The organism is Halalkalibacter sp. HAAS-P014 (genome assembly GCF_056619965.1).
Genome location: NZ_JBWQTV010000021.1, coordinates 57,672 through 115,342 on the forward strand (window position 1 = coordinate 57,672; position 57,671 = coordinate 115,342).

45 protein-coding genes and 2 pseudogenes (2 of these 47 cut by a window edge) are annotated in these 57,671 nt (G+C 37.5%); 32 read left to right on the forward strand and 15 right to left on the reverse strand.

Annotated features, from left to right (window positions below; translation table 11 throughout):
• From AC1FXZ_RS16890 to AC1FXZ_RS16905, 4 genes are all read right to left on the reverse strand, one after another.
• A protein-coding gene (locus AC1FXZ_RS16890) for a mandelate racemase/muconate lactonizing enzyme family protein (protein WP_480055775.1) crosses the window boundary here: on the reverse strand, nt 1-589 show its 5' portion. It extends 518 nt beyond the left edge of the window; the window shows 589 of its 1,107 coding nt (coding positions 1-589); it begins with the start codon at nt 587-589; the stop codon falls past the left edge of the window.
• A gap of 26 nt (nt 590-615) precedes the next feature.
• Complete coding sequence (locus tag AC1FXZ_RS16895; protein ID WP_480055777.1) at nt 616-2,007, reverse strand: M20 family metallopeptidase; 1,392 nt, start codon at nt 2,005-2,007, stop codon at nt 616-618.
• 28 nt (nt 2,008-2,035) lie between these two features.
• Nucleotides 2,036-3,451, reverse strand: coding sequence for a YfcC family protein (locus tag AC1FXZ_RS16900; protein ID WP_480055779.1), 1,416 nt, complete (start codon nt 3,449-3,451; stop codon nt 2,036-2,038).
• Between the two features lie 350 nt (nt 3,452-3,801).
• Nucleotides 3,802-5,121: a transcriptional regulator gene (locus AC1FXZ_RS16905; protein ID WP_480055781.1), complete on the reverse strand. Its 1,320-nt coding sequence runs from the start codon at nt 5,119-5,121 to the stop codon at nt 3,802-3,804.
• A gap of 386 nt (nt 5,122-5,507) precedes the next feature.
• On the opposite strand from AC1FXZ_RS16905, the gene uidA reads away from it, so the two are divergent.
• The 10 genes and pseudogenes from uidA to AC1FXZ_RS16955 all read left to right on the forward strand — a co-directional run bounded on the left by uidA (nt 5,508) and on the right by AC1FXZ_RS16955 (nt 18,100).
• Complete coding sequence (gene uidA, locus AC1FXZ_RS16910) at nt 5,508-7,307, forward strand: beta-glucuronidase (protein WP_480055783.1); 1,800 nt, start codon at nt 5,508-5,510, stop codon at nt 7,305-7,307.
• A gap of 218 nt (nt 7,308-7,525) precedes the next feature.
• Complete coding sequence (locus tag AC1FXZ_RS16915) at nt 7,526-8,545, forward strand: PfkB family carbohydrate kinase (protein WP_480055785.1); 1,020 nt, start codon at nt 7,526-7,528, stop codon at nt 8,543-8,545.
• Nucleotides 8,546-8,660: 115 nt separating this feature from the next.
• On the forward strand, nt 8,661-8,813 hold the full coding sequence (locus AC1FXZ_RS16920) for an SDR family oxidoreductase (RefSeq protein ID WP_480055787.1): 153 nt from the start codon (nt 8,661-8,663) through the stop codon (nt 8,811-8,813).
• Nucleotides 8,814-9,033: 220 nt separating this feature from the next.
• Nucleotides 9,034-10,128, forward strand: a pseudogene (locus AC1FXZ_RS16925) (TRAP transporter large permease); the annotation flags it as partial.
• 114 nt (nt 10,129-10,242) lie between these two features.
• A pseudogene (locus tag AC1FXZ_RS16930) lies at nt 10,243-10,362 on the forward strand (Fic family protein); the annotation flags it as partial.
• 215 nt (nt 10,363-10,577) lie between these two features.
• Complete coding sequence (locus tag AC1FXZ_RS16935) at nt 10,578-11,954, forward strand: sigma-54 interaction domain-containing protein (RefSeq protein WP_480055789.1); 1,377 nt, start codon at nt 10,578-10,580, stop codon at nt 11,952-11,954.
• A gap of 346 nt (nt 11,955-12,300) precedes the next feature.
• Complete coding sequence (gene brnQ, locus AC1FXZ_RS16940; RefSeq protein WP_480055791.1) at nt 12,301-13,623, forward strand: branched-chain amino acid transport system II carrier protein; 1,323 nt, start codon at nt 12,301-12,303, stop codon at nt 13,621-13,623.
• Nucleotides 13,624-13,714: 91 nt separating this feature from the next.
• The gene (locus AC1FXZ_RS16945) at nt 13,715-15,340 is read left to right on the forward strand and encodes an amidohydrolase (RefSeq protein ID WP_480055793.1); all 1,626 of its coding nucleotides are present in this window, start codon (nt 13,715-13,717) and stop codon (nt 15,338-15,340) included.
• A gap of 83 nt (nt 15,341-15,423) precedes the next feature.
• A complete protein-coding gene (locus AC1FXZ_RS16950) occupies nt 15,424-16,599 on the forward strand; it encodes a M20 family metallopeptidase (RefSeq protein WP_480055795.1) in 1,176 nt (391 codons plus the stop codon).
• Between the two features lie 79 nt (nt 16,600-16,678).
• Nucleotides 16,679-18,100 (forward strand): YfcC family protein, encoded by a 1,422-nt coding sequence (locus AC1FXZ_RS16955; RefSeq protein ID WP_480055797.1) that lies wholly within the window; start codon nt 16,679-16,681, stop codon nt 18,098-18,100.
• Nucleotides 18,101-18,207: 107 nt separating this feature from the next.
• On the opposite strand, the gene AC1FXZ_RS16960 is transcribed toward AC1FXZ_RS16955, so the two are convergent.
• Nucleotides 18,208-19,629, reverse strand: a complete 1,422-nt coding sequence (locus AC1FXZ_RS16960; RefSeq protein WP_480055799.1) for a sigma-54 interaction domain-containing protein — start codon at nt 19,627-19,629, stop codon at nt 18,208-18,210.
• Between the two features lie 216 nt (nt 19,630-19,845).
• On the opposite strand from AC1FXZ_RS16960, the gene AC1FXZ_RS16965 reads away from it, so the two are divergent.
• The 8 genes from AC1FXZ_RS16965 (at nt 19,846) to wrbA (ending at nt 28,201) form a co-directional block, all read left to right on the forward strand.
• The gene (locus AC1FXZ_RS16965) at nt 19,846-20,760 is read left to right on the forward strand and encodes a proline dehydrogenase family protein (RefSeq protein ID WP_480055801.1); all 915 of its coding nucleotides are present in this window, start codon (nt 19,846-19,848) and stop codon (nt 20,758-20,760) included.
• A gap of 300 nt (nt 20,761-21,060) precedes the next feature.
• Complete coding sequence (locus AC1FXZ_RS16970) at nt 21,061-22,347, forward strand: Glu/Leu/Phe/Val family dehydrogenase (protein WP_480055803.1); 1,287 nt, start codon at nt 21,061-21,063, stop codon at nt 22,345-22,347.
• Nucleotides 22,348-22,458: 111 nt separating this feature from the next.
• Nucleotides 22,459-23,343, forward strand: a complete 885-nt coding sequence (gene pdxS / locus AC1FXZ_RS16975; RefSeq protein ID WP_480055805.1) for a pyridoxal 5'-phosphate synthase lyase subunit PdxS — start codon at nt 22,459-22,461, stop codon at nt 23,341-23,343.
• A gap of 162 nt (nt 23,344-23,505) precedes the next feature.
• A complete protein-coding gene (locus AC1FXZ_RS16980; protein WP_480055807.1) occupies nt 23,506-23,757 on the forward strand; it encodes a biotin/lipoyl attachment domain-containing protein in 252 nt (83 codons plus the stop codon).
• A 302-nt stretch (nt 23,758-24,059) separates the two neighbouring features.
• Complete coding sequence (gene pruA / locus AC1FXZ_RS16985; RefSeq protein ID WP_480055809.1) at nt 24,060-25,601, forward strand: L-glutamate gamma-semialdehyde dehydrogenase; 1,542 nt, start codon at nt 24,060-24,062, stop codon at nt 25,599-25,601.
• Between the two features lie 23 nt (nt 25,602-25,624).
• Nucleotides 25,625-26,821 (forward strand): ornithine--oxo-acid transaminase, encoded by a 1,197-nt coding sequence (locus AC1FXZ_RS16990; protein ID WP_480056066.1) that lies wholly within the window; start codon nt 25,625-25,627, stop codon nt 26,819-26,821.
• 207 nt (nt 26,822-27,028) lie between these two features.
• Nucleotides 27,029-27,448 (forward strand): DoxX family protein, encoded by a 420-nt coding sequence (locus AC1FXZ_RS16995; protein WP_480055811.1) that lies wholly within the window; start codon nt 27,029-27,031, stop codon nt 27,446-27,448.
• 93 nt (nt 27,449-27,541) lie between these two features.
• On the forward strand, nt 27,542-28,201 hold the full coding sequence (gene wrbA, locus AC1FXZ_RS17000) for an NAD(P)H:quinone oxidoreductase (RefSeq protein ID WP_480055813.1): 660 nt from the start codon (nt 27,542-27,544) through the stop codon (nt 28,199-28,201).
• Nucleotides 28,202-28,392: 191 nt separating this feature from the next.
• On the opposite strand, the gene katG is transcribed toward wrbA, so the two are convergent.
• From katG to AC1FXZ_RS17015, 3 genes are all read right to left on the reverse strand, one after another.
• Entirely contained in the window at nt 28,393-30,606 is a 2,214-nt protein-coding gene (gene katG, locus AC1FXZ_RS17005) for a catalase/peroxidase HPI (protein WP_480055815.1), read from the reverse strand.
• A 780-nt stretch (nt 30,607-31,386) separates the two neighbouring features.
• The gene (ilvA, locus tag AC1FXZ_RS17010) at nt 31,387-32,595 is read right to left on the reverse strand and encodes a threonine ammonia-lyase (RefSeq protein WP_480055817.1); all 1,209 of its coding nucleotides are present in this window, start codon (nt 32,593-32,595) and stop codon (nt 31,387-31,389) included.
• A 148-nt stretch (nt 32,596-32,743) separates the two neighbouring features.
• Complete coding sequence (locus AC1FXZ_RS17015; RefSeq protein WP_480055819.1) at nt 32,744-34,423, reverse strand: glutamine--tRNA ligase/YqeY domain fusion protein; 1,680 nt, start codon at nt 34,421-34,423, stop codon at nt 32,744-32,746.
• A 342-nt stretch (nt 34,424-34,765) separates the two neighbouring features.
• Here AC1FXZ_RS17015 and AC1FXZ_RS17020 point away from each other — a divergent pair, with 342 nt between their 5' ends.
• Nucleotides 34,766-36,226: a protein adenylyltransferase SelO gene (locus tag AC1FXZ_RS17020; RefSeq protein WP_480055821.1), complete on the forward strand. Its 1,461-nt coding sequence runs from the start codon at nt 34,766-34,768 to the stop codon at nt 36,224-36,226.
• Between the two features lie 79 nt (nt 36,227-36,305).
• On the opposite strand, the gene AC1FXZ_RS17025 is transcribed toward AC1FXZ_RS17020, so the two are convergent.
• On the reverse strand, nt 36,306-37,898 hold the full coding sequence (locus AC1FXZ_RS17025) for a Na/Pi cotransporter family protein (RefSeq protein WP_480055823.1): 1,593 nt from the start codon (nt 37,896-37,898) through the stop codon (nt 36,306-36,308).
• A gap of 146 nt (nt 37,899-38,044) precedes the next feature.
• Complete coding sequence (locus AC1FXZ_RS17030; protein WP_480055825.1) at nt 38,045-38,374, reverse strand: winged helix-turn-helix transcriptional regulator; 330 nt, start codon at nt 38,372-38,374, stop codon at nt 38,045-38,047.
• 192 nt (nt 38,375-38,566) lie between these two features.
• On the opposite strand from AC1FXZ_RS17030, the gene AC1FXZ_RS17035 reads away from it, so the two are divergent.
• Both AC1FXZ_RS17035 and AC1FXZ_RS17040 read left to right on the forward strand, forming a co-directional pair.
• Nucleotides 38,567-38,959 carry a DoxX family protein gene (locus AC1FXZ_RS17035; RefSeq protein ID WP_480055827.1) on the forward strand — a complete coding sequence of 131 codons (393 nt, stop codon included), beginning with the start codon at nt 38,567-38,569 and terminating at the stop codon, nt 38,957-38,959.
• A gap of 129 nt (nt 38,960-39,088) precedes the next feature.
• Nucleotides 39,089-39,781, forward strand: a complete 693-nt coding sequence (locus tag AC1FXZ_RS17040) for an FMN-dependent NADH-azoreductase (RefSeq protein ID WP_480055829.1) — start codon at nt 39,089-39,091, stop codon at nt 39,779-39,781.
• Nucleotides 39,782-40,073: 292 nt separating this feature from the next.
• Here the strand turns inward: AC1FXZ_RS17040 and AC1FXZ_RS17045 are convergent, their stop codons facing one another.
• From AC1FXZ_RS17045 to AC1FXZ_RS17055, 3 genes are all read right to left on the reverse strand, one after another.
• Nucleotides 40,074-41,339 carry an L-lactate MFS transporter gene (locus AC1FXZ_RS17045; RefSeq protein WP_480055831.1) on the reverse strand — a complete coding sequence of 422 codons (1,266 nt, stop codon included), beginning with the start codon at nt 41,337-41,339 and terminating at the stop codon, nt 40,074-40,076.
• 245 nt (nt 41,340-41,584) lie between these two features.
• Entirely contained in the window at nt 41,585-43,561 is a 1,977-nt protein-coding gene (locus AC1FXZ_RS17050) for a methyl-accepting chemotaxis protein (RefSeq protein WP_480055833.1), read from the reverse strand.
• 304 nt (nt 43,562-43,865) lie between these two features.
• Complete coding sequence (locus AC1FXZ_RS17055; RefSeq protein ID WP_480055835.1) at nt 43,866-44,774, reverse strand: LysR family transcriptional regulator; 909 nt, start codon at nt 44,772-44,774, stop codon at nt 43,866-43,868.
• Nucleotides 44,775-45,330: 556 nt separating this feature from the next.
• On the opposite strand from AC1FXZ_RS17055, the gene truA reads away from it, so the two are divergent.
• Complete coding sequence (gene truA / locus AC1FXZ_RS17060; protein WP_480055837.1) at nt 45,331-46,068, forward strand: tRNA pseudouridine(38-40) synthase TruA; 738 nt, start codon at nt 45,331-45,333, stop codon at nt 46,066-46,068.
• Here the strand turns inward: truA and AC1FXZ_RS17065 are convergent.
• On the reverse strand, nt 46,065-46,268 hold the full coding sequence (locus AC1FXZ_RS17065) for a hypothetical protein (protein ID WP_480055839.1): 204 nt from the start codon (nt 46,266-46,268) through the stop codon (nt 46,065-46,067). The genes truA and AC1FXZ_RS17065 overlap by 4 nt on opposite strands.
• A 218-nt stretch (nt 46,269-46,486) precedes the next feature.
• Between AC1FXZ_RS17065 and AC1FXZ_RS17070 the strand changes: the two genes are divergently transcribed.
• The 10 genes from AC1FXZ_RS17070 (at nt 46,487) to mutM (ending at nt 57,518) form a co-directional block, all read left to right on the forward strand.
• Complete coding sequence (locus tag AC1FXZ_RS17070; protein ID WP_480055841.1) at nt 46,487-47,827, forward strand: cytochrome ubiquinol oxidase subunit I; 1,341 nt, start codon at nt 46,487-46,489, stop codon at nt 47,825-47,827.
• Nucleotides 47,824-48,837 carry a cytochrome d ubiquinol oxidase subunit II gene (locus tag AC1FXZ_RS17075; RefSeq protein WP_480055843.1) on the forward strand — a complete coding sequence of 338 codons (1,014 nt, stop codon included), beginning with the start codon at nt 47,824-47,826 and terminating at the stop codon, nt 48,835-48,837. The genes AC1FXZ_RS17070 and AC1FXZ_RS17075 overlap by 4 nt, the downstream gene beginning before the upstream one ends.
• A 13-nt stretch (nt 48,838-48,850) precedes the next feature.
• A complete protein-coding gene (gene cydS, locus AC1FXZ_RS17080) occupies nt 48,851-48,952 on the forward strand; it encodes a cytochrome bd oxidase small subunit CydS family protein (RefSeq protein WP_480055845.1) in 102 nt (33 codons plus the stop codon).
• A gap of 3 nt (nt 48,953-48,955) precedes the next feature.
• Entirely contained in the window at nt 48,956-50,674 is a 1,719-nt protein-coding gene (gene cydD, locus AC1FXZ_RS17085) for a thiol reductant ABC exporter subunit CydD (RefSeq protein ID WP_480055847.1), read from the forward strand.
• On the forward strand, nt 50,671-52,383 hold the full coding sequence (cydC, locus tag AC1FXZ_RS17090; RefSeq protein WP_480055849.1) for a thiol reductant ABC exporter subunit CydC: 1,713 nt from the start codon (nt 50,671-50,673) through the stop codon (nt 52,381-52,383). The genes cydD and cydC overlap by 4 nt, the downstream gene beginning before the upstream one ends.
• Before the next feature lie 165 nt (nt 52,384-52,548).
• Nucleotides 52,549-52,767 carry a hypothetical protein gene (locus tag AC1FXZ_RS17095; RefSeq protein ID WP_480055851.1) on the forward strand — a complete coding sequence of 73 codons (219 nt, stop codon included), beginning with the start codon at nt 52,549-52,551 and terminating at the stop codon, nt 52,765-52,767.
• Nucleotides 52,768-52,771: 4 nt separating this feature from the next.
• Nucleotides 52,772-53,899 (forward strand): GerAB/ArcD/ProY family transporter, encoded by a 1,128-nt coding sequence (locus AC1FXZ_RS17100; protein WP_480055853.1) that lies wholly within the window; start codon nt 52,772-52,774, stop codon nt 53,897-53,899.
• The gene (locus AC1FXZ_RS17105) at nt 53,896-55,107 is read left to right on the forward strand and encodes a Ger(x)C family spore germination protein (protein WP_480055855.1); all 1,212 of its coding nucleotides are present in this window, start codon (nt 53,896-53,898) and stop codon (nt 55,105-55,107) included. Before AC1FXZ_RS17100 ends, AC1FXZ_RS17105 begins: the two co-directional genes overlap by 4 nt.
• A 9-nt stretch (nt 55,108-55,116) precedes the next feature.
• A complete protein-coding gene (locus AC1FXZ_RS17110) occupies nt 55,117-56,646 on the forward strand; it encodes a spore germination protein (RefSeq protein WP_480055857.1) in 1,530 nt (509 codons plus the stop codon).
• Nucleotides 56,647-56,708: 62 nt separating this feature from the next.
• A complete protein-coding gene (gene mutM / locus AC1FXZ_RS17115; protein ID WP_480055859.1) occupies nt 56,709-57,518 on the forward strand; it encodes a bifunctional DNA-formamidopyrimidine glycosylase/DNA-(apurinic or apyrimidinic site) lyase in 810 nt (269 codons plus the stop codon).
• A gap of 45 nt (nt 57,519-57,563) precedes the next feature.
• Here the strand turns inward: mutM and AC1FXZ_RS17120 are convergent, their stop codons facing one another.
• Nucleotides 57,564-57,671, reverse strand: partial view of a protoglobin domain-containing protein gene (locus AC1FXZ_RS17120; protein WP_480056068.1) — the 3' portion only. 1,155 nt of this gene lie beyond the right edge of the window; the window shows 108 of its 1,263 coding nt (coding positions 1,156-1,263); its start codon lies beyond the right edge, outside the window; the stop codon is at nt 57,564-57,566.

Genomic DNA, 57,671 nt, shown 5'->3' on the forward strand with positions numbered 1-57,671 from the left:
TCCATCCTTGGTTGGCATCCACTCTCAACTTAATGCTATCACCAATAGTGTCTCTAATGGCTTTGATCCGTTCAATATCATCTTTAAGTGCCGTTCCTAGTTTGATTTTTATTTGACGGAAGCCTTGGTCTACGAACTGCTTAGCTTCTTCTGCCATTTCGTTAGGGGGCTGGATTCCTACAACTTGAGGGATTTCTAGTTCACTATGGAACTGGCCACCAATTAAATGATATAATGGCTGACTTGTGATTTTTCCCATAAGGTCATATAGAGCGATATCAATTGCCGCCTTTGCCGATGGCACGCCGTATATTTTCTGATTCATTTTTTCATGAATAAAATTGATATTAAACGGATTTTCATTAATAATTAACGGTGCTAACTCATTTCTCAAAATTTGATACGTACTCTCCCATGTCTCTCCTGTAACATGTTGATCAGGAACTGCTTCTCCCCAACCAACGACTCCATCTGCTGTCGTGAGTTTCGTCAAAATAATTGGCATATACTCATAACGTTCATATGCTACTACAAATGACTTTTTTAATCGTAATTTCAGACGAAAAATCTCTACTTTTTTTATTTGCAAGACGATAGATCCTCCTTAACACACCTTCAAATACGAGGCTTTAAATCGGATGGGATAGGGCTCATATATTTTTCGTTGCGTAACCTTGCTTTTAATTCTTCTTTCGCTTGTTCAATTAATCCAGGTGTTTCTATCATTTGAATAGCCGTTGAGGCCATTACTTTTCCTGCTAAAAGCATTCCTTTATGACCAATCGAACTTCCCACTTGTGAAACGGCTTGCCAGCTGTGTAGTGATGTACCGTTCGCAAAACATGTTGTTAGACATTGAGCTGTTGGTGTGACCCAGCTGACATCCGCAACGTCTGTTGAGCCTGTGTTTTTATTGAGTTGGTCTTGTGGGATGACGACATCTGTTAGCACTTTGTCTTCAATCCCCTTTGCCCAGTAACTATTTTTTTCATCATCAGACAGTGTTTCACAAATAGCTTCTGCTAATTTCATTTCTTCATTGGTATAACTGGGACATTCTAAACTCTCAAAGCTCTCGACAATTACTTTATCTATTGTCGTGTTTTGAATTAATTCTGAAGTACCACTATCAAATACGATTTTCACTTCAGTTTCGGTCATTAAAGCAGCCCCTTCTGCAATCTTACATACTCTTTCATAGATTTCCTTTACTTGTTTTGCTTTCGGTGCACGAATTAAATACAATACTTCAGCTTCTGACTGTACAACGTTTGGTGAAAAACCACCAGAATTCGTTATTGCATAATGTACTCTTGCATCCTGGACAATGTGTTCACGTAAAAAATTAACACCGACGTTCATGAGTTCGACTGCATCTAAAGCGCTTCTTCCGAGGTGTGGGGAAGCGGCTGCATGTGCTGAACGGCCTTTAAACTTAAAATACACTTGAGACGTTGCTAAAATGTTCATTTCGGAAACGGCATTTACTGGAGCGGGGTGCCAAGTTAATGCAAAATCTACATCATCAAAAAGACCATCGCGAACCATAAAGGTTTTCCCGTCGCCGCTTTCTTCAGCAGGACAGCCATAATAACGAACCGTACCTGACAATTGGTGTCCCTGCATATAGTCTTTGACTGCAACAGCAGCAGCAAGCGCCCCCGTACCTAGTAAGTTATGGCCACAACCATGTCCATTCCCATTCCTTTCAAAGGGCTCTTTTGTAGCCACGCCTTTTTGTTGACTGAGACCGGCTAGTGCATCGTATTCGCCTAGGAATGCCACGACAGGATTTCCACTTCCGTAACTAGCTATAAATGCTGTACCCATCCCAGCAACTCCCGTTTCTATATCAAACCCTTCTCTTTTCAAGCTTTCACAAAGTAGTTCAGCTGAATGGTTTTCTTGAAAACTCGTCTCTGCATAATCCCAAATTTGATCACTAATTTGAATAAACTTATCTCGTTTTTTTTCAATGATTTCATCTATTAATTTTGTGTGTTTCATCTGTTCCCACAACCCCAATGCATAAAAGTTAAACTGTCCAAATAAATAAATGAGCAATCGTTACAAAAATACCTGCTAATACGTAATGAATTATAATTAATGGCCAAATCCACTTAAACCATTGAACCCATGAGATCTTAGCCATTGCTAATGCTGCAAGGAGCAATCCAGCTGTTGGTGAAAAAATGTTAGAAATTCCATCACCGAATTGGAAGGCAAGCACAGCTGTTTGACGGTCAACCCCAACTAAATCGGCTAAAGGTGAGATAATTGGCATACTCAAAGCAGCTTGTCCGCTACCTGAATTTACAATGAAATTTAATAAACTTTGTACAACGTAAATCCCAAAAGCGGCGAAGGCTGTCGAAAGTCCTGATAAGAAATTAGAAGCTGCATATAGGATTGTATCAATCGTTGCACTGTTTTCAAATACAACTAAAACACCATATGCAAAGCCAACAACGAGTGCCCCAAGTATTAAATCTTCACACCCTTTAGTAAAGGTCTTAGCAATCTTATTAATGCTCATTTTTGCAATTAAGCCTACGATAAGTCCCATAATTAAGAACATCGCAGAAATTTCCTTCATATACCATCCGAGCTCAATAACACCATAAGCTAAAACGAACAGTGTAGCTACTAGAACACCTAGGATCAATCCTTGTCTTGAAGTTAAAGATTGTTGCTTTGAATGTTCCTCACTTATTTCTCTTTGCCGATCAATTTCGTACATAACGCTTTTCGTAGGATCATTTTTAATTTTTCTCGCATAAAGCATGACATAAATAATACTTATCGCTAAAAAGATTAACCAAAAGGTAATCCTAACACCCAAACCAGAAAAAATTGGAATCTCTGCAATCCCTTGAGCAACCCCAATAGTAAAGGGGTTCATAAATGCAGCTGTGAAACCAGTCGAGACTCCAACGAGTACAACGGCTGTCCCGACCATTGAGTCGAAGCCTAGTTTTATCATAATTGGTACCATAATTAAAATGAATGGAAGAACCTCTTCAAACATCCCTACAGTAGCACCAGCAACACTAAAGAATGTCATAACAACAGGAATGATTAAAATTTCCCTTCCTGTAATTCGCTTTGATATACTCCCAAATGCGCCTTCAATGGCTTGTGTTTCTTTAAAGATGTTAAAAGCTCCACCAACAACAAGAATAAAGAAAATGATCACTGCGCCTTGGAGCATTCCTTCATAAACAGCTCCAAACATCCCAAAAACTCCCACAGGATTTGATTCAATTACTTGATATGTTCCATCAACAACGATCACTTGACCTCGTTCATTCGTTGTTCGCTCATATTCACCAGCAGGAATAAAATAAGTTGAGATTGCTGCAATAACAATAAAAGTAAATAAAATAACAAAAGCATGTGGAGTTTCAAACTTTCTTCGTTCTTTTTTAGTTGTTGTAGTTTGTATATTCATAATTTCATCTCCTTTATAAAAAAGTCTTTTGCCTTATACGTGTAAGCGGTGTCATATTTCTCTGGTCTAGCAGCTTAATGTGCTTCGTATATAATCTCCCTTCCTATTTTAGCCTTTAACGACAATTGACGTTATATAGTCGTTTTATGTATAAAGAATATACAGAAAATTTTTAAAAACGTCAAGGTTAATAACAAGTTTCTTTAAAGGTAGTCAAATATATCCTAAAATAAAATAGCGTTGATTGGCCTCCAGAGTAGAGATTGTGGAGAACAACCAACGTTGAATTTCATTGTGAAAAACCTTTCTTTGGGCTCTTTTAATAATTAGATTTTTACTAATCAAAAAAGTTAAAAAAACAGACGGTATACTGATCGAGGACGTCCCTGTTGGTATGGTTGTTCCTCACCTATTTTCTCTGCATATTTAAAGGTAATCAACTTTTTTAGTAACCTTTCTGCACTACGTCGACTAATTTGTAGATACTCCGCTAAATCAATAGCAGTAAAGCTATTTTCATGTCGTAATTTAATAAAATGAATGATTTTCGTTACTGATGCAACACTTATATTTGTGTGGTCAGCAATTTCTAAAATCTTTTGATCTTCGCTTTTTAATCGATAGGTTTGTGTATTTGTTGTTAAGGGGCCAATAATTTCTTTTTCAGCAGTTGCTAGAAAGGCATTATTAGTCATACTATCTTTTTTTGCATGAAAAAGAGCAGCTCTCGCGTTCTCCTCAGCTTCTTTAGCAGTTACACCAAATCCGAAACCGATACTAACTGTAAAATCAGGAATTTTTTCGACCTTTTTTAAAAATGAATTTAAAAAGGGACCCTCGTACATTTGTTCAATACTACTTCTGGTTCCATAGATAATAAACTGTTCCATCCCGATTAACCGAATCGATGTTTCGGTTTCTTTCGCAAGATTTAATAACATTTGTTGTAATATAATCGTTACATCCTGCTTTAAACTTCCGAAATCATGTGTTGAATTGTCCAATTGATTAAATACGACAAGACCTATTGCAATCTCTGAATTTTTACTGATCGCTAATTGACCGTATGTATATGCTTTGTGAATAGAATCTATAATTGCCTTATCAGGAACAATCATATACGAACTAGGGATTCCTAATTGTTGCAAACGTCGGTGAACGAAATCAACGCTTGTGATCGCATATTTACTCTGATTACTTTCCCATAATTCTTTATGGAAATTGATGATCTCCTCCGCATCAAATTGAACCCCTTTTGTTGTAATAATGTCACTATAATCCTTTATCTTCCAGTCCGTAGGCTTTAAATTTAATTCTTTAACAATTTGTTTAATAAATTCTTTTCTATAAACATCAATCGATAATTGGTGTAAGCCATTTGGCTGGTTGAGCATTGTACTAAATAAGGTAAGTGTGAGTGCGTATTCATCTGAAGGAATATAAACCGAAGGCAATTTCATTTGTTCCACTTTCTCTTTTACCATGTAATATGGCAAGGGTCCCGCAAATAATAAGACATCACAATCATGAACTTGGTCAATCAAAGAAATACTATCCATAGGATTATCATAGATATACGGGGTCATTATGATGTCTGGGATTGTTTTTTCATATTTTAAGATGTGATCGATAAACTCTCTTGAACTGAATGTAGCAATTCTAATTTTCATACCTTTCCCCACTTATCTCCAATTTCGTTTTATTTCTTACCATTGTAACAAACTTTGTAAACTAATGGTTTTATCTATGGAATTATTGAGATGAAGCTTCCTTTTTACTAAAATTCTAAACAATAAAAGGCAATATAAGTGCTAATTATGTGAAAATAATACGATTATTAAATAAATTAATGAACTATAATGAATTTAAAGCCCTTACATTTAGGGTTTATGTAAAATAGATTCTATTTAAAAGCCCTCCTCATTGAAAAATCGATGAGCGAAAAGAAATTATATCCTGTGAATGGGAAACCTAAAATGGATCATTATGGATTTAGAATTAGAATGAAAAGTCAAACTAATATGACATTATATAACTTGAATGGAGGAGAGAGTTTATGTTATATCCAATTGCTTCAGAAAGCCGTGTTGTCTTAGATTTAAGTGGGATTTGGAAATTTATGATTGATAAAGAAGTGGGACCAATTGAGGTGTCACAAGCATTGCCTACAGATGAAGTAATGGCTGTTCCTGCTTCATTTAATGATCAGACGGTGTCAAAAGAAGTTCGTGAGCACAGTGGTTATATTTGGTATGAAAGAGAATTTACCGTTGCGAAAGCATTACGTAATGAAAGGTTAGTCTTACGTTTTGGTTCTGCTACTCATGAAGCATGGGTGTATGTAAACGGGAAGGAAGTCGTTCATCATAAAGGTGGATTTATGCCATTTGAAGCTGAAATCAATGACTTTTTAGTAGATGGCGCGAACCGTTTAACAGTCCGTGTGAGCAATCTGTTGGATTATACGACTCTACCAGTTGGTAACTATAGTGAAACGAAAGATGAGAATGGACGCATTATTCGTAAAGTAGATGAAAACTTTGACTTCTTTAATTATGCTGGCTTGCATCGTCCAGTCAAAATATACTCTACCCCACGCAACTACATTGAAGATATTGCAATCGTACCTGAGGTAGATTTGGCTACTAAAAAGGCTGATGTGCAAGTTTCTGTAAATACAGCAGGGAGTTTCGATGAAGTACACATAACAATTATGGACGAGGAAGGCAAACAAGTAGCTCAAACTTCAGGTACAGATGTGAACATGGCTATTGAAAATGTCCAGTTGTGGCAGCCACTTAACGCCTACCTCTATACAGCAAAGGTAGAAGGCATAAAAGGTGGAGAAAGTATTGATGTTTATGAAGAGTCATTTGGTGTTCGTAAGGTTGAAGTTAAGAGTGGCAAGTTCTTGATCAACGGTGAACCGTTTTATTTTAAAGGCTTCGGTAAACATGAAGACACTTTTGTTAACGGCCGTGGCTTAAACGAAGCTTATAATGTACTCGACATTAATTTAATGAAACAAATGGGGGCAAACTCATTCCGTACGTCGCATTATCCGTATTCAGAAGAAATGATGAGGTTATGTGACCGTGAGGGGATTGTCGTAATTGACGAAACACCGGCGGTTGGCTTATTCCACGGATTTGGCTTTGATCTGAGTGCAGAAAAAGCTGGCTCTACTTGGAGCGTTCTTAAGACAACAGAAGCACATGAGCAGGTTATTCGTGAATTAATTGATCGTGATAAAAACCATGCCTGTGTGGTTATGTGGTCGATTGCCAATGAAGCTGCTCAACATGTTGAAGGTGCTCACGAGTACTTTGAACCATTATTCAATCTAGCGCGTGAATTGGATCCACAAAATCGTCCTTGCACGCTTGTAAATATTATGATGGCAACGCCAGAAGATGATAAATGTGCAGACTTAGTTGATGTCATTGCTTTAAATCGTTATTATGGATGGTATTTACAAACAGGTGATTTAAAGGCAGCAGAAGAAGAGACACGTAAAGAGTTGTTAGAATGGCAGGAAAAATATCCAGATAAACCAGTTATGTATACAGAATACGGTGCTGATACGGTAGCTGGTTTCCACAGTGCGTATGGTGAACCTTTCAGTGAAGAATATCAAGAAGATTACTATCGCATGAATAGTAAAGTGTTTGATGAGATACCTAACTTCGTCGGCGAACAATTATGGAACTTTGCTGATTTCCAAACAAAATTCGGAATCATGCGTGTCCAAGGGAACAAGAAGGGAATCTTTACTAGATCGAGAGAACCCAAAATGGTTGTTCGTTATTTAAGTGATCGTTGGAATAGTATTCCAAACCTTGGATATAAGAAATAATTTTATTCGCTACAATACGTTTAGAAGATGCAGATATGTTACTGCAAGTATCTGCATCTTTTGTTTACCCTATAGAATATTGGGGAGAAATGGGGATTAAACTAGGTATTGAAGAAATAGCTGTCATAAAGTAGATGAGCAGAATATTAGCTTGAATCTGAAATCTTAAAAAGATAAAACAGAAAAAAATATAAACTTTTATGAGGATGGCGACTGTTATGAAAAAGGTTGTAACAATGGGGGAAATTATGCTTCGATTATCAACACCTGGACATCAAAGGGTTAAACAAGCTCAATCTTTTGATATCCATTATGGTGGTGGTGAAGCGAATGTAGCAATCGGATTAGCTCAATTAGGACTAAACAGTTCTTTTATTAGTAAATTACCTGATAATGACCTCGGAATTAGTGCTGATCAGTTTTTAACTCGTTATAAAGTTGAGACTAATCACATGCTTTTTGGTGGTGACCGGATCGGAATTTATTTTTTAGAAAAAGGACATTCAATCAGACCTTCTAAAATTATCTATGATCGCAGTGGATCTGCTTTTGCCGGGTCAAAATCGTCTGAATATGATTTCACCAAAATCTTTGAGGGGGCTGATTGGTTCCATATTAGTGGCATTACGCCAGCATTGAATGAGGAAATCTTTCAATTAACGAAACTGGCTCTTACAGCAGCTAAGCAACAAGGGTTAACAACGAGCTGTGACCTTAATTATAGAAGTTCATTATGGTCGTTTGAAGATGCTAGACGAAAGATGACGGAGCTAATGAAGGATGTCGATGTATGTATTGGAGTAGAACCTCTTCAATTAGTAGATGAAAAGGGAAGAGACATCAAAGATAATCTGCCTGAACAGCCTGGCCCAGATGACTATAAAGAGATTATGAAAACCATGCATGAGCGCTTTGGTCTTAAATATATCGCGATGACCTATAGAGATCAGTTATCAGTCAACCACCATCGTTTAAAAGCACTTCTATCTGACGGTAGGGATTTCTATCAATCTTCTGAGATCGATGTCGATATTGTTGACCGAGTTGGCACAGGAGATGCCTTTTCAACAGGATTAATTTATGCATTAATTAACCAATATGAACCACAGTTATCCGTCGACTTTGCAACTGCTTCCTTCGCTCTTAAACATACTGTTGAAGGCGATGTAAATGTTTTAAATTATCAAGAGGTTGAACATTTTGTTCAACACAAGAATTCTTTTTCAATTAAAAGATAAAAGAAGTTAATAATATTATGTTAGTTGTTTTGAAAGATTCATCTGAGTGCAAGAAAAAGGAAAACTACAATAGTTTTTCTTTTTTTTGTCTAGACCGGGTGTGAATCAATTTGGTATGGAAAGAGCAGGCTTAACTCATGGACTATCACCACGAACTGGAAAGCCTGGAGAAATAGCAGAAGCTGCCTTATTCTTAGCGTCTGATGAGTCTAGTTTTGTAAATGGAACAGTTCTGCCTGTTGACGGTGGTTGGACTTCTGCATTTTAAATAGGTAGGATGGTCACATGTATTTTTTAGAGATGTTCATACAAATATAATGTATTTAATGTTCCCTCAGACTATTGTTTTGGGGATTTTTCATGTGAGCAACCCACAAATTTATGAACTACCATTAAATTTGTGAAATATTGAACAAAGTTTCGCTACCTGCATCAACACCTGTATCACTAGCCTCTGTAGAACTACCAGAACCACAACCTGCTAAAACGCCGGTATTTTAATGAAGAACGGAGGAATCGCAGAACGATTAGTTAACTTTGCAAAGGTCCTTGTTGGTAGAATGCCAGGATCATTAGCTCATACAAATGTGGTAGGGAACATGTTATTTGGTTCAATTGCAGGATCTTCAGTTGCATCGGCAGTCGCAATTGGTGGGGTAATGGGACCTATGCAGAAAAAAGAAGGATATGATCCAAGGTTTGCTGCGGCTGTTAATATTGCTTCTGCACCAACGGGATTAATCATTCCACCAAGCCAAACTTTAATTATTTATTCACTTGCCAGTGGAGGAACTTCGATTGCTGCACTTTTCATAGCAGGATATTTACCTGGAATTTTATGGGGTATTGTGTGTATGATCGTCGCATTTGTTATTGCTAAAAGAGCAAAATACCCAGTTCCGGAAAGACCGACTTTTAAAATTGCATTGATCACCTTTTTGCAAGCGATTCCGAGTTTGATGATTATCGTCATCGTCATCGTCATTGGAGGGATTCTTGCTGGAATCTTTACTGCAACAGAAGCAGCGGCAGTTGCTGTAGCTTATACGCTAATTCTATCACTGCTATACGGAAGTGTTAAGCAAAAAGATATTCCTGGAATCTTGAATGAATCGGTCGTTCTTACTTGTATGATTATGCTGCTTGTTGCAGCTTCAGGTGTTATGTCATGGGTGATGTCATTCACTGGTATCCCACAAATGATTAGTGAAAGTGTGTTAAGTATTTCGTCGAATCCGATAATTATTTTATTAATCATTAGTGCAGTTCTACTAGTGGTTGGAACATTCATGGATATTACACCAGCCGTGTTAATCTTTACACCTATATTCTTACCAATTGTAACTAGTTTCGGAATGGATCCGATTCACTTTGGTATTATGATGGTTATGAATTTATGTGTTGGAAATATCACTCCTCCAGTTGGAAGCGCATTATTTGCTGGTGTAAGTGTAGCGAAACTAGAGATAGAGCGTGCAATTAAGCCTCTTTTACCATTCTATGCGGTTATTATTTTGGCCGTATTACTCGTTACATTTATTCCACAAATCTCGTTGTTCCTTCCTAATTTATTAGGGTTATAGTATTTTGAGTAGAAGAAATTGAAAGCCATTCTAGAATTATCTGGAGTGGCTTTTTAGTTTGAACCTAATGGGTTAATGGTAGAGGGTTTTACTACTCTTGAACTGTATGAATGAACATATAATTCAAATGCTATTGAAGGAAATACATTAATAATCAACGAAACGAAGGTAGTTCTAGAAGGGATTACTGTTGGTGACAAGACGATGCACGAACATTTGGAGGTTCTTAATCACGTGATGCTATCTCATATGCAGGGAGATTGTACAAAAGGCATTGAAGATGGAGTAGCTGAAGGTATCGTATAGCTAAATACACTTTCCCAAGAGTTGGCTTTGGTAATATTTTAACCTGGCTATGACAGACAGTGACCAAAGAAGACTAGCTCAAACTATCAAATGATTATATAATCTAAAAAGATTCGAAGTATTTGAAAAAGGGGGGCTGAAAGTTGAAGGTTGATGTTGAAAAGTTTAAAGAGTTAACCAATTTTGATAATGTTTTAGTGGCCGATAAAAAAGGCACAATTATTTTCTATGATTTAGCAGATTTAAATGTACTTAAAGAACTTGATAGCAGACCTGAGGATTTTTTAGGGAAAAAAATAACGACATTTTATAAAAATATAACATGCGAAAATAGTACAGTTTTAAGCGTATTAAAAAGCGGCACCCCTTTATGTAATGTAAAACAAAAAATGATTACAAATAAAGGAAGTATGATTGAATCAATTAGTTCAACGTACCCGATAAAAGAAAACGGAGAAGTTATTGGGGCCATTGAATTTTCAAAACACTATTATCAAAAAGAAAATATTCATTCTTTAGATAAATATTCAAGCCATCAAATTTATCGAAAGAACAATACGATATATACGATTGATGATATTGTAACTGCTAATTCAAAGATGAAAGCGATTAAAGATAAATTAATTAAGATCGCTAAGACGGATTCTACAGTTTTAATTTACGGAAAAACAGGGACTGGAAAAGAGGTAGTTGCACAAGCGATTCATAATTTAGGTGATCGTTACAACAAGCCATTTATTTCCCTCAACTGCGGTGCAATACCAGAAACGTTACTAGAAAGTACATTGTTTGGTACAACCAAAGGGAGTTTTACTGGTTCAGAAGATATGCCAGGTTTATTTGAACAAGCTGAAGGTGGTACGTTGTTTCTTGATGAAATTAATTCCCTTGAAAAAAACTTGCAAGTAAAACTATTGAAAGCCATTGAAGAAAAAACAATTAGAAGAATTGGTGGAAAGAAAAATATTCATCTAAATATAAGAGTCATATCAGCTACAAATGAAGACCCTGAAGCTTTATTAGCAGAGAAAAGAATAAGAGAAGATTTATTTTATCGAATTGGCGTCGTCCTCATTAACTTACCTACGTTAGAGGAGCGAAAAGATGATATAAAACTGTTACTTGATTACTATATCAATTTTTATAATAGTAATATGAACATAAGAATTGACGATGTTCAAGAAGGTGTGATTGAATGCTTTGAAAATTACCATTGGCCTGGAAACATCAGAGAGCTGAAAAATGCTGTCGAAACAGCTTATAATCATCTCTCCTCAAATATAATGACAATGAGTGATATACCCGAAAGAGTTCATAATTATAAGAAACGAAACACAGTAATCAATGAAGGTATGATAGTAGGACGTAAATCATTAAAGGATTCGGTTGAGTACTATGAAAAAGAGATTATCGTTAGAGAGTTAACAGAAGCGAATGGCATTATTGCAGAAACAGCAAGAAGGTTAGGGATCTCTAAGCAGTCGCTGAAGTATAAAATGGCCAAGTACAACTTAAGGTAAAAATTTTTTTACGAATGAGGGGGGAAATTTTCCCCCCTTTATTTTATTGTTTTAGGGAATTTCAAGAAAAATAAATCTAATGATTGATCATTTTCGACAAAATATTCACCGGAATTTTTAGTTTTCAACATTTTATTTCATTATGAAATGCTATAAGAATAGTTTTTTTTATTGTGAATAATAAAAGAGCTTTATTTACTAGTAGAAAAAAGTTCACGTAATTTTAATAATTGGCATAATAATTGCATTTTTAAGAGGGAGATCAATGAAGGTGGTGTTCTACTCATGGATTTATCCCAAATATGAAGATTTAATAAAAATAATGTAATTAAGGTATGCGATAGATATGAGTAAACGTATTCAAGATAGCTTTATTTTAGGGTTTACATTATTCTCAATATTCTTTGGTTCGAATTTAATCTTTCCACCTGCGATCGGGCTTATAGCTGGGTCAAATTGGCCAGTGGCGATGATAGGTTTTGCTCTTGCCGGAATTGTACTTCCTGCATTAGCAGTTATAGCTATTTTAAATTCAGAAGGTAGGTTAGAAGTACTAACCGCTCCAATCAGTTCACGATTTTATAAAATTTTTAATGTGATAGTCATAGTTGGGATCGGTTTGACTGTTGGAATACCACGAACTGCAGCTACAGCGTATGAAATTGGTATTCATTCACTATTTCCAAGCATCCCCGCTGTTGGTGCAATACTAGTGTATTTTAGTCTAAATTGTTATTTTGCGATAGATAAGTCAAATGTCATGGACAAAATTGGAAAGGTTATGATACCAGCTTTATTAATTGTTTTAATGTTTATCATAATCATAGGGGTTTTCAATCCTATCGGAGTACCTATTGTAACTGAACTTGAATCGCCGTTTTCCTATTCCTTCATAAATGCTTATCAGACAGGTGACCTATTAACAGGTATAATCTGTGCATCTATTTTTATATCAGCAACGATTAGTAAAGGTTATAAGAGTAAATCGGACGTGAAGAAGATCACCATTGGTGGAACCATCATTGCGGCGATTGGACTAACGGTTGTGTATGGGGGACTGTTATACATTGGTGCTACAGGAAGTAGTTATTTTTCAAGTGAAATTGAAAATACTGCTCTTGTGATAGGCATTGTTTTTGAACTAGCTGGAACCTATGGTTTGATAGCGTTAGCAATTGCAGGAGTACTAGCTTGTTTAACTACTTCAATTGGTTTGACCGCTGCTTCGGCAGAGTTTTTGAGTAATATAACCAACAACAAAATTAGTTATCGAAAAGTTGTTTTTATCATCTGCACGATTGGTGTAATTGTTGGCTCACTTGGGGTAGATAAAATTATCGCTTACACACTCCCGTTATTTATGGCGGTTTATCCAACTGCTATTGTACTCGTTTTCTTAGGATTGTTTCGAAGTTATATTCCAAATGCAGGTTCCTATAAGGGTATGGTCTATACTACCATGATTGTTAGTATTTTCGATACAATCGGTCTTGTAGTAGAAGTTCAATTTATCAGTATGTTGATTTCTTTATTACCTTTTAGTTCACATGGATTTTCATGGCTAATTCCTGCAATTATTGGCTTTATTCTTGGTACTGTAATCTACAAAATTACTGAAGGGAAAAAAATGAGTAGTTTTAAATCCACTCCATTACGAAAAAAAGCATAATGTTCGACATTATATGGCTCTTACTATTTGGAGTCTCATAATTATTTGAAGTGTAAGATTAGATATAAAAAGGAAGAGGAGGAAAACAGCGATGAGTATGACAAAAGTAGATAAATTAATTTTTACAAATGGTAAGATCTTTACAGCAAATCCAGAACAACCATATGCAACTGCGATGGCAGTCCGTGAAGGGAAAGTTGTTTGGATTGGAAATCAAGAAGATTTAGAAGAAAATATCGACGGTGAAATTGTTGATTTGCAAGGGAGAAGGGTTTTACCAGGGCTGATTGATGCTCATTTACACCCTGTATACTTAGCGAATGCATCAAAGCAAATTGCCTGTACCGCACCGCTTGTCAATTCAATTGGTGATTTAATTCAAGAAATTCAAAAGCAGTGTCAAGTGCAAGACAAAGGTACATGGATTGAAAGCTGGGGATATGATGAGGGGAAATTGAGTGAAGGAAGAGCTCCAAATCGTTGGGATTTAGATCGGGCTACAACAGAGTTTCCGGTCATCGTAACCCGTACTTGTGCTCATATTATTTCTGTTAATAGTGTTGCGTTAGAAATGGCCGGAATTACGAAGGACACGCCAAATCCAGCTGGAGGACAAATTGATCGAGATGCTAATGGTGAACCAACAGGGGTTTTACGAGAGAATGCAAAAGATTTAGTGACAAAGATTATGCCTGTAAAAACACTTGAGGATAATGCATGTACTCTAGCTGAACTAAGCCCGCAACTTCTTGCGCATGGTATTACAGCGATTACAGATCTAATGGCCAAAAGAGGCCCAGTTGATTATTTAGATATGTATAATGACGCACGTGACAAAGGCCTCAAACAACGTACGGTCCTCTATTATGTATGGGAGGATTTACAGAATGAAACGAACTTTTTAGATAAGAACAAAACTAACACTGAAAACCCAATTCATATTGGGGGGATTAAGTTGTTCTCCGATGGAAGTGTGTCTGGCCAGACAGCTTGGGTAAATCCACCTTTTAAAGGTGAAGAAGGAGTTTATGGAATCCAAATGACTTCAGAGGAGGAGTTATTAGCAGCAGCTGAAGTTGCTAAGGAAAACCAGATTCAACTAGTTATCCATGCAATGGGTGAGCAAGCCATTGATTTCATTATCAATACGTTTTATGAAAAAGAAGGATGGTTGAAAGATGCACCTTCAATTAGAATAGAACATGCTTCATTGCCAACGAATGAAGCTATCGAGCGAGCTGCAAAAGCAGGTATCGCTTTTGTTACTCAACCGATTTTTCTTTTCGCAGAAATTGAAAGTTATTTAAACAATTTAGGTGAAGAAAGAACGAAACAATCATATCCTGTTAAATCAATGTTAGAGGCAGGTGTACCAGTTGCTTTCTCTTCTGACGCTCCAGCAACTGCATGGGCAGATCCCGTTAATCCATTTGTTGGCTTGAAATCAGCTGTTACACGTGTAGCTTATGACAATACTGATACTGGTCAAGAGGAGCGCGTAGATATAGAAACAGCGATTACATTGTATACGCGAACTGCCCAAGAGATTACACGTATTCCTAGAATCGGTCAGCTTGCACCAAACTACCATGCTGACTTTATTGTTCTAGACCAGGATATTTTAGAAATTAGACCAGAAAATATTGATAAGGTTTGTGTAGACGAGACATATATCGGTGGTAGATTAGTTTATCAAAAGCTTTGCGAAAAGGTATAAGAAATACATTGTTATTAATACACATTGGAAGCTTCACAAAAAGGGGAAGGTTATTTCTTGATAATATTTAGGGGGTAATAATTATGTTAGTTCAATCGTTAAAACATGAAGTCGAGAAGGTAAAGAATGATGTAATTGAATGGAGACGTCATTTTCATCGCAATCCTGAATTATCGTATCAGGAAGAAAAAACATCACAATATGTTTTTGATACGCTTCAATCGTTTGGAAACCTTGAGGTTACGCGTCCTACAAAATATAGTGTGATGGCGAGGTTAATAGGACCTCAACCAGGGAAAACGTTAGGGATACGAGCAGATATGGACGCTCTCCCAATCCTGGAAGAAAATGATTTTGATTTTGTATCCCAAAATCCAGGTGTGATGCATGCATGTGCGCATGATGCACATACAGCAATGCTTTTAGGGACAGTGAAGATACTCTCTGGAATGAAAGATCAAATAAAAGGCGAAGTACGCTTTTTTTTCCAACATGCTGAGGAGCATTTTCCAGGAGGGGCGCAGGAAATGGTTGATGCTGGTGTTATGGAAGGCGTAGATGTAGTTATTGCAGCCCACTTGATGTCGCATCTTGATCTAGGGAAAATAGGAATTGCCTATGGGCCGGCAATGGCTTCTGCTGACGCCTTTTGGATTACGGTAAAAGGTAAGGGAGGCCACGGTGGTATGCCTCATCAGGCAATTGACAGTATTGCAGTTGGTGCACAAGTTGTGTCAAACCTTCAGCATATTGTAGCTCGTAATACCGATCCTCTTGATAACCTTGTTCTTTCTATAGGGAAATTTGTTGGGGGAGAAGCCGGAAATGTAATTGCTAATTCTGTAGAGATTAACGGAACGGTTCGAAGTTTTGATGTGAAATACCGTGAAACGATGCCAGCTCTTATGGAAAGAGTCGTAAAGGGGATTACTGAAGCGCATGGTGCAACATACGACTTAAAGTATGATTGTGGATATCGCCCAGTTATTAACAGTGATGAGCCTACTAAAATAATAGAAGAAACAATTCGCGAGGTTTACGGAGATGAAGTAATTGAAATACAGAAACCAGTAATGGGTGCTGAAGATTTTTCTGCCTTTTTGCAAAAGGCTCCGGGTTGTTATTTCATGATTGGTGCACGGAATGAAGAAAAGGGAATTATTTATCCACACCATCATCCACGTTTTGATATTGATGAAGATGCGATGGAATACGGGGTGGGGATTTTTGTAAACGCTGTATTTAAAATCTTAGGATAGTGTCGGATCTATTATGGTAAAAAAAGTTAATACAAATGGTAAGAAGGTGTATAAAAAAAATGTGAAAGTGGGGAAGCGAATGGGCAACGCTTTACGTAAAGAAATAAAGGGAGAAGTACCTCAGAAGAAGCGGTGGGAGTTACCACATGTGTATGTTATTCTATTTTCATTATTAGCTGTAGCCTATGTAGCTACATTGATAGTCCCAAAAGGACAGTTTGAAAGAATAGAAGGTCCTATGGGAGCACCAATTATCGTGCCAGGGACATTTCAGTATATAGAGGGAGAGAATCTTACTTTATTTGATTTGATGTTCGCGATCCCAACCGGAATGGTTCAGGCAGGTGAAATCATTTTTGGTGGCTTAATGATCGGAGCGTTGTTTGTAGTCCTAGAGCGAACAGGGCTCCTAAGTTTAGTGCTTCACAAAATTATTTCAACATTCAAGAAAAACAAAATCCTTGTGATCCCGGTATTAATGATTCCAATGGGGCTTTTTACGACTTTTACAGGTGCAATGGAACTTGCCTTCATCTACATTCCAATTATGATTCCACTAATATTGAAGATGGGCTATGATCGCTTTACAGCTACGGCGATGGTACTTGTTAGTACTGGTGCAGGCTTTTCGGTTGCACTAACTGCTCCGGCGACAGTGGGACTAGCACAAACCATATCAGATTTGCCATTGTATTCTGGAATTGAGCTTCGTGCAATGATTTTAGCTGTTGTCCTACTTAGTGGAATCTGGTATGTTTGGCGGTATGCTAGAACTATTGAACGAGATCCTTCGCAGGGTTATTTGTATGGCGATGGGTTAGATGATCAATATATCAAGGAAGAAGAGGAAGTCATCAGAAAAATCTCGAAAAGACAAATGGCAGCTATCGCCTTTTTGATTTTTGGTATGGGGGTCATGATTTATGGCTTGTTAAACTGGGGCTGGTATTTTATTGAAATTGGTGGATGGTATGCGTTTATGAGTATCGTCCTCGGCCTAATTTGTGGTTTGAATGCAAATACGATCGCAGAATCATTTAATGAAGGATTCAAAAAAATGATCGTTGCTGCTGTAGTCATAGGTTTATCAAGATCAATTTCAGTTATTCTTCAAGAAGGGAACATTCTAGATACCGTTATTTATGGCGTTAACGAAGTAGTAAGTGGGTTGCCAGTATCAATTGCTGCCATAGGAATGTTTGTCGTTCAAGGTTTATTCAACTTCCTAGTTGGGTCTGGTAGTGGACAGGCTCTAATAACAATGCCAATTATGAGCGGTTTAGCTGATTTACTTGGAGTGTCCCGACAAACAGCAGTATTAGCTTTTCAATTTGGTGACGGGTTTACAAATCTTATTTACCCAGTAAGCTTGGTTCTAGCCATGCTTGCTCTGGCACAAATTCCGTTTACAAAGTGGCTCAGGTTTATTATCCCTCTCATATTAGTATGGACTGGAATTGCCGTTACATCTTTAATTATCGCTCAATATATTGGGTGGTAACGAATTTGAATATCGTTATAAATAGTAATAAAAAACCTCCCGATTGAGCCGACCCCCAAAAGTTTGGTCTAACTTTTGGGGGTCACCTTAGATGTGGAGGTTTTTTATTACGTATCTTTACTTAATCGCTTCATTCTATACTGCAGACTTTGTCTACTAAGGCCCAGTTCTTTTGCGGCATTTGTTATATGATACTTATGTCTATCAAGTGCTTTATTTATATAATAATCTTCAGCCTCTAGTAAGAAATCTTTCAGGTTACGTAAAGGTTGTTGCTGATCATTTGCTGTAAAATCATGGACGCTAATAATTGACTGCTCTTGTGGCAAAGAGTTTTGTGGTTTACTTCGAAAATTATATGGCAAGTGTGATAACTCAATCACGTTTTCATCAATCATTAAATTTATTGCCCCTTCAATGACATGCTCTAATTCTCTAATGTTTCCGGGCCAGTCATAATTGGTTAATAGTGTTAAGACTTCATCCGAAACACCTTTCACATTGACTTGGAACATGTGATTGTATTTCTTAATGAAAAAGTCCATTAAAAGAATAATATCTTCTTTACGTTCACGAAGAGGAGGGATAAAAAGTGATACGACACTAAGTCGATAATATAAGTCTTTTCTTAGTCGTTGGTTTGCTATGGCCTCAATCGGATCTTCATTAATTGTTGAAAGAATTCGTACATCAATTTTTCGATCAACAGTATCTCCAATTCTTCTAATTGATTTTTCTTGGATTGCTCTCAATAGTTTTGCCTGTAACATAGGGCTCAATGAGTTAATTTCATCTAGTAGGAGTGTGCCTCCTTCGGCTTGTTCAAACAATCCCGGTCGGTCAGTTGCTCCTGTAAATGCACCTTTTTTTGTGCCAAATAATAAACTTTCTATTAAATTATCTGGCATTGCTGCGCAGTTTTGAGAAATAAAGGGTGCGGATGCACGTTCACTTCCGTTATGAATACTTTGGGCAAATAATTCTTTACCCGTTCCTGTTTCCCCGACTATGAGTACGGAAGACGATGTACGAGTGGCTCTTTTTGTGTTTTCAATTACTTCCTGAATTGCAGAGCTCTTTCCGATGATACTATCAAATGTATAACGGGTGTTTCCGTTACTCTTTATATTGTTTCTAATTAATCGTTCGATAACGGTTACATCTTTTGCTACTTCAATTGCCCCGATTGGTGTATCTCCATCATAAACAGGAAAGGTGTTATTAATCGTCGTTATTTCTTTACCTTTATTATTAAAATAGGTTTGTTTTTCATTTTTAACCTCTTTCCTATGATGTAAGGCATTAAGCAAAGTACTCCCCTGGCCCTCTTCGAACATAAATACATCAAGAAAATCTTTGTTAATAACTTCTTCCTTTTTCATCGACTCCATTTCCATCATTTTACTATTATAAATAATCGTTCTTCCTTTTTGGTCAATGGCGTGAACACCAACATCGATTTCATTTATAAGGGTTTCATAAATTTTTTGGATTTGCAAAAGTTGATCTAAGTTTTGCTTTTGTGACATATCCCATTCCCCCTATATCTTTTCTTTATTTTTATTTTAATTGTTAGTGAAGAGATACGCAAATTTTTTTTTCGTTATTAAAATGATTTTAAAGATGGAGGTAAAAAAAATTTGCTCATATAAATGAAAATACCACTCAAGTAAGCATTTAAAAAGTGGCACGATATTTGCAATATAAATTTGTGTGAAACAAGTTTGAGTAATGGAGGGGTTGTCATGGAACTTGTATTTAAAAATTTTTTCCTCTTTTTATCAAGAAATAAAGTTCTAACGAAGAGTGCTAAACGATGGGGCCTTAAATTTGGTGCATCCCAAGTCGTTGCTGGTGAGACAATTGAAAGTGCTATTTTAACGGTGAAGAAACTAAATGCCAAAGGGCTTGTCTGTACTGTTGATCATTTGGGTGAGTTTGTCTTTAGTCGGCAAGAAGCTATAGATTCAACCGATTATTGCATAAAAACATTAGATGCTATTTACGATGCTGGAGTAAATTGCAACTTATCTTTAAAAATGACGCAATTAGGATTGGATATAGATGAAAAGCTATGTTTAGAAAATATGAAACGTATATTAGATACAGCAAAAAAATATAACAATTTTGTTCGTATAGATATGGAAGATTATGAACATTATCAGGTGACATTAGATCTTTTTAATCATTTGTATGAACAATATAAAGGCCATGTAGGGACAGCAATTCAAGGGTATTTATATCGTGCAAAGGACGACATTGAAAACTTAAAAGGCGTAAACCTGCGTTTAATTAAAGGGGCATATAAAGAGCCAGTGGAGGTCGCTTATCAAGATAAAAAAGAAGTTGATAAAAACTACGTAGAAATTATTAAACAACATTTATTAAATGGTAGCTACACAGCCATTGCGTCCCATGATCATGTAATTATTAATGAGATTAAAAGTTTTTGTAAAGAAAACAATATTTCAAATGATCAATTTGAGTTTCAAATGCTTTATGGATTTCGAACAGAATTACAAGAGCAAATGGCCAAAGAAGGATATAAAATGCGAATTTACGTACCGTATGGGAACGACTGGTATGGATATTTTATGAGAAGGTTAGCTGAAAGACCACAGAACGTTGCCTTTGCGTTAAGGGGATTCTTCTCTAAATAAATACTGTATTAGCAAAAAAAATTTGCAAAGTGAAAACATAATAGGGAAATTAATTTTGCTATGAAAGGTATTATTATTTAAAAAATTTGCTAAAGGTGAATCTCAAATCTATTATAATCTAAAAATCAAAAAAAATTGTTGTCTTAAAAGCTTGCTAGGTATGGATATAATGAGCATTTATCATCGTGAAATATAAAATTTGATTTTATTGGCATGAAGTTTGCAACTAGTAGTAAGTGAAGAAACATTTGTAACTGTAAGGATTACTTATTATCTATATAAAATGACGAGGTGTATAAAATGGCAGCTATAACTTCTGTAGACCAACCGAAAAATTTACAAGTTGATCAACAAAAGAGTCTTCTAGACTCCACTCAAATTGTTATTAAAGAAGCTCTCACAAAATTAAAATATTCAAATGAAGTGTATGAACTGATGAAAGAGCCACAAAGAATGTTAACAGTTAGAATACCTGTACGAATGGACGATGGTAAAGTGAAGATTTTTACTGGTTATCGTGCTCAACATAGTGATGCTGTTGGTCCTACAAAAGGTGGGGTTCGTTTTCATCCAGATGTCACCGAAGAGGAAGTGAAAGCGCTAGCAATCTGGATGAGTTTAAAATGTGGCATTTCGGATTTGCCTTATGGTGGAGGAAAAGGTGGAATTATTTGCGATCCAAGGGAAATGTCAATGCTCGAATTAGAGCGCCTCAGTCGTGGTTATGTTCGCGCTATTAGTCAGTTGGTTGGTCCAACAAAAGACATTCCTGCTCCTGATGTATTTACAAACTCACAAATTATGGCATGGATGATGGATGAATATAGCCGGATTCGTGAATTTGATTCACCAGGTTTCATTACTGGAAAACCGTTAGTTCTTGGTGGTTCTCACGGACGTGAAACAGCGACAGCGCGAGGGGTTGTCATTTGTGTTGAAGAAGCAGCGAAACGTGTTGGAATTGATCTTAAAGGTGCAAAAGTAGTCGTTCAAGGATTTGGTAACGCCGGCAGTTATTTGGCCAAATTTATGCATGATGCAGGAGCAAAGGTAGTTGGCATTTCTGATGCATATGGAGCTCTATATAAAGAAGAAGGTCTAGATATTGAATATCTACTAGATCGTCGTGACTCATTTGGAACAGTGACGAAACTGTTTAAAGATACCATTACAAACGAAGAGTTATTAGAGTTACCGTGTGACATTTTGATTCCAGCAGCGATATCGAATCAAATCACAGCGGATAATGCTAACGAAATTAAGGCGAAAGTCGTAGTTGAAGCAGCGAACGGTCCAACAACATTAGAAGCTACAGAAATATTAACAGAACGAGGGATACTATTAGTCCCTGACGTACTAGCTAGCTCGGGTGGCGTTACTGTATCTTATTTTGAATGGGTTCAAAACAACTTAGGTTATTATTGGTCAGAAAATGAAGTTGCCGAAAAACTTCAGAGTACCATGGTGAAATCATTCACTGATATTTATAACACATCAAAAGTTCATAACGTGAATATGCGTTTAGCTGCTTACATGGTGGGTGTACGTAAGATGGCAGAAGCTTCACGTTTCCGTGGTTGGGTGTAAGCATTTAATCAATTTTCAAAACAGGGAAATCCAAGTTTGCCAAACTGTGGTGCTTGGATTGACCTATTATTACTTTTATATATCAAGCTGACTTAAAAAGGAGTAAAAATTATGGTTCAAACTGGTACAGATCGCGTAAAAAGAGGAATGGCTGAAATGCAAAAAGGTGGCGTCATTATGGACGTTGTCAATGCAGAACAAGCAAAAATAGCCGAGGAGGCGGGTGCCGTAGCTGTTATGGCACTTGAGCGTGTCCCTGCAGATATCCGTGCGGCCGGTGGAGTTGCTCGTATGGCAGATCCAACAATCGTTGAAGAGGTAATGAATGCTGTTTCCATTCCGGTCATGGCAAAAGCAAGAATTGGTCACATCGTTGAAGCAAAAGTACTTGAGGCGATGGGTGTTGACTATATCGATGAAAGTGAAGTATTAACACCAGCTGATGAAGTGTATCACCTTTATAAGCATGATTTCACGGTTCCATTTGTTTGTGGTGCACGTGATTTAGGAGAAGCTGCTCGGCGTATTGGTGAAGGTGCATCAATGATTCGCACGAAAGGTGAACCAGGTACAGGGAATATTGTTGAAGCTGTTCGCCATATGCGTATGATGCAAGCGCAAATTAAAAAAGTAGCTTCTATGTCAACGGATGAGCTAATGACAGAAGCAAAAAATATTGGCGCTTCTTATGATTTATTACTTCAAATTAAAGAAACAGGCAAGTTTCCAGTTGTGAACTTCGCTGCAGGAGGAGTAGCGACTCCTGCAGACGCTGCATTAATGATGCAACTTGGAGCAGACGGAGTATTTGTAGGATCAGGAATCTTTAAATCTGATAACCCTGAGCGCTTTGCACGTGCGATTGTTGAAGCAACGACTCATTACGAAGATTATAAACTGATTGCTGAATTATCAAAAGGACTGGGTACAGCAATGAAAGGGATTGAAATTTCCAATTTACAGCCGTCTGAACGTATGCAAGATCGTGGTTGGTAATAACCACTATGACTCACAAGAGCAAGAATAACAGCCCGAAGCAATTTACTAACTAGTGTTGCGTATTTCATTAAATATGTATAGGAAATGTGGCATGTTATTGCATTATAGATTAAATAACACAAGAGTTGAGTTGATATTTATAAGAGGAGAGATGAGGAATTGAATAGTTATCGCGTAATTACAAGTGGTTCTACTGGCGTTGTTGAAAAGGTCTTAGTAAATGAAGGGGATTATGTTTATGAATGGGAGCCTTTATTTGTAATTAAGTCTGAAAATGGAATCCTAGAAAAAGTAGAGCTAGGGGCAAGTGGAAAGGTTAACAAAATATCTGTTAACCCAGGAGATAAAATCATATCAGAAATGCCCCTTGGTGTTCTAGAAGAAGATTGTCTCCCGAGGGGATGTGACTAAGCAAGTAGTCACGAGAAATAAGATCAGTACAATCGCAAAATATTTTTTCTTTAAACGCAAAATATTTTATTCAAGCAAAGGATTTTTGCGTTTAGTATTGCTGATTTCAGAAAAAATTTGCTCGTCAGTAAAAAACTATGTAATAAGTAAAAATAAAGAAAGATTATAAACCATCTAGATAAGGGGTTATGATGATTTCTTTAAAAAAGTCTACTAGTTTTGGCACGTAAATTGCATTGAGTTTTATGTATAGAAAATCTCATAAGATATCAAACAAATTAAACTAGAAGGAGAGATACAACATGATCGATTATAAGCACGAACCATTTACAGACTTTACGGTAGAAAAAAATAGAAAAGAGTTTGAAGCAGCATTAAAGCAAGTAGAAGCAGAGCTTGGTAAGGATTATCCACTTATTATTGGTGGGGAAAGAGTGACGACGGAAGAGAAAATCATTTCTGAGAATCCTTCAAATAGAGAGCAACTTGTTGGTAAAGTTTCAAAAGCGAATGCAGAATTAGCAGAACAAGCAATGAAAGTAGCAGATCAAACATTTAACAAATGGAAAAAGTGGGACCCAGAAGTTCGCGCGGATATTTTATTCAAGGCAGCGGCAATCGTTCGTCGCCGTAAGCATGAATTTTCTGCATACCTTGTTTACGAGGCAGGTAAGCCTTGGAAGGAAGCAGATGCTGATACAGCAGAGGCAATTGATTTCTTAGAATATTACGGTCGTCAAATGATTGAATTAAAGAAAGGTTATCCAGTTGAAAGCCGTAAAATTGAAAAGAATAAATTATCCTACATTCCATTAGGAGTAGGTGTTGTCATTTCACCTTGGAACTTTGCCTTTGCAATTATGGCAGGGATGACATCAGCTGCACTTGTTACAGGGAATACAGTTCTATTAAAGCCAGCAGAAACGACAGCAGTTGTCGCTTATAAATTTATAGAAGTACTTGAAGAAGCAGGTCTTCCTGCAGGCGTTGTTAACTTTATCCCTGGTAGTGGACCAGAAGTTGGAGCCTATTTAGTTGAGCATCCTAAAACGCGTTTTATAAGCTTCACTGGATCTCGTCAAGTTGGTGTTGAAATCTATGAAAAAGCTGCTAAAGTACAACCAGGCCAAATTTGGTTAAAACGTGTTGTCGCTGAAATGGGTGGTAAAGACACTATCGTTGTTGATAACACTGCAGACCTTGACCTGGCAGCACAATCAATCGTTCAATCTGCATTTGGATTCTCTGGACAGAAATGTTCTGCGTGCTCAAGAGCAGTCATTCATGAGGATGTATATGATGAAGTATTGGAAAAGGCGCTTGTGCTAACGAAAGAATTAATAGTCGGTGAACCAGTGAATGATACGAATATGGGGCCAGTAAACGATCAAAAAGCGTTTGATAAAGTAATGAGCTATATTGAAATAGGAAAAGAAGAAGGTCGTTTAGTTGCTGGAGGAGAAGGTGATAACTCGAAAGGTTATTTCATTCAACCTACGATCTTTGCTGATGTCGATGAGAATGCAAGAATTATGCAGGAAGAAATTTTCGGACCAGTCGTTGCGTTCTGTAAAGTAAAAGACTTCAATCATGCACTTGATGTTGCCAATAACACAGAGTACGGATTAACTGGTGCTGTTATAACAAATAATCGTGCAAATATGGAAAAAGCACGTGAAGAATTCCATGTCGGAAATCTGTATTTTAACCGTGGATGCACAGGTGCGATTGTCGGATATCACCCATTTGGTGGATTTAATATGTCTGGAACAGATTCTAAGGCAGGAGGACCAGACTACTTATTACATTTCACTCAAGCTAAACTAACTTGCGAGCAACTTTAATATAGGAGGTATAGTATATGTCTATGACAACAAAAACAAACTCAATTATTGAAACTACAGAGAAATATGGTGCGAAAAACTATCATCCTCTACCAATCGTTATTTCTAAAGCAGAAGGTGTATGGGTAGAAGATCCAGAGGGTAATAAATATATTGATATGTTAAGTGCGTACTCTGCGCTTAACCAAGGTCACCGTCATCCTAGAATCATTCAAGCACTTAAAGATCAAGCAGACAAAATTACGTTAACATCACGCGCTTTTCATAACGATCAACTAGCACCTTTTTATGAAAGAGTTTCAAAGTTAACTGGAAAAGAAATGCTTTTGCCAATGAATACGGGTGCAGAAGCAGTTGAAACAGCGATTAAAGCTGTTCGCCGCTGGGCTTATGACGTGAAGGGTGTGCCTACCGGCCAAGCTGAGATTATTGTTTGTGAAGATAATTTCCACGGTCGCACAATGACAGCCGTTTCTCTTTCTTCAAATGATGAATATAAGCGTGGGTTCGGTCCGATGCTTCCAGGCATTAAAATAATCCCATATGGTGACTTAGATGCATTAGAAAAGGCGATTACACCGAATACAGCAGCATTTATGCTAGAACCAATTCAAGGTGAAGCAGGAATCATCATCCCACCAGAAGGATTCTTAAAAGCAGCGCAAGAGCTTTGTAAAAAGGAGAATGTCTTATTCGTTGCTGATGAAATCCAAACAGGACTTGCGAGAACTGGAAGAATGTTTGCGTGTGAGTGGGAAGATGTTGAACCTGATGTATATATTCTTGGTAAAGCACTTGGTGCTGGCGTTATGCCAATATCTGTTGTTGCCGCAAACAGCGATATTCTTGGTGTATTTGAACCAGGATCACACGGTTCTACATTTGGAGGGAATCCACTTGCTTGTGCCGTTTCTGTTGCTGCATTAGATGTTATTGTTGAAGAGAATCTAGCGGAACGTTCTGACGAGCTAGGCTCGTATTTCCAACAGAAGTTAAAAGAAATTGACAATTCAATTATTAAAGAAGTACGTGGTAGAGGATTATTCATCGGTGTTGAACTAACTGTTCCGGCAAGAAGCTATTGTGAAGAGTTAAAGCAAGTCGGCCTGTTATGTAAGGAAACTCATGTGAATGTTATTCGCTTTGCACCACCACTAGTCATGACGAAAGAAGACCTTGACTGGGCGATTGATCGTATTAAACAAGTGTTAAGTAAATAATAATTTCGCAACAGAAATTGAGAAAAGTCTGATATGCCAGAGGGTGTATCGGACTTTTTTTATAAGATTACTAATTAAAGTTAGTGTTTCCCAAGACAAAACTCTAGGAAAGGTTTTATTTTTTTAAAAAAATATCTTGAATTAGAGATATATTAAATGGTAATATACTTATTAGAACTAAAAAACAAAATTAACGGAGGGAAAATGATGTTAAACAAAAGTGAACTTGGAAATTTATTATTACGACTTGTGTTAGGAGCTGTATTTCTAGCGCATGGTGCCACGAAATTTCAGGGTGGTATTGAAAATACAGTAGGATGGTTCGATAGCATTGGTATACCTGGAGGATTTGCATATGTGGTGGCAATCATTGAATTAGTCGGAGGGATCGCTCTAATTCTTGGTTTAGGAACTCGTATTGCTTCTGTGTTGTTAGGAGCAATTATGATTGGAGCCATCTTTACAGTGAATTTAGCAGCTGGCTTTTTAGATGGATATGTTTTTGATTTAGTATTATTAGCTATTGCAGCTCATCTAGCATTAAACGGTAGTAAGTTGTATTCTCTAGGTCAATTATTTTTAAAAAATGAAGACGATAAATCAAAATCGTTTACAAAATCAGCTTAAATATCTCGAATTAAAGAAAAGTTAATTAGAGGTAAATGGTACAGTCTTATTAGTAAGAAAGTAAGTCTGAATTAGAAGGGTGTTACAGTGATTATGGGTCTATTAGAAAAATTATTCGGAAAAACAAAGGAGACGAATTCTATGTCAAACGTAAAAGTAGCAGTTATCTATTACAGCATGGGTGGAACGAACTATCAACTAGCAAAATGGGCTGAAGAAGGTGCGAAAGAACTAGGTGCAGAGGTTAAAGTGTTAAAGGTACCTGAACTTGCTCCACAATCAGTCATTGATGAAAATGAAGGATGGAAAGCACATGTTGAATCAACGAAAGATGTGCCTGAAGTAACGTTAGATGACCTTGAATGGGCAGACGCAATTGTGTTTAGTGTACCAACACGTTTTGGTAACATGCCAGCACAAATGAAGCAATTCCTTGATACAACAGGGGGCCTATGGTTTAACGGGAAACTTGTAAACAAAGTGGTTAGTGCAATGACTTCAGCGCAAAACTCGCATGGTGGTCAAGAAGCAACAATCTTAAATCTCTATACATCGATGCATCACTGGGGTGCCATTATTGCATCGCCTGGTTACACAGATCCAGTTCAATTTACATCAGGTGGAAATCCATATGGGGTGAGTGTGACAGTCGGCCAAGATGGCAAAATGATTGAGGACGTAGAGGCAGCTGTTAAACATCAAGCGAAGCGTACAGTTACTGTAGCTGAATGGGTGAAAAAAGGAAATCAATAAACGAACAAAGAGCCAATCAAAAATAATTGATTGGCTCTTTTACTGTTCACTATACCCAGCAAAACTAACTAGCAACTAGAATAAAAAATTCAGCCTAACAAAACAGAATAGATAAACATTTCTAGCTGCTTTGTTTGATTGGGTTTAAGAAAACCCACCGTCGGTAACCTGACGGCGGGTTTCTCTTACATTTAGTTGTTTGTTGTTTGAGCTTTCTTGCCAAGCTTAAGATCGAAGCGATCTGCATTCATTACTTTAACCCAAGCAGCAATAAAATCATTTACAAACTTGCCTTTGTTATCGTCTTGAGCATAAACTTCAGCAATAGCACGCAGTACCGAGTTAGAACCAAACACTAAGTCAACTCTTGTTCCTGTGCGTACAACTTCACCTGTATTGCGATCGCGTCCTTCGTATACGTCTTTGTCTACAGGCTTCCACTCTACTCCCATGTCTAGCAAGTTAACAAAGAAGTCGTTAGAAAGAGTCCCTACGCGGTCAGTGAATACGCCATGTTGTGTGCCACCGTAGTTTGTACCAAGTACACGCATACCACCAATAAGAGCAGTCATTTCAGGTGCAGTAAGATTTAGTAATTGAGCTTTATCTACTAAGAGTTCTTCAGCAGTTACACTATATTGCTTCTTCTGATAGTTGCGGAAACCATCAGCAACAGGCTCTAGTACTTCAAAGTTTTCTACATCCGTTTGTTCTTGTGTAGCATCACCACGTCCAGGTGCAAACGGCACTGTTACGTCAAAACCGGCATCTTGTGCAGCTCTTTCGATTGCAGCACTACCACCTAGTACAATTAAATCAGCAATGCTGACTTTCTTATCTAGTTGATTTTGAATGTCTTCTAATACAGCAAATACTTTTTCAAGTTGTTCAGGCTGGTTCACTTCCCAATCTTTCTGTGGAGTAAGACGGATACGAGCACCATTCGCACCACCACGATTATCAGAACCACGGAACGTACTAGCAGAAGCCCACGCTGTTGTCACTAGTTCGCTAACTGTAAGTCCTGAGTTTAGTAGTTTTTCTTTCAGTTCACTTATTTCTGCATCTGTTAATGAATAATCAACAGTTGGAACTGGATCTTGCCAGATAAGATCTTCTTCGGGAACTTCTGGGCCAAGATATCTTGCTTTAGGTCCCATATCACGATGTAATAGTTTGAACCATGCACGTGCAAATGCATCTGCAAACTCTTCAGGGTTCTCATGGAAGCGACGAGAAATCTTTTCGTATTCTGGGTCATGGCGTAACGCCATATCTGCTGTCGTCATCATAGTCGGTACACGAACGGATGGATCTTCTGCATCTGGTGCAAGATCTTTCTCATCAGGGTCAACAATAAGCCACTGCCATGCTCCTGCAGGACTCTTTGTGAGCCACCATTCATAACCAAACAGTAAATCAAAGTATCCATTATCCCATTTTGTTGGATTAGCTGTCCAAGCACCTTCAATTCCACTCGTAATTGTGTCACGGCCTTTACCACTACCGTGTGTGCTAAGCCAACCTAAACCTTGTGCTTCAAGAGCAGCGGCTTCTGGTTCTGGTCCAACCTGAGCGGCATCTCCAGCACCATGTGCTTTACCAAACGTATGACCACCGGCCACTAGTGCAACGGTTTCTTCATCATTCATTCCCATACGTGCAAACGTTTCGCGAATGTCATGAGCGCTTGCAAGGGGATCTGGTTTTCCGTTTGGCCCTTCTGGATTCACATAAATTAGACCCATTTGAACGGCAGCGAGTGGATTCTCAAGCTCGCGATCACCAGTGTAACGGTTATCACCTAGCATTTCTGTTTCAGAACCCCAGTAGATATCTTCTTCTGGATGCCAAATGTCTGCGCGTCCTCCACCAAAACCGAATGTCTTTCCTCCCATTGATTCAATCGCAACATTACCTGTTAGAAGGAGTAAGTCAGCCCAAGAGATTTTGTTCCCATACTTTTGCTTAATTGGCCATAGAAGGCGACGTGCTTTATCAAGGTTGGCATTGTCAGCCCAGCTGTTAAGTGGGGCGAAACGTTGGTTACCAGTACCACCGCCACCACGACCGTCGGTTGTACGGTATGTACCTGCAGCATGCCAAGCCATACGGATGAAGAACGGACCATAATGACCATAGTCAGCAGGCCACCAGTCTTGGCTATCTGTCATTAAATTATGAAGATCTTGCTTTAGAGCGTCGTAATCTAACTTTTGAAATTCTTCTGTATAGTCAAAGTCAATTCCCATAGGGTTAGACTTTCTGTCATGTTGATGTAAAATATTTAAGTTTAACTGATTTGGCCACCAGTCTCTGTTCGTTGTTCCACTAGTTTTGTTACTTGTAGCGCCACCATGATGAAACGGGCATCCTCCAGTGTTTGAAGTGTTATTAGTATCCATATTCTTTTCCCCTTTCTTTGTACAAGAAGTAATAATTAATTATGACTAGTCATAAGAAGCTTATAAACTATAATAATTATTATTATATAATCATTATAATAAACTATTTCTTAAAAAGAAAGTAATAAAGACTGGTTTAGAGAATTTTTTTTACAAGTGGCAAGGCCGATCTTTTCTTTCATTTACGTATCTATGAAAATTTAAACGCTCCCAATTGTGGGGTAGGAAGAAACAAGTGGTGAGAATTCATGAAAATTTCCATAGATTTAGTGAAGAGTAGCCGATGATGATAAATACCTTTACCCCAACAAAACAAAATTGAAACGCATGATAGTGAAAATAATAGTTTGTAAATGAGAATGTAAGAGATTGATTAATGAAGAATGATTATGGCTGGACTTAGATAATAGATAGTGGTTTTAGTGACACATAATAGTTATATGCTTATATTTACCATATAATGAGAAGGAATGTTAGGCAAGCACTTAAGATGAATAATTTGTGAAAAGGTTCACTTACTATAACGGTGGTAGTAATTAAATAAGTGTGTATACTTTTTTCGCGTAGTAGAATCTATATAGGACTTTAACAGAATTATAACATTAGCAAATAGCAGAGGGATCAAGAATTTTTTGTGAGTAAAAATATAAAATGAGATTATGGATGCCGATGCAGAAGAAATGGGGATAAACGCACGGATTGTTTCATAGGAGACAATCACATGCGTTTTGTTATGGTTTAAAAAGAAAGATGAAACATACATTTGTAAAAAGGTTCTTGTCAGACCATTTCTATTGTATATCCTTTTTTCTTTAACGCATGTAAGATCTCTTCAATGTGGTGATGGTCTTTTGTTTCAACAGAAATGGATAGTTGTGCATAACTTGGGTAAATTTTATTGCCCATATGACTAAAGGAAATATCTAATATGTTTCCTTGGTGTTCTGTTACAACTTGTAGTATTTTTTCAAGGTTTCCTGGTTTATCTTTCAAAATGGTATTGAAACGCATAAAGCGTCCGGCCTCTACCATTCCTCTTTCAATAATTCTTGATATGAAACTTACGTCTACATTTCCACCGCTTAAAACAGTTACAACCTTCTTATCTTTAATAGGGAGCTTTTGATTTATCATGGCAGCAAGTGATACAGCTCCTGATCCTTCCACTAGTAACTTATTCCTCTCAAGCAGCATGAGCATTGTTTGGGCAATTTCCATCTCATCAACGGTGAACATTTCATCGACGTATTTTTGGACTAATTGAAACGAGCGTTGACCTGGCCTTTTGACGGCAATACCATCTGCCATTGTCGGACTAGCATCAACTGTTATGGGTTCCGCTTTCCTTAGAGACTCAGCCATACTTGGGCATGCAGCAGCTTCAATTCCGTATACTTTGATGGACGGTTTCTTTTCTTTCACTGCAGCTGCTAGACCGGCGATCAATCCACCTCCACCAACTGGGCAGACAATGGCATCGACGTCTGGAACTTGTTCTATGATCTCGAGACCGACAGTTCCTTGTCCAGCTATGATCGAGTCATCATCAAAGGCATGAATAAAAGCAGCTCCTGTTTGCTCTTTTAATTCTTGAGCATAGGAAAGGGCTTCGTCGAATACGGTTCCTTGTAATTCAACGTTAGCCCCATACCGTCGCGCAGCTTGTACTTTGCTTAGTGGAGCTCCGGTTGGCATGATAATGGTACATGGAATGCCAAGCATTGTACTTGAATAAGCAACGCCCTGTGCATGATTACCTGCAGAAGCAGCAACAACACCACTTTCTTTCACTTCTTCTTTATTCAATGAAATCATTTTATTATAGGATCCTCGTACTTTAAAAGACCCTGTCTTTTGTAAATTCTCAAGCTTTAAATAAATTTCGTTACCTGAATACTCACTAAAAGTATGTGAGTAATCTAAAGGAGTTCTATGTACGATACCTTTCATCTTTTCATGAGCTAATACAATATCATCTAAGGAAACCATCAATGCTCCTCCTTTTTATGTGAAACTAAATATAACTAGTATTATTTTAGTTTTTACAGAAGGGGAGAGGTTATTCGAGTGAAATACTTGTAACTTGGATAAAAAAGCAAAAAGACCTGTAATCATTTACAGGTCTTTGGTAGTTAGATTAAAGCTTAAATGAACTCTTTAAGGAAACAATCAGATTAAATACTGGCTGATCTTTGGTTGCATCTTTTGGATCAACATTGAAATAGCCGTGTCTAAAAAATTGAAACTTCTCATTTGTGTTAACTTCTTGCATATTTGGCTCTACAAAGCCTTGTAACACTTGAAGAGAGTTAGGATTTACTTGATCTAAAAATGTTTTTTCTACTTCCACTGATGCATCATTTTCTGATTCTTCTTGTTCTGGTTCTTCGTTTAAAAGGAGTGGCTCATATAAGCGAAATTCAGCCGGTACTGCTTGTGTTGCTTCGACCCAATGCAGTGTTCCTTTTACTTTTCTGCCAGTAAAGCCTGATCCACTTTTTGTTTCCGGATCATACGTACAATGGATCTCTACTACATTTCCGTCGGCGTCTTTAATAACGTCTTCACACTTAATGAAATAGGCATGTTTTAAACGAACTTCGTTACCAGGGAATAGACGGAAATATTTCTTTGGTGGGTCTTCCATAAAGTCTTCTTGTTCAATGTAAATCTCCCGTGAGAATGGAATTTGTCTTGTACCCATTTCTGGATTTTCAGGATTAATATCGGCATCGAGCATTTCGGCTTGTCCTTCTGGGTAGTTTGTAATGACTACTTTTAAAGGACGAAGTATCCCCATCGTACGAGGTGCTTTTAATTTTAAGTCTTCTCGGACAAAGTAATCGAGCATGCGCGAGTCTACCGTTCCTGATCCCTTTGATACCCCTGTTTCTCGTACAAATGCTCGAATCGCTTCTGGTGTGTAACCCCTTCTGCGTAAGCCGGATATTGTCGGCATACGAGGATCATCCCAGCCATCAACAACACCTTCGTCAACTAGCTGCTTAAGCTTTCGTTTACTCATAACTGTATTTGTGATATTTAAGCGTCCGAATTCATATTGCTCAGGTACATTTGGCGTTTCGCACTCTGCAATGATCCAGTTGTACAGTGGACGTTGGTCCTCAAACTCGGTCGTACAGATCGAATGAGTAACTCCTTCTATAGCATCCTCTAATGGATGAGCAAAAGAGTACATTGGATAAATGCACCATTCATCTCCTGTATTGTGGTGAGTGGTATGAGAAATACGGTAAATAACAGGATCACGCATGTTAATGTTAGGTGATTCCATATCAATCTTCGCCCGTAATACTTTCTCGCCGTTTTGAAATTCACCTTCACGCATACGCTCAAAGAGATCTAAGTTTTCTTCAATAGAGCGATTGCGGTACGGACTTTCTTTACCTGGCTCTGTTAATGTTCCACGGTATTCACGGATTTCTTCTTGAGAAAGATCATCAACATATGCTTTTCCTTTTTTGATAAGAATGACGGCTCTTTCGTACATTTCTTGAAAATAATCAGAGGCGAAAAATAGTCCGTCCCAATCATACCCAAGCCATTTAACATCCTCTTTAATAGCATGAACATACTCCGAATCTTCCTTCAGTGGATTGGTATCATCAAAGCGTAAGTTCGTTTTACCATTAAATTCATCTGCTGAATCAAAATTAATCACGATTGATTTCGCATGTCCAATATGTAAGTAGCCATTAGGCTCTGGAGGGAATCGAGTTATAACATGGTCGCGCTTGCCCGACTCTAAATCTTCTTTTATAATACTGCGAATAAAATTGGAAGAGTTATGTTCCATGTATAGTTCACCCTTTCTTTATGTATTGTGCATTATGCCTTTTCCTTTATACATTTCCATAATACACTAGTTAATAGACAATATTGTATCACAAGTCACTGTTAGAACAAATGCAATTTGTATGACTGCAACTCCAATCCTAATTAAAGCTTTTCTTTTATCTTAATAAGAAAATCTGAGAAGCAACATAAACTCGTTCGATGTCATTTAGCCGTGTATAAAGCCTATGCATAAGTAGAAAATAGTATAGGAAGTAAGGTGGAAAATGATTGATAAATATTCTATAACAGTGATTATATTTAGAAAGGAAAATAAGCTCGTCAAAACAAAAGAGGGGATATGATGACAATAGATATAGGATGGAACTTTGACAATAGCTATGCTCGTCTACCGGAAACATTTTACTCAACAGTCAGTCCAACTTCTGTTGATCGGCCGGAATTGATTATTTTCAATTCTCCGTTGGCAAAAAATCTTGGCTTGAACGGGGAGGAACTGCAAGGCAATAAAGGTTTAGCTGTGTTTGCAGGCAATCATATTCCAGAAGGGAGCAACCCTCTCGCTCAAGCTTACGCCGGCCATCAATTCGGTCATTTTACGATGTTAGGAGACGGTCGGGCCGTTTTACTTGGGGAACAGATTACACCTGAAGAAGAGAGAGTGGATATTCAGCTCAAAGGTTCAGGTAGAACACCGTATTCTCGTGGGGGAGATGGCCGTGCAACACTTGGGCCAATGCTGCGCGAATACATTATAAGTGAAGCAATGCATGCACTGGGGATTCCTACAACTCGTAGCTTAGCAGTGGTGACAACTGGTGAGTCAGTGATGCGTGAAACTGCGCTGCCTGGTGCAATTCTAACTCGTGTGGCTTCAAGTCATCTACGTTTTGGAACCTTTCAATATACGGCAAAATGGGGAACGAACGAGGAGCTTCGCGAACTTGCAGATTATACAATAAAGCGCCATTATCCAAATGTTGAAGAAGATGAAAATCGCTATCTTGCCTTGCTTAGGGAAGTGGTTAAACGTCAGGCTCAACTGGTAGCAAAATGGCAACTGGTTGGTTTTATTCATGGGGTGATGAACACTGACAACATGACCCTTAGTGGAGAAACGATTGATTATGGGCCTTGTGCCTTCATGGATGCTTATGACCCAGCAACGGTATTTAGTTCCATTGATATCCAAGGCCGCTATGCCTATGGGAATCAACCGAAGATTACTGGGTGGAATCTAGCTCGGTTTGCTGAAGCTCTCTTACCACTGTTGCATAAGGACCAGGAACAGGCTGTCAAATTGGCCCAGGATGAGATCTCAAATTTTATAGAATTGTATCGCAATCATTGGTTAGCTGGCATGAGAGCGAAACTTGGAATCGTTAACGAAGAAGGGCAGGATGAGTCCTTTATTGAAGACTTACTCAGCATGATGCAGAAGTACCGTGCCGACTATACCAATACTTTCCGCGCATTAACGTTTGAGAGACATGAGGGTGAGGCCCTGTTTGGTACGAAAGAATTTGAACAATGGTATGAGCGGTGGCAGGCGAGGGTAGACAGACAGCAAGAACCGAAAGAAACTTCACATCAGTTAATGAGAAACAACAATCCTGCTGTCATCCCTCGCAACCACCGGGTAGAAGAGGCGCTAGAAGCCGCGGTTCAGCATGGGGATTACAGTGTAATGGAGCGTCTACTGGCTGCTCTTTCAAGTCCTTACGCCCATTCTCAAGAACAGGAAGCCTATTCGACACTACCTAAACCGTCGAATCAACCGTACAAAACTTTTTGTGGTACTTAAAAGATTAGCGACGTGTCAAAAAAAGAAGCAGGAACCAGTTAAAGGTTTTCCTGCTTCTAATAGGTAATGATGTTATGAACTATTGAATCTGTTTTTTCCTTCGAACCTCGTCTTTTTTATTTAAATGGTGGACGGCCCTCCACAAATGATAGGCGAGACGGTCAACATAGTGAATGGTTTGCACGATTTTAATAGCAGATTGAATATCTGTATGATCATGGACGGATGATTGAAAGTGCTTCTGGCGATCTTGTTTTCGTAGATCTGCCATTCTTGAAGAGTGGGTCTCAGTTAACTCCACTAAGCTTTCCCATTCATTCTGTTTCATTTTTTCAATTGTTATTTCGAATATTTCTGCTTGCTGTTTCACTAATTCTCTTACCTTCTGATCCATTTTTACTCCATGCATAAAGTCATCTGAATCTTTTAACGCTTTAATCAGTCGCTCCCCATGATCTAAGGCATGGATAAGTGCTGAATGTTCTTCGTATTGTTGCTGAGAAGAAGTGGGCTCAATTCCAACTGCTGATAAAAATTCTTGCACCTCTTGTAACCCTTTTTCTTCCTTACTAAATTCAACAGAATGTTTCTCAAGTAAGACCTTTTGAGCTTGTTCGGAAATGGAAGAGAAAATCTGGATCATGGCTCTTCTGGCTGCTTCAATTCCAACAGGTCCAACAGATGCAACAGTTGGATCTAAAAATTGGTGGTAGTTCTCTTCTTTATCAGGAATAATTCTTTTGACCATTTTTTTAAACCATGGAAGTATACTTAATACGACTACGACCCCAATAACATTGAATAATGTATGGAAGATAGCTAACGCCACTGCAGCATCGGTAATGTTAAATCCATCTGTAATGAGAAATACGATCTGTAATAACCAATGTAGAAAAAGAAGGGCAATAACCCCTGTTAGTAAGTTGAATAAGATATGGGCTGTAGCCGTTCGTTTTGCGGCAATTGTTCCTCCAATTGCTGCTAAAAAAGCTTTAACAGTTGTTCCTACATTTTGTCCAATGACTAATACGGCCGCTTGGTCAAAATCAATAGCTCCTGTGTGCAGAGCGGTAAGGGTTGTTACTACTGCCGCACTGGAGGATTGCAAAACAACCGTCATGATGACTCCGACGATGACCAATACAAGCGTCCACCACCATTGTTCTCCACTTAGATAATGAAAGTCGATAAAATCAGGTAAGTTCCCCATTCCATTTTGCAGGACGTCAATGCCTAGAAATAATAAGCCAAAACCTGCTAATGCTAATCCATGAGCTTCTAACTTGCTTTTAAATAAAAATTTTAATAGGACACCGATCCCGATAAGTGGTAAAGCTAACAAAGTCATATTGACTTGAAACCCAATAGCTGAAACAATCCAGCCTGTACTGGTGCTTCCTACGTTCGCTCCAATTATCACACCGATCGACTGACTAAAGGTCAGTAGCCCTGCACTCACAAACCCAATTGTCATAAATGTAGTAGCGCTGGAGGATTGAATTAATGCTGTAATAAATGTTCCTGATAAAACGGAAGAAATGGTTCCTCCAGTAAATTTATTTAACAAATCCTTTAAGGCATTTCCGGCTAGAGACTTTAACCCATCGGTCATCAAATGCATCCCGAGCAAAAAAAGTCCAATTCCACCTAATACCATACCAAGTGTTTCCATCTGATCGTCTCCTTCAAGGCTGCTATCACCATTTTATCGTTATTGATTACCGAGTGACAATGGTGAATATGGAATTATTTGAATATTCTATGGCAGTGGGATTAAAGAAAAACCCGATTGTTTAATAGTAAACAATTCGGGTTTTATTAATGGTTTGATATATTTTCGGTCTCAATCCAAGTTTCAGACCATTTTTCTATTTCAATCATAAGAGGCTCTAATGATACCCCTTTTTCAGTTAAGGAGTATTCAATTCTAACAGGTGTTTCTGGATAGATTTCTCTTTTTACAATTCCTTGTTTCTCTAGATCCTTTAATCTTTCTGATAGAAGTCTTCCACTTATTCCAATAGCGGATTCAATGGTGCAAAAGCGTTGTTGTCCAGACAGCAGTTGATAAATGATTAATCCGGTCCAGCGTTTACTTAATATACCCATGGCTTCTTCAAATTTAGGGCAGATTTGAGATTTATCCATAGTAAATCACTCCTATAGACCTATTATATCATAGTAAAATAAATAATTATATTATCTTTTATTACTTACCTACTTGACGATATGAATTAATTAAAATATACTAACTTACGTAAAGTAAGTAACTAATTTATTATATATATTTTAGTTACTTACAAATAATTAAGTTAGATAAATTATAAGGAGTGGGAGAGGATGTTAAGAAGATTCGAAATAGGGGCTTTGGTATTAAGGCTCGTATTAGGTTTTACATTCTTCATTCATGGTTTAGATAAGTTCATGGGGGGAATTGGAAACATCGCTGGGTACTTTGATAGCTTAGGCATTCCCGGTTTCTTAGCTTATGTGGTAGCAATAATAGAATTAATTGGTGGTATAGCAATCATTTTAGGGATTGGAACAAGAGTCATTTCTATTTTATTCGCACTAATTATGATTGGAGCAATATTCACTGCAAAACTACCTTTAGGCTTTTTGGCTGGATATGAGGTAGATATACTTTTATTAGCTATTTCTATTTACTTTGTGATTGCGAATAAGTCAATGCTTGCATTAGATAATCTTATCTTTCATTCAAAAGAAGACTAAGAGAAGGGCAGTCTAACTAGAGATAGAGAAAATGAAGCTGAAACATTAGAAAATTGTCGAAATATGAAATTATTAAAATTAATAAATCAAGTATAACGTGGATGAATAATAAAAGGTGTTGGTGAGGAAATGGGTATTTTAAGCAAATTATTTTCAAATAAAGAACAAAATGCTAAAAAAGAGGAGAATAAAAAAATGATAAAAGTACTATTTATTAAAGCAAATGACCGTCCAGCAGACCAAGCAGTAAGCACAAAAATGTATGAAACGTTTCTAAACACTTTTAAGGAAGCTAACCCAAATACAGAGGTTACGGAACTAGATTTATTTAATCTTGATCTACCGTACTATGGCAACACAGCTATTACAGGCTCTTATAAACGCAGTCAAGGGCTTGAATTAACAGCTGAGGAAGCAAAAGCTGCAGATGTAGTTGAACAGTACTTAAACCAATTTTTAGAAGCTGAGAAAGTAGTATTTGCTTTCCCATTATGGAATTTTACTGTTCCAGCTCCATTAGTAACCTATATTTCTTATCTATCTCAAGCGGGCAAAACATTCAAATACACAGAAAATGGCCCGGTTGGATTAGCTGGTGATAAAAAAGTTGCTGTATTGGGTGCTCGTGGTTCAGATTATTCGGTTGAACCGATGGCTTCTATGGAGATGGCTGTTAACTATGTAACAACGCTTCTTGGATTTTGGGGCATTACAGATCCTGAAACAGTTGTCATTGAAGGTCATAACCAATATACTGATCGCACAGAGGACATCATTGCAGACGGCTTAGAAAATGTAGCAAAAGTCGCTGCGAAATTTTAATAAATGAGCTAATAAGGAACTGAAAAGTATCTCTTAAATAAAAAAGGCATAACTCTTATCTTTCTATGAGGGTTATGTCTTTTTATGGTGAAAAGTTCAAGGGAGTATGAATCATATATAGAGAGAAAACAATAACATGTCGTATGAAACCATGAACAAATGCATTTATCACACTTTTTCTCTATGGATCTTAAATGTAGTATGGTGGTCAGATCGAGTTCACTTCGCGAAATCAATTCAACACTAAAAAAACGTACTACGTGTTAAATGTAGTACGTTTATTTCTTTCCTATTAAACTGCCTTTTTTAAGGGTGTCGCAACTTGAGCATTTCTAACTTTTTTTATGTCAAATCGGATCATAATGGATACGAGTAACGCTATGCTTAATAATACTGTGAAGAATAGGAATGTTGGTGTGTAGCTTCCTGTAGCGTCATGAATATATGAAACTACAATTGGACCAACGATCCCAGCCGAAGACCATGCAGTTAAAATATAACCATGTATCGCTCCTAATTCTTTTGTTCCGAAAATATCGCCAATAAAAGCAGGCAGGATTGCAAATCCACCACCATAAGCAGTCATAATACTAAAAATTAGTATTTGAAACAAGATTACATTAGTTATATGTGGCAACGCTAAAAAGGCAATAATTTGAATGGCGAAAAATATTAAAAAGACGTTTGGGCGTCCGATATAATCCGACACACTAGACCAGCCAATTCGACCACCACCATTGAAGATTCCCATCAAACCAACCATAGAAGCAGCAGCTGCTACGTTTAAGCCAACCATTTCTTGAGAAAGTGGGGAAGCGACTGAAATAATCATAATACCTGCACTGATGTTAACAAAGATCATTACCCATAGCATCCAGAAGCGTTTTGTTTTGATTGCTTCATTTGCTGTAAGCTGAGCTAAATCTTGTTTTGCTTTTTGTTTCTTATTCTGTGTTACTTCTGTCATTCCTTTAGGCATCCAACCTTGTGGTGGTCGAACAATATAGGATGCACCAGCGATCATTAAGATAAAGTAAGTTGCCCCGAGGATAAAGAAAGTGTTCTGTATGCCGACACTCTCAATTAATCTAGCTGCAACTGGGCTCGTAATGAGTGCACCGGCTCCAAACCCAAATACTGCAATTCCGGTAGCCAATCCTCTTCGATCAGGAAACCATTTTACTAAGGTAGATACAGGAGAAATATACCCAAGCCCTAAACCAATTCCTCCAACAGCGCCATACATGATGAGGAACAAAGGTAGTGATTCAAACATAACAGCAAAACCTGCTCCAATTTGCCCCGTACTAAAAAGTATAGCTGCTATCGTAGCTGAAAATCTTGGACCTTTCTTTTCAACCATTTTACCAAAGGTCGCTGCTGATATGCCTAGAAAAGCAATGGCTATAGTAAATGCCAGTGTTACTTGTGTGGATGTCCAGCCTATTGATTCACCTATTGGATTTGTGTAGACACTGTAAGCGTAAGTTGACCCAATTGATAAATGGATAGCTACTGCTGATAAAGCAATAAGCCATCGGTTTTTATTTGTTGACACGTTACTCACTCTCTTTCGATTATTATTTTCAACCAAATCTATAGTGTTTCTTGTTGAGTTAAGAAGATTGTGGCTCTTGGTTACAGCGAATACTTATAGTTTAGTAGATGGAGGGGGAGAGGTATGTGAAAAAAATCACATGTTTGTAAGTTCTTCTACTTTAATTTTAGAATTCTAGGGAGATTGGGAAGACAAAAAAGCTGGCCCCATTATAATTGATTGCGTGCTTGGGACCAGAGTCTGTATTAATATTTAAATTTTGTTACTAAGCTATTTAATTCTTCTGCCATTGATGATAGCGATTTGGCAGAAATGGAGATCTCTTCCATAGAGGCTAATTGTTCTTCTGTTGATGCTGCAACTTCTTGTGAAGAGGCAGCGTTGCCTTGTGCGATTGAACTTAGCTCATTTGCGATTGTTGTGACTTCCTGAACGGAAGAAGACATTTGCTGAGCAATAGAAGTTACATCTTCTATTTTTGTAGAAGCTGCCTGTGTGCTCTCAAGAATGTGGTGGAACTGAGAGATTGCTTCATTTGAAACTTCAACACCTGTCTGAACATCATTAGTAACACGGGCCATTGTTTCAACAGAAATTTCTGTATCTTTTTGAATCCCTTCAATTATTTGAAAGATGTCATTAGCAGATTGTTGGGATTGCTCTGCTAGCTTACGCACTTCATCTGCAACAACTGCAAATCCTTTTCCGTTTTCTCCAGCTCTTGCTGCTTCAATGGCTGCATTTAAAGCTAGCAAATTGGTTTGGTTAGCAATATCTGTTATTACATTTAAAATTGAGCTCACTTCTTTAGAACGCTCGTAAAGAGATTTGATTCTACTATCAGATTGTATGACTGATTCTTGAATTGACTTCATCTGATTGACTGTATTCTCTACCGTTTTTCCCCCAGCTTCAGCATGTGTATTTGTGACTTTAGATAGTTCGCTCACTTCGGAAGTATAATCGGCAATTTCAGCTACACCTTTAGAAATCAGTTGTAATGATTGAGCATTTTGATCGACCCCATCCATTTGTTTATCTGCGTTGCTTGATACTTCTTGGATTGAAGAAGCGACTTGCTCTGTGGCAGAAGATGTTTGTTCAGCGCTAGCTGTTAGCTGTTCTGCAGAAGCTGCAACTTGTTCAGCATGTTGGTCGATTTCAATGACTAGTGTTTTTAAACTATCTTGCATTTCATTGAAGGCGAGGCCTAATTGCCCGATTTCATCAGTCGATGTTACATCAATTTTTTGTGTTAGGTCCCCTTCACTCAGTGTAACTGCCTTTTCTTTTAATTCTTTTAGTGGTTTAATAATTGATTGAATAATAAAGTATAACGCCGCTGCTCCTACCATAATGGCGATACCCATCACCCATATAGTTGTCCATAGAATAGGTGCTGCAGCTTCATTAACTTCTGAAACTTCTATAGACCCAGCTAATTTCCATCCGGTTAACTCAATAGTGTCAAAAGCGATCACTTTATCATCCCCATCAATTGAAATCGGCATTTGTCCTGAGAGATTTTCATACATTTCATCGTGAAAGGATTCAGTTGCTTCCATGCCAGCTTCTCTCGTTGGATGTGAAATATAGCGTCTATTTTGGTCTAAAAGTACGGCGGCTCCTTGTTCGCCAATTTGTACTTGGGTCGTTAGCTCTTGAATGTAATCTAATCCAATGTTTAAAGCGACAACACCTGATGCATCCGTGGTTGTTTGAGAAAGCGTAATGACTAACTCATTAGTATCACCTAATAAATAGGGTTCAGAAATTATCAATTCTCCTTGATGACTAATGGCCTCTTGATACCAGTCTGCATTTCTCGGATCGTAATCATTATCGATAGAAATATCAGGCTTAATGATAAATAAGCCTGTATCACTCCCAGCAAAGACACTTTGTACTTCAGCTTGTAGCTGAGTGAGTTGTTGAAATTGTTCCTCTATAGCCGATGTATTATTGCCCTCAAGATCTTCTGAGCTAATGTTTTCTGAAAGTAAGCTGAGATTATCGATTTGCGAATTAATGGTATTATCTATTGACATGTTTAAAAGATGAATATTACTTGCAAAACCATTAAGCATTTCACTTTCCACTGCATTTTTGGCAGTGATAAAAGATATTACTCCAATACTTATTGTAGGTATAAGCAATGTAAGAGTAAAAGCAATGATCAACTTAGTCTTGATGTTCGTTAATTTACTTAAAAACGTTTTCATTTTCGAAGACTCCTTACCTTTTCTATGCGAACAATGTTACTAGTTCAAATTTCTTAGATTCTTGGTAACCTTCTCACAAAAAAAACTATTCTATGAAAGCTAGAATAGTTTCATCTTCTTGTATCAATATGGAACGGATTATCACCTACTTGATATCGTTTTCATTTTTGAGTGAACAGAAATCACTATTTGTGAATATAACAATAGTTTAAATCACGGTATTGGTAAATTCAACATAATTCTACAAATTTTCCAATAAACAGAGGCTAAGCTGAGGCCTTCGTTTCTCACTTATAAGGGGGATTCAATCAAGGTCAAAATTAGTAAGTGTGACTGTGTCCTTATGCGTAAGAATAAAGTCACGGAATACCTTTGCCGATAATGAGGTGCCTTTTTTTGAAAGTGCCATACCATTGTATCTTTTTATAGAAGGTGTTAATTTAACCATTGCTGTTTTTGAAGTTAACAAGGATGTGCCTGCATGACTAGAAGTTAGTAAAATGCCTACTCCTTCTTCAACGAAATTTTTTAAAGTCTCTATGTGACCGCTTTCAAATATGATATCAGCTTCAAAGCCTGCCTCTTTACATAGTTGGACAAATTCTTTTTTTAATAACGTTCCCATTTTGTAAGAAATAAATTGTTCACCTGCTAGTTGAGACAAATTAACTTTTTTTCTGTTGGTGAATGGATGATTTTTATTAACAACTAAAACAAATTCATCTTGGAGCAATGGATAAAAGTCGACTGACATTGGGGAAATATCTGATGAATTGATAAAAGCTACGTCAATTTCATTTTCTCGAATCATTTTCAGTAGTTCTTCAGAGTTGTTCTCATATAGTTTAATAGTTATCGCCGGGTAATTTTTTTTGAATGAACCGATTAAAGAAGTTATGCCTAAATAGGTAATATTAGGGACTGCTCCTATTTTTATCTTGCCGGCTTTAGTCGTTTGGTGCTCGGCCATTGTATGTTTGAGCATTTGGATTTCATCAACAATCCGTTTTGCATATTTTACAAAGTCTTCTCCAGCAGGTGTCAAAGTTACAGAACGTGTGGTTCGTATAAACAATTGCAAGCCGAGTTCCGTTTCTAATTTTTTTATTTGGTGCGATAAGGTAGGTTGTGAAATATTAATTTCTTCAGCTGCTAATGAAAAGTGCTTAAATTTTTCCACGGCGAGAACATATTCTAATTGATGAATCTCCATACTTTCACCTCATAATAGTATATTTACCTATTTATAGATTGTATCTATAAATACTATAGATTATTGCGATTGAGGAAATCAATACGTTTTCATTATTATGTAAGTAAGGGGTAAGGGTAATTTGTAAAAGTGGGCTTAGCTTCAGCAATTGCAAAATTTCAGCTAGTGGCCAAAAGTATTTTGTAATCATTGCTTAGATTGGACTATTACGCTAAAGGGGTGTAAGGTATGATTTTTGTTTGTAAATCACACGTTACAAAGGGTTTAAAAATCGTTCATTCTCCACACGTACAAAAATTAGAAGAAGGCAATCGCTGTAAGTGTATTGTCTGTAAAGAAAAGGCTTATTATCGTCTTTATTATATCATTTGAATGACTTAACTGAAACTGGTACTACCTGATTTGTCTCCTCCGTTTGACTTACTATAGATTTTTTAAAAATCGGTTATAATGAGTAGTAAGGTTAATTGCTCTCTCATATGGTGATTTGGTGTATGAGAGCTCTTGTATTTTGTATTCTGTTTCGGGAATGTTAAGTTGCGATAAGGAGAAGACAATGAATAATTACAAATTAGTCATTCAATATGATGGTGGTCGTTATAGAGGTTGGCAAAGGTTAGGTAAAGGTGAAAATACGATTCAAGAAAAAATTGAGAGTGTTCTTTCTGAAATGCTAGGAAGAAAGATTGAAATTATCGGTTCAAGTAGAACCGATGCAGGTGTACATGCACTGAATCAAATAGCAAATGTAAGAATAAAAGAAAACATAACAGAAAGAGAAATGAAAACGTACTTAAATCGTTATTTGCCTCAAGATATAAGTATTGTTGATGTTACAGCAGTCCACGAACGGTTTCATGCAAGGTATAATGCTCAAGATAAAACGTATTTGTACAGGATTTGGAATGAGCAACAACCAAATCCATTTATGAGAAAGTACAGTATGCATGTTGATAAAAAGCTTGATGTTGAAAAAATCCGTAATGCATCCAAGCACTTTCTAGGAGAACATGATTTTACTACTTTTACAAATGCTAAATCTAAGAAGAAGTCTATGGTTCGTACGGTCCATTCAATGGAAATAGAAGAACGTGAAGGTTTTATTGATATTAGAGTGTGTGGGAATGGTTTTCTACACAATATGGTTAGGAAAATCATTGGTACATTGATACAAGTGGGGTTAAATGAGGTAAGTCCGGAAGCGATCCCTGAAATTATAAAGTCAAGAGAGCGAAAACAAGCCGCATTTATGGCAGAGGCAAGTGGACTGTACTTAGAAACAATAGATTTTTAGTCATTAAGGAAAGTAGTAAAGAACCCTAGATCGAAAATAAAGGAGGACTCCAACTTATTGAAGGCTGGAGCCCTCCTTTTATTTTTGATCTTTTTATAATCATTCTGTGTTAACGATAAGTATTGTGCTCCTTTATACTCAGCTAACATTTTTTCTCCACCATTTGGCAGTTTCACACGAACGTCGTAAATATACTGCATTCTTATTTCCTCCGACATCAAATTACATATAAAAAAGAATTGTTTTCAGGATTGTAACAACTATTTCTATAATCTTCAACTTACTAAGAACTCTTTCCATTTGTCATCAAATGATCACTGTTCTGTAACGAAATCGTACAGTTTGTGATGCAATTCACATACATTTTGCCGATACAATATCAATATCTTCAAAAGAGGCAATGGAGAGGAGGAGTCAGATGGACTCTGTAGAATTTAGTCGATATTTAACGATGCTAACACTATCTGTGCATGCTATTTTTGCGACATTAGGTGTTGGGGTTCCGATTATGATAACAATTGCTCATTGGCTTGGTCTAAAAAGGCAGGATGAGCATTATATATTGCTTGCTAAGCGATGGGCACGTGGGTATGTCATTTGTGTGGCCGTAGGTGTTGTAACCGGTACGGCAATTGCTTTGCAATTAGCCTTATTATGGCCTAGGTTTATGGAATTTGCTGGTCAGCTTGTTGCCCTGCCTCTATTTATGGAGACGTTCGCGTTTTTCTTTGAAGCTATTTTTCTTGGGATTTATTTGTATACATGGGATCGCTTTAAAAATCCGAGGCATCATTTTTATTTGCTTACCCCGGTAGTAATAGGTTCAGCGATGTCAGCATTGTTTATAACATCCGTAAATGCATTTATGAATACACCACAAGGCTTTACGTTAGTCGATGGTCAACTAACGAATATTCAACCTTTACTTGCAATGTTTAATCCGGCGATGCCGACAAAGGTAGCTCATGTATTAACCTCTGCGTATATGACAACGGCGTTCGTACTTGCATCGATTGCAGCTTATCATTTACTAAAGGGCAACCGTCATGAGTATCATCGTAAAGCATTGGCTTTAACCATGAAGATTGCGTTGATTTTTTCTATTGCAACAGCAGTTGTTGGCGATCTATCTGGTAAGTTTCTAGCTGAATACCAGCCAGAAAAATTAGCTGCAGCTGAGTGGCATTTTGAGACAGAAGGTGAGGCGCCACTTGTTCTTTACGGTGTATTAACAGAAACAAATGAAGTGAAGTATGCTATTAAAATTCCTTACGCATTAAGTCTGCTAGTCCACAGTAATCCGTTCGGAGAAGTAATTGGATTAAACGATATCCCAGAAGAGTATCACCCACCATATATTGTTCATTACTTTTTTGACATCATGGTGACGCTGGGGATTTGGCTGACGATTCTTTCTTTATTCTATTGGATTGCGTTGTGGCGTAATTGGTCTCTTATAAAACGGAAATGGTTTCGTTTCTTGCTAGTGACATCGGGACCGTTGGCGATGATTGCCATTCAGGCAGGCTGGTGGTTCACTGAAGTTGGACGTCAACCTTGGATTATGCGAGGATTCATGACGACGGCTGAGGGAGCAACGGATTCACCGTATGTTTGGTTGATGTTTATTGCTTTTGCTATCCTATATCTCATCTTAATGGTTGGGACAGCAGTTGTTTTGACGCGCATGTTTAAAAAGAACCCAGTTGAGCGTGAACTAGAGAAGCTCACTGATGGTAGAAGGAGTGTTGCGAAATGACAGTTGAAGTCTTAGGAATATCGGTGTTGTGGTTGTTCCTATTCGGCTATGTCATCGTAGCATCGATCGATTTCGGGGCAGGATTTTTTAATGCATCAACTATTGTTACAAGGAAGCACCATATTGTAAATACGGTTATACAGCGTTATTTGTCCCCCGTTTGGGAGATTACAAATGTGTTTCTTGTTTTCTTTTTTGTTGGAATGATTGGCTTCTTTCCAAGTACAGCCTACTATTTTGGTACAGTTTTATTGATTCCAATCAGTATTTCAATTATTTTATTAGCACTTCGGGGTAGTTATTATGCATTTGGGACATATGGAACAAAAGGACATGTAGGCTATACGCTCATGTATGGGGTGACAGGTGTCCTTATCCCGGCATCCTTGTCTACGGCTCTGATTGTGTCACAAGGAGGATTTATTCGTGAAACTTCATCAGGGCGTATTGAACTGGATTACGGAGCTTTGTTGACGAGCCCATTTGCATGGTCAATTGTTGCTCTGAGTTTAGTCAGTGTATTGTTTATTTCAGCTAGTTTTTTAGCTTACTATTCTTCGGTTGCACAGGATGAAAAGGCATTAAAACTGTTTGAGAAGTATACATGGATTTGGAGCTTTCCAACAATTTTAACAGCACTAGGGATCATCATCGAAATGAGGTGGCATAATCCAAGCCATTATGAAGGCCTTATTTCACTTTGGTGGCTGTTTGCTCTATCGTTTATTTGTTTCCTTGTTAGCTTATGGTTATTAAAAAGAAAGAGGTATGGCTGGTCATTTATATTGGTCGTACTACAGTTTGCTTTGGCCTTCTATGCATACGGGGTATCGCGTTATCCGTATATATTGTATCCGTATATCACGATTTATGATGGATTTACGAATCAGACGATGGCCTATGCATTAATTGTTGTGTTTATACTAGGCCTGATGCTTCTTATCCCGTCTCTCTATCTAGTTTTTAAGTTGTTTATTATGAATAAGCCTTACATTCAAAAAGGGAAATAAGGAGGAAGTCACTATGCATGATTTTCTATTGTTTTACGCGCCACCCCTTGTTGCAGTGTTAGCGATGGTTATTTCCTTTTTGGTAGCAACGAAAAGTACAAAGTATGAGGATTAACCGATGAAATCACTTCAAAAACTGGCACTTGCACAGAGGGGACGTTATTATACACTGTCAATTTTAGCGTTTTTGTTTGGGATTGTTGTGATCTTACAAGCATATTTGATTGTTTCAATTGTTGATGGTCTCTTTTTAACTAAACAAACGTTTGATCAAGTCCTGTCATTTCTATTCATTCTGTTAGGAGTCCTATTTATTAGGGCTTTTCTCTCTTATTTGACAGGGAAAATAGGTGTGAAAATGGCAGCTGATGTGAAAAAGCACTATCGTAAAAGGTTGCTTGAAGCTTATTCTGATCACTCGTTACTTTCTTCATATAAGAATCAGACGGGGCAAAAAGTAAGTGTAATGTTAGAGGTTGTTGATGAGGTAGATAGTTTCTATAGTAAATATGTTCCTCAACGTATGATTACTACAATTGTTCCTCTGATGATTTTGATTGTAGTATTTAACCAACATCTTTATTCAGGTCTAATTATTTTAGTAACTGCGCCATTTATCCCCTTATTTATGGCCATTATCGGGGGAATGACTCAACGTAAATCTGAAGAAAAGCTTGATCGTTTGAAAGCTTTTTCTGGAAAATTTCTTGATACATTACAAGGACTTGAAAGTTTGAGGTTATACGGTCGTACAAAGCAATATAAAGAAGGGATTCGTGAGAGCAGTCTGAATTTTCGAGACGGTACGATGGGGATTTTAAAAGTAGCCTTTACTTCTTCTTTAATGCTTGAGTTGATTTCAATGTTAAGCATTGGACTTGTGGCATTGGAACTTGGTTTGCGTCTCGTTGTTTTTAATGAAATTAGTTTCTTTACAGCTTTTTTCATCCTGTTATTAGTTCCGGAATTTTTTAACTTTTTGAAAGATCTTGGCAGTGCGTTTCATGCAGGAAGAAGCAGCACAGGAGCTGTGAACCAAATAGAGGACGAACTAAAAAAACAAGAAAAAGTGATGGAATGGGGCACTTGTTCAATTGAGGCACCAATTACAATTGAATTGAGGAAGCTCGGATATCAGTATGAGCCTGAAGGATTTAAGTTAAGAAATATACAAGCTGAACTTCCTTCAACAGGTCTAGTTGCAATCGTCGGTAAAAGTGGGACAGGAAAAACGACACTTTTAAATATGATAGCAGGCTTACTTCCACCTTCTTATGGTGACATCTCGATTAATGGGCGAGCATTAACCGATTACCAAGAGAAGGAATGGTTTCGTCATATTAGCTACATTTCACAACATCCATATTTATTTGCTGGTTCAATTGAAGAAAATATTTCTCTTGGCGTAGTTGCAACTAAGAATGAAATTGAGATCGCTGCGAAAAAAGCAGGAATATTTGATTTAATCAATTCGCTGCCTGAGGGCTATCAGACTCAAATCGGTGAAGGGGGAAAGGGCCTTTCAGGAGGAGAGAAACAACGAATTGCACTCGCCCGTGCTTTCTTGAGGAAGCCGTCAGTTGTATTATTTGATGAACCAACAGCTGGGTTAGACATCGTAACAGAACAGCTTTTACAAGATTCCATTCGCGAATTGGCAAAAGACTCAATCGTAATCACGGTAGCCCATCGCTTACAAACGATTAAGAATGCGAGTCAAATTCTTTTTCTCTCAGAAGGAGCTTTAATGGCTCAAGGAACACATGATGAGTTGGTGGCTTCTATATCCACTTATAAAGAACTGTTCTCTGCTCATGGAGAGGAGGAACAAAGATGAAAGAACTTTTTCAAATTGTTCAAATGATGATGCGGGAAAAAAAGGATATCATCTTATCAATCGTGTTAGGGTATCTTGCTGGCATTGCTGCTGTTGGATTATTTGCAGCTAATGGTTATTTAATCTCACATGCAGCCCTTGAGCCTCCATTGTATGTATTAATTGCAATGGTTGCAGTTGTTAAGCTCGGAAGTTTTATTCGGGCAAGCAGCCGTTATGGAGAAAGGTACTTTTCTCATCGAGCAACATTTACAATGCTAAGTGACTTACGGGTTAGTTTCTATGAAAAATTGGAACGTGTAGGTTCGAGTTTATTTCAGAAGTATCGGAGTGGCGATCTACTAGCGCGTATTGTTGGCGATGTTGAAAGCCTTCAAAATATGTATCTTCGTGTTATTTATCCACCTATTATAATGGTATTGGTATTTTTAAGTACGAAAGCTTTTGTGTCATTTTTCTCTCTACCTATTGTTGTTTGTTTGACGATTGGGTTAGTTCTAACAGGGTTTGTAGTTCCAGTCTTGTTTGCTAGACAGCAGAGAGACATAAGCAGTAGAATCATTGAAAAACGAGCGCACCTCTCAATTGAAATGACAGAGTGGTTTCGTGGATTTCGAGATTTGAAGGTTCATCAGGAACTTACAAAAAAGGAGCGACAACTTGTTGGAGCCTCTGATCAATATATTAATGAACAAAAGCATGAAGGGATTCAACTAGTTAAGAATCAATCGGTCAACACGGCTATCGGCCTATTACTAGCATGGTCGGTGTTAGCAGTAGGCGCGTATTTAGTAGCAAATGGAAGCTTGAATGGGATCTATTTGGCAATGCTAGTAATGATTAGTTTCGTTATTTTTGAGCATTCTGTACCGATGGCTCTCTTTCCGATTTACTATGAGGAGGCAGAACGTGCTTCTAAACGACTGTCTTCGGTTGTAGAAGAACAAACAACATCTTTAAACGAGGAAAAGAGTGAATCTCTCGATGGAATTCCATCTATTGAATTTAAAGGTGTAAGTTTTACATTCCCTGATGAATTTCGTACAACTGTAAAGGATGTATCTATAACAATTCCACCACGATCAAAAACGGCGATTGTTGGACCGAGTGGATCTGGAAAATCGACATTGTTAAAATTGCTTCTTACTTTATACAATCCTGATAAGGGAGAGATTTTATTAAATGGAATTGCGGTTGATCAGTTTAAACAAGACACACTTTGGGATCAAACAAATGTGATTCTTCAAGAAGGTCATTTTTTCTATGGTACAGTAAAGGAAAATCTATTGTTATCTGAAAGTACATGTAGTGATGAACAATTACAACAGTTATTACTAGATGTGCAATTACCTCATTTTAGATTATCGGATCGTGTGATAGAAAAAGGGCAAAATTTATCAGGTGGTGAAAAGCAAAGGCTTGCTATGGCGCGAGCAATTGCGAGTGGAGGGTGTATGTGGCTTTTAGATGAACCAACTTCTTCTTTAGACAATTGGACAGAACAACGCCTTTATGAATTATTGTTTCAAGAGGCGAAAGAGGATACGGTTATTATCGTTAGTCATCGTCTTGCAGGGCTAGAGAAAATGGACCAGATTATTGTTATGGATCAAGGAAGAGTCATTGAAGCAGGCACCTTCACTGAATTAATGGAGGCTAAAGGGTACTTTTATCAAATGAAAGAAGTAGAGCGCAGCATGCTTCAGTAGCTTGTTATCAGTGAAAAAGCATTCAGTGTATAGGAATTGAAATTAGAATAGCAAGGGGTGACTTAGCAGAGTCAACCCTTGCTATTTTTTATTTAATGAGGAAACATATTATTCCTTTTTATGCGAATGATAAAAAGGAAATAACTCTAAATATTGGGTGATGCAATGGAAGAGCTAGTTGATAGAGTATTCGGGTTTCTGCCTCAAAGAGGAGTGTTTTGGTCGGGTGTTGGAACGGCACTGCTAATTATAACTGCTCAGTATATAAATAGTAAGTTGACTGAGCTCTTGCAGTTACCTTGGATGAAAAAAGAAAATCAAAGTCAAAGAAAAGAGCTATTGAAAAATCGTAATAATCAAAAGGCCCAACCGAAACAGGGGTGAAGAAATGAGTCGAGATAATTACCAGATTTCTCCTGTAGAAATGGCAGTTACCTTAATATCGATTTTACTTGCTATTGGAGTGTTAACCCTGCCTCGTACACTAGCTGAAACAATGGAGACAGGAGACGGTTGGATTTCTGTTTGGCTTAGTGCGCTGATTGTGATGGGGTTGGTTTATATGATTGTTCAGCTACAAAAGCAATTTCCCGGTCAAAGCCTCCTTGAATTCATTGCTGAAAAAGGATTTGGAAAGTGGATAGCTAAAGGATTGGCAATTTTATTTGTTATGTACTTCATCCCATTTTTAGCATATGAAGCGCGTACACTTGCGATTATCGTCCGAATGTTCTTGCTCGATCGAACCCCACCGGAAATAACGCTAGCAATCATCTTACTTACTACCACCTATGCGGTTACAAAAGGTGTACAAGGAATTGTTCATTTAAATTTAATGTTTGCGCCATTTATTATTATTATCTATTTAATCTTAATCCTCTTTAATATTGGAAATATCGATATAAGTGAACTGCGCCCTATTTTGCCTTATGGAGTGACGCCTTTGCTGTCGGCCTTTGAACCGACTTTATTTTCTTTTCTAGGTATAGAAATATTGTTTTTTTGGCTAGCTAATATGAAGGCAACACATTTACGTGCGTTGCCTCTCAACGTAGGGGTTCTCTTTGTGACGATATTATATTTCCTCATTGTTGTTGTTTCTTACACCGTTATGTCGGTTGACGCTGTGAAAACCATCGTCTATCCAACGATTGCTTTGGCAACGGAAGTAGAAATTGTTGAAGGGTTAATTGAAAGGTTTGAGCCATTGATGATTGTCATTTGGATAATGGCTATTTTTAATACAATGTCGATTATTCAAATTATTGCTGTTCAAACAGTAAAAAAAGATATATTCAATGTGAAAAAAGGAGTGTGGGTTCCTGCTTGTGTTACGTTTTTGACCTATATAATTGCGTTTATTCCTAACTCCATTGATGAAGTATTTATTTTAGGAGATATGGTTAGTTATGCAGGAGGAGCGTTAATCATCGTTGGATTGCTTATTGGCTTTTTAACTGTGTGGATTCGATCCAAGGATAGGAATCAACAACAAGATAAGGGGTTAGCAAAATGATTATACGATTCATCACACTTCTTGTTAGTTTTCTTTTTTTAACGGGATGCTGGGACCTTACAGAAATTGAAGAATTAAGCTTTGTTACAGGAGTTGCTTTTGATCCGATCGATGATGAGGAAATAATCCAAAAATATAGACAGGAAACCGGCCGATCACTTCCTAAGGGGATGTACAAAATGACAAATCAGGTTGTTATTCCTGGACAAATTGAAGAAGGAGGAGAAGTAGGAGGTGGCGATGTTGGAGAAGGTCCTTTTTATAATATTAGTTCAACAGGGATGACGAGTTTTAATAAAAATCGAAACTTTTCGTCAAGAAGAAGCCGACCGATGAATTATGAACATTTAAAAGTTTTAATGATTAATGAGGAATTAGCAAGAGAAGGAATAATTGAACATGTTATTGATTTTTTTGTGCGAGATCATGAAATGAGAAGGGATATTCGTGTGTTGATTTCAAAAGGGAATGGTTATGAGATTTTTGAGGAGAAGTTACCTTTAGAAGTAATGCCGGCTAGATCAATTTATATGATTAATGAAAACGCGTCTAAAGCGCATAACACACCACCTGAAAAGTACATTGGCGAGCTAATAAGTAATGTAATTAGTCAACAAAGCTATATTATTCCACGAATCGTTAAAATGGACACAGAATTTAAAATAGCAGGTGCTGCCGTATTTTTAGGCGAGGAAAATAAAATGGTTGGTTGGCTCGGTGAATATGATATTCAAGGGTATAGTTGGGTAACTGGAACAGTGGAAAATGAAATAGTTGAAGCCTTTTATGGAAAGGAACAAAGGCCTTTTGTCTATGAAAATGATTATGCAGAAACATCCGTGACATACTCGCATAAGGAAGGAAAAGATATTTTTGATATTACGATTCGGGCTGAAGGGTTTTTCGTAGAAAACTGGATCGATGGTATAGAACTTAACTCCCCTGAAGTGATTGGTGATCTAGAAGAAGCGGTCGGAAAAGAAATTGAAAGACAAGCAATGAAAGTAATTAAAAAAGCTCAGACTGAGTTTCATGCGGATTTTTTTGAGTTGCATAAACAAATTAAATTAAATAATTTTTCGTATTGGCAAGAGATTAAGGAGCGCTGGGATGGCATTGGTGGGGCTTTTTCTGATGCCGAAATCAATGTGGAAGCCGATGTCGAAATTCGACATTATATGACAACGGGAGAGCTTGAGGAGGGGTGAAGTGAGAAGATGTATAGAAGGCTGTTAAAGAAATTAAATGAGCAAAAAGTTCGTCAGGCTGATGAATATGATATTACACTTTCAAAAGACCTTACTGTTATGAACCAAACAATTAATAACATTGTTGGTGAAAGTGATGACATCGTTCAACGTAATTTTAAAATAGGCTCTCATTTAAAAGCGAGTCTATATTTCGTTGATGGCTTAGCTTTTGACTCGGGGATTGAAGATCGAATTATTAAGCCACTCATTTATTTTGCTGAATCAAATGACCCCTTAATTCCTTCTCAATTGTTAGAGCACATCTTAACAGAAGTAGTAACATTCATTGAAGTTTCTGTTAAAGAAACGATAGATGAAGCAATGTTACCTCTAATGTCAGGTGAAACACTACTTGTTATTGATGGAATAGATAAGTTGATCTTATTTGAAACGAGACAATTCAATCAAAGAGCTATTGAAGAACCTGAAAGTGAAGTAATTGTACGTGGCCCACGTGATGGATTTAATGAAGTTCTGCATACAAATATTATGTTAATTCGCAGAAGACTACGTGATCCGAATCTGACTGTGCAATTTGGACAGTTAGGGCGACGATCTAAAACAGATTTTGCTATCGTTTATTTGAAGGGTGTGACAAATGAAGAACTTGTTGAGGAAGCGCGTTACAGACTCTCTTGTCTTGATATGGATCTGACAATGGAAACTGGGGTTATAGAACAATTTGTTGAAGATAATATCCTGTCTCCCTTCCCACAAGTATTGCGAACGGAAAGGCCCGATAAAACGATTACAGCTTTAACAGATGGAAAAGTCATTGTTGCGTTAGATGGAACGCCATTCGTTTTAATGGCCCCTATTACTTTTGGTGACTTAATGAAAGCTGTAGAAGACAATTATGATCGTTGGCAAATTAGCAGCTTTATCAGAATGCTTCGTTACTTAGCGGCTGCTATAGCTGTTTTTTTACCAGGGCTTTATATTGCAATGGTTTCTTATCATCAAGGGATGATTCCGACCGTTTTGGCTATGTCGATTGCAGGTACGCGTGAAGGTGTACCATTTCCTGGATTTATCGAAGCATTTTTAATGGAGATCACATTTGAGTTATTAAGAGAAGCTGGAATACGGTTACCTCGACCGATTGGACAAACGATTGGAATTGTAGGTGGTTTAGTAATCGGAGACGCTGCAGTTCGTGCTGGGATCGTTAGTCCGGTAATGGTTATTGTTGTTGCGATTACAGCGATTGCTTCATTTGCAATTCCTGCCTATAATGTCAGTATTACATTCCGGCTTTTACGCTTTGCTGTCATGATTGCATCAACGTTATTTGGGCTATTTGGAATTGTTATTGTTTATATTTTAATTAATATTCACTTAGTTGGATTAAGGAGTTTTGGGAATTATTATACTACTCCGTTTGCGCCATACAGGTTTGGAGAATGGTTGGACTTGATGATACGTGCTCCACTCATCCTAATAAAAAATAGACCGTCAGAACCAGATCCTTTAGACAAGAAAAGGAAAGATGTTTAACCTTTTTTTGAAGTATGTCAGAGATCCTATCGTATAACAACATAGAGATTGGGGAGAACTTTGTGCCAGAATTACCAGAAATGGAAACATACAAACGCATCTTAAGTGAAAAATTAGTAGGACAAACAATTACTGATGTCGATGTAACGAGAGAAAAAACAGTGAATGTACCTGTTGACAACTTCATTAAACAAGTTCGAGGACGTACAATTGTAGCGATTGAAAGAAGAGCAAAGTACCTTGTATTCAAGTTAGATTCAGGTGGAAATTTATTGTTACATTTAATGTTAGGAGGCTTAATGTATCTAGGTGGAGATGATGATGAACCTGATCGAACAAAACAAGTAACGCTATCATTTGGAACTAGAAAGTTATTTTTTATTGGCTTACGGCTAGGTTATTTGCATTTAATGACGCTAGAACAACTCCAAGAAGAGTTTGCTGAACTTGGACCAGAGCCATTAGATTCCTCTTTTCATTTAGATGCATTTATGACGATGATGGATAAAAAAAGAGGGAAGTTAAAAACAACGTTGATTAACCAAAAGTTTCTTTCTGGTATCGGCAATCTTTATTCTGATGAGATCTGCTTTAATGCCAAGCTTTTACCGAAGAGACAAGTTAATGAATTAACAGATGATGAGATAAAGAAGCTTTTTGATAGTATTCAATCGATATTAAGAAGGGGAATTTCTTTAGGTGGCTACATGGATGTTCCTGTTTACAAGGGTGATCAACTAACTGGAAGCTATAATAATCATTGCTATGTATATGATCGTGAGGGGAAGGCATGTCAACGCTGTGGACAAACGATTATAAAGGATGAGGTTTCATCGCGAAAGACGTTTTATTGTAAGAACTGTCAAATGTAAAAAAGACCTTTTACATTTGACAGTTAGTTTAAGGGAAATTCTATGTTACAAAGAAGCAGTCACATTCGTTAAGTTATCTGAAGAGGCGGCTACGTGTTCAGCAGATTGATTAATTTCATCGAAGATTTCAGCCAAGTTTTTCATCTCATCGGA

Bases quoted from the DNA above. Each gene is read 5' to 3' on its own strand.
- AC1FXZ_RS17025 (WP_480055823.1), bottom strand. From the start codon at position 37,898: ATGGAAACACTTGGTATGGTATTAGGTGGAATTGGACTTTTTTTGCTC.
- uidA (WP_480055783.1), top strand. From the start codon at position 5,508: ATGTTATATCCAATTGCTTCAGAAAGCCGTGTTGTCTTAGATTTAAGT.
- AC1FXZ_RS17030 (WP_480055825.1), bottom strand. From the start codon at position 38,374: ATGGATAAATCTCAAATCTGCCCTAAATTTGAAGAAGCCATGGGTATA.
- AC1FXZ_RS16905 (WP_480055781.1), bottom strand. From the start codon at position 5,121: ATGAAAATTAGAATTGCTACATTCAGTTCAAGAGAGTTTATCGATCAC.
- AC1FXZ_RS16895 (WP_480055777.1), bottom strand. From the start codon at position 2,007: ATGAAACACACAAAATTAATAGATGAAATCATTGAAAAAAAACGAGAT.
- AC1FXZ_RS17040 (WP_480055829.1), top strand. From the start codon at position 39,089: ATGGGTATTTTAAGCAAATTATTTTCAAATAAAGAACAAAATGCTAAA.
- wrbA (WP_480055813.1), top strand. From the start codon at position 27,542: ATGGGTCTATTAGAAAAATTATTCGGAAAAACAAAGGAGACGAATTCT.
- cydD (WP_480055847.1), top strand. From the start codon at position 48,956: ATGAAATCACTTCAAAAACTGGCACTTGCACAGAGGGGACGTTATTAT.
- pdxS (WP_480055805.1), top strand. From the start codon at position 22,459: ATGGTTCAAACTGGTACAGATCGCGTAAAAAGAGGAATGGCTGAAATG.
- AC1FXZ_RS16900 (WP_480055779.1), bottom strand. From the start codon at position 3,451: ATGAATATACAAACTACAACAACTAAAAAAGAACGAAGAAAGTTTGAA.
- pruA (WP_480055809.1), top strand. From the start codon at position 24,060: ATGATCGATTATAAGCACGAACCATTTACAGACTTTACGGTAGAAAAA.
- AC1FXZ_RS17110 (WP_480055857.1), top strand. From the start codon at position 55,117: ATGTATAGAAGGCTGTTAAAGAAATTAAATGAGCAAAAAGTTCGTCAG.
- AC1FXZ_RS17100 (WP_480055853.1), top strand. From the start codon at position 52,772: ATGAGTCGAGATAATTACCAGATTTCTCCTGTAGAAATGGCAGTTACC.
- cydC (WP_480055849.1), top strand. From the start codon at position 50,671: ATGAAAGAACTTTTTCAAATTGTTCAAATGATGATGCGGGAAAAAAAG.
- AC1FXZ_RS17015 (WP_480055819.1), bottom strand. From the start codon at position 34,423: ATGGAACATAACTCTTCCAATTTTATTCGCAGTATTATAAAAGAAGAT.
- AC1FXZ_RS17105 (WP_480055855.1), top strand. From the start codon at position 53,896: ATGATTATACGATTCATCACACTTCTTGTTAGTTTTCTTTTTTTAACG.
- AC1FXZ_RS17075 (WP_480055843.1), top strand. From the start codon at position 47,824: ATGACAGTTGAAGTCTTAGGAATATCGGTGTTGTGGTTGTTCCTATTC.
- AC1FXZ_RS16945 (WP_480055793.1), top strand. From the start codon at position 13,715: ATGAGTATGACAAAAGTAGATAAATTAATTTTTACAAATGGTAAGATC.
- AC1FXZ_RS16995 (WP_480055811.1), top strand. From the start codon at position 27,029: ATGTTAAACAAAAGTGAACTTGGAAATTTATTATTACGACTTGTGTTA.
- AC1FXZ_RS17095 (WP_480055851.1), top strand. From the start codon at position 52,549: ATGGAAGAGCTAGTTGATAGAGTATTCGGGTTTCTGCCTCAAAGAGGA.
- AC1FXZ_RS17070 (WP_480055841.1), top strand. From the start codon at position 46,487: ATGGACTCTGTAGAATTTAGTCGATATTTAACGATGCTAACACTATCT.
- AC1FXZ_RS17035 (WP_480055827.1), top strand. From the start codon at position 38,567: ATGTTAAGAAGATTCGAAATAGGGGCTTTGGTATTAAGGCTCGTATTA.
- AC1FXZ_RS17020 (WP_480055821.1), top strand. From the start codon at position 34,766: ATGACAATAGATATAGGATGGAACTTTGACAATAGCTATGCTCGTCTA.
- AC1FXZ_RS16970 (WP_480055803.1), top strand. From the start codon at position 21,061: ATGGCAGCTATAACTTCTGTAGACCAACCGAAAAATTTACAAGTTGAT.
- AC1FXZ_RS16965 (WP_480055801.1), top strand. From the start codon at position 19,846: ATGGAACTTGTATTTAAAAATTTTTTCCTCTTTTTATCAAGAAATAAA.
- truA (WP_480055837.1), top strand. From the start codon at position 45,331: ATGAATAATTACAAATTAGTCATTCAATATGATGGTGGTCGTTATAGA.
- katG (WP_480055815.1), bottom strand. From the start codon at position 30,606: ATGGATACTAATAACACTTCAAACACTGGAGGATGCCCGTTTCATCAT.
- AC1FXZ_RS16920 (WP_480055787.1), top strand. From the start codon at position 8,661: ATGGAAAGAGCAGGCTTAACTCATGGACTATCACCACGAACTGGAAAG.
- AC1FXZ_RS17055 (WP_480055835.1), bottom strand. From the start codon at position 44,774: ATGGAGATTCATCAATTAGAATATGTTCTCGCCGTGGAAAAATTTAAG.
- brnQ (WP_480055791.1), top strand. From the start codon at position 12,301: ATGAGTAAACGTATTCAAGATAGCTTTATTTTAGGGTTTACATTATTC.
- AC1FXZ_RS16990 (WP_480056066.1), top strand. From the start codon at position 25,625: ATGACAACAAAAACAAACTCAATTATTGAAACTACAGAGAAATATGGT.
- ilvA (WP_480055817.1), bottom strand. From the start codon at position 32,595: ATGGTTTCCTTAGATGATATTGTATTAGCTCATGAAAAGATGAAAGGT.
- AC1FXZ_RS17050 (WP_480055833.1), bottom strand. From the start codon at position 43,561: ATGAAAACGTTTTTAAGTAAATTAACGAACATCAAGACTAAGTTGATC.
- AC1FXZ_RS16950 (WP_480055795.1), top strand. From the start codon at position 15,424: ATGTTAGTTCAATCGTTAAAACATGAAGTCGAGAAGGTAAAGAATGAT.
- AC1FXZ_RS17065 (WP_480055839.1), bottom strand. From the start codon at position 46,268: ATGCAGTATATTTACGACGTTCGTGTGAAACTGCCAAATGGTGGAGAA.
- AC1FXZ_RS16960 (WP_480055799.1), bottom strand. From the start codon at position 19,629: ATGTCACAAAAGCAAAACTTAGATCAACTTTTGCAAATCCAAAAAATT.
- cydS (WP_480055845.1), top strand. From the start codon at position 48,851: ATGCATGATTTTCTATTGTTTTACGCGCCACCCCTTGTTGCAGTGTTA.
- AC1FXZ_RS16915 (WP_480055785.1), top strand. From the start codon at position 7,526: ATGAAAAAGGTTGTAACAATGGGGGAAATTATGCTTCGATTATCAACA.
- AC1FXZ_RS16955 (WP_480055797.1), top strand. From the start codon at position 16,679: ATGGGCAACGCTTTACGTAAAGAAATAAAGGGAGAAGTACCTCAGAAG.